Annotated in this window: 54 protein-coding genes and 1 CRISPR repeat array (1 of these 55 running past the window's edge); of the genes, 39 read left to right on the top strand and 15 right to left on the bottom strand. The window is 45.3% G+C overall.

Translation table 11 applies throughout. From position 1 onward, the window contains the following. Positions 1 to 32: 32 nt before the first annotated feature. A CRISPR array of direct repeats spans positions 33 to 389; the repeat unit is 25 nt; unit sequence GATGCAACTCAGAAAGAATTGAAAG. Positions 390 to 473: 84 nt separating this feature from the next. Together QXT17_RS04520 and QXT17_RS04515 are read right to left on the bottom strand one after the other, a co-directional pair. Continuing rightward, entirely contained in the window at positions 474 to 1,604 is a 1,131-nt protein-coding gene (locus QXT17_RS04520) for an iron-containing alcohol dehydrogenase (RefSeq protein WP_187148171.1), read from the bottom strand. A 54-nt stretch (positions 1,605 to 1,658) separates the two neighbouring features. Next, complete coding sequence (locus tag QXT17_RS04515) at positions 1,659 to 2,372, bottom strand: 5-formyltetrahydrofolate cyclo-ligase (RefSeq protein WP_052887316.1); 714 nt, start codon at positions 2,370 to 2,372, stop codon at positions 1,659 to 1,661. A gap of 140 nt (positions 2,373 to 2,512) precedes the next feature. On the opposite strand from QXT17_RS04515, the gene QXT17_RS04510 reads away from it, so the two are divergent. Continuing rightward, a complete protein-coding gene (locus QXT17_RS04510) occupies positions 2,513 to 2,722 on the top strand; it encodes a hypothetical protein (RefSeq protein ID WP_052886519.1) in 210 nt (69 codons plus the stop codon). Further along, positions 2,704 to 3,078 carry a type II toxin-antitoxin system VapC family toxin gene (locus tag QXT17_RS04505; RefSeq protein WP_052886520.1) on the top strand — a complete coding sequence of 125 codons (375 nt, stop codon included), beginning with the start codon at positions 2,704 to 2,706 and terminating at the stop codon, positions 3,076 to 3,078. Before QXT17_RS04510 ends, QXT17_RS04505 begins: the two co-directional genes overlap by 19 nt. Positions 3,079 to 3,162: 84 nt before the next feature. Here QXT17_RS04505 and QXT17_RS04500 read toward each other — a convergent pair whose 3' ends face one another. Beyond that, entirely contained in the window at positions 3,163 to 4,002 is an 840-nt protein-coding gene (locus QXT17_RS04500; RefSeq protein ID WP_052886521.1) for a nucleotidyltransferase domain-containing protein, read from the bottom strand. Between the two features lie 83 nt (positions 4,003 to 4,085). Between QXT17_RS04500 and QXT17_RS04495 the strand changes: the two genes are divergently transcribed. The 3 genes from QXT17_RS04495 to QXT17_RS04485 all read left to right on the top strand — a co-directional run bounded on the left by QXT17_RS04495 (position 4,086) and on the right by QXT17_RS04485 (position 5,938). Next, the gene (locus QXT17_RS04495) at positions 4,086 to 4,514 is read left to right on the top strand and encodes an HIT family protein (RefSeq protein WP_052886522.1); all 429 of its coding nucleotides are present in this window, start codon (positions 4,086 to 4,088) and stop codon (positions 4,512 to 4,514) included. 83 nt (positions 4,515 to 4,597) lie between these two features. Then, on the top strand, positions 4,598 to 5,272 hold the full coding sequence (locus QXT17_RS04490) for a diphthine--ammonia ligase (RefSeq protein ID WP_052886523.1): 675 nt from the start codon (positions 4,598 to 4,600) through the stop codon (positions 5,270 to 5,272). Positions 5,273 to 5,374: 102 nt separating this feature from the next. Then, positions 5,375 to 5,938, top strand: a complete 564-nt coding sequence (locus QXT17_RS04485) for an ATP cone domain-containing protein (RefSeq protein WP_052886524.1) — start codon at positions 5,375 to 5,377, stop codon at positions 5,936 to 5,938. Here QXT17_RS04485 and QXT17_RS04480 read toward each other — a convergent pair. Continuing rightward, positions 5,935 to 6,813 (bottom strand): radical SAM protein, encoded by an 879-nt coding sequence (locus QXT17_RS04480; RefSeq protein ID WP_052886525.1) that lies wholly within the window; start codon positions 6,811 to 6,813, stop codon positions 5,935 to 5,937. The two genes, QXT17_RS04485 and QXT17_RS04480, sit on opposite strands and share 4 nt — an antisense overlap. Positions 6,814 to 6,890: 77 nt before the next feature. On the opposite strand from QXT17_RS04480, the gene QXT17_RS04475 reads away from it, so the two are divergent. Further along, on the top strand, positions 6,891 to 7,070 hold the full coding sequence (locus QXT17_RS04475; RefSeq protein WP_020962927.1) for a hypothetical protein: 180 nt from the start codon (positions 6,891 to 6,893) through the stop codon (positions 7,068 to 7,070). 70 nt (positions 7,071 to 7,140) lie between these two features. Beyond that, the gene (locus tag QXT17_RS04470) at positions 7,141 to 8,154 is read left to right on the top strand and encodes a Gfo/Idh/MocA family oxidoreductase (protein WP_052886526.1); all 1,014 of its coding nucleotides are present in this window, start codon (positions 7,141 to 7,143) and stop codon (positions 8,152 to 8,154) included. 13 nt (positions 8,155 to 8,167) lie between these two features. Here the strand turns inward: QXT17_RS04470 and QXT17_RS04465 are convergent, their stop codons facing one another. After that, on the bottom strand, positions 8,168 to 10,975 hold the full coding sequence (locus QXT17_RS04465) for a DEAD/DEAH box helicase (protein ID WP_342783079.1): 2,808 nt from the start codon (positions 10,973 to 10,975) through the stop codon (positions 8,168 to 8,170). 110 nt (positions 10,976 to 11,085) lie between these two features. Here QXT17_RS04465 and QXT17_RS04460 point away from each other — a divergent pair, with 110 nt between their 5' ends. After that, positions 11,086 to 11,892 (top strand): DUF6995 domain-containing protein, encoded by an 807-nt coding sequence (locus QXT17_RS04460; RefSeq protein WP_342783078.1) that lies wholly within the window; start codon positions 11,086 to 11,088, stop codon positions 11,890 to 11,892. Positions 11,893 to 11,926: 34 nt separating this feature from the next. On the opposite strand, the gene QXT17_RS04455 is transcribed toward QXT17_RS04460, so the two are convergent. Beyond that, positions 11,927 to 12,253: a 30S ribosomal protein S25e gene (locus tag QXT17_RS04455; RefSeq protein WP_342783077.1), complete on the bottom strand. Its 327-nt coding sequence runs from the start codon at positions 12,251 to 12,253 to the stop codon at positions 11,927 to 11,929. 63 nt (positions 12,254 to 12,316) lie between these two features. After that, positions 12,317 to 13,390 carry a DNA repair and recombination protein RadA gene (radA, locus tag QXT17_RS04450; protein ID WP_288007030.1) on the bottom strand — a complete coding sequence of 358 codons (1,074 nt, stop codon included), beginning with the start codon at positions 13,388 to 13,390 and terminating at the stop codon, positions 12,317 to 12,319. Between the two features lie 121 nt (positions 13,391 to 13,511). Here radA (QXT17_RS04450) and QXT17_RS04445 point away from each other — a divergent pair, with 121 nt between their 5' ends. Together QXT17_RS04445 and QXT17_RS04440 are read left to right on the top strand one after the other, a co-directional pair. After that, positions 13,512 to 14,039: a hypothetical protein gene (locus tag QXT17_RS04445; protein WP_020962933.1), complete on the top strand. Its 528-nt coding sequence runs from the start codon at positions 13,512 to 13,514 to the stop codon at positions 14,037 to 14,039. A 57-nt stretch (positions 14,040 to 14,096) separates the two neighbouring features. Continuing rightward, positions 14,097 to 15,128 carry a hypothetical protein gene (locus tag QXT17_RS04440; RefSeq protein WP_342783076.1) on the top strand — a complete coding sequence of 344 codons (1,032 nt, stop codon included), beginning with the start codon at positions 14,097 to 14,099 and terminating at the stop codon, positions 15,126 to 15,128. A gap of 10 nt (positions 15,129 to 15,138) precedes the next feature. On the opposite strand, the gene QXT17_RS04435 is transcribed toward QXT17_RS04440, so the two are convergent. Genes QXT17_RS04435 through QXT17_RS04420 form a run of 4 tightly spaced genes read right to left on the bottom strand, consistent with a single transcriptional unit; the run spans position 15,139 to position 17,539 of the window. Then, positions 15,139 to 15,657: a hypothetical protein gene (locus QXT17_RS04435; protein WP_052886531.1), complete on the bottom strand. Its 519-nt coding sequence runs from the start codon at positions 15,655 to 15,657 to the stop codon at positions 15,139 to 15,141. Continuing rightward, positions 15,650 to 16,597 carry a DNA repair and recombination protein RadA gene (gene radA / locus QXT17_RS04430; RefSeq protein ID WP_342783075.1) on the bottom strand — a complete coding sequence of 316 codons (948 nt, stop codon included), beginning with the start codon at positions 16,595 to 16,597 and terminating at the stop codon, positions 15,650 to 15,652. The genes QXT17_RS04435 and radA (QXT17_RS04430) overlap by 8 nt, the downstream gene beginning before the upstream one ends. Further along, positions 16,581 to 17,150 (bottom strand): hypothetical protein, encoded by a 570-nt coding sequence (locus tag QXT17_RS04425; RefSeq protein WP_342783074.1) that lies wholly within the window; start codon positions 17,148 to 17,150, stop codon positions 16,581 to 16,583. Before QXT17_RS04425 ends, radA (QXT17_RS04430) begins: the two co-directional genes overlap by 17 nt. Next, on the bottom strand, positions 17,147 to 17,539 hold the full coding sequence (locus tag QXT17_RS04420) for a hypothetical protein (protein ID WP_342783073.1): 393 nt from the start codon (positions 17,537 to 17,539) through the stop codon (positions 17,147 to 17,149). The genes QXT17_RS04425 and QXT17_RS04420 overlap by 4 nt, the downstream gene beginning before the upstream one ends. Positions 17,540 to 17,637: 98 nt before the next feature. Between QXT17_RS04420 and tmk the strand changes: the two genes are divergently transcribed. The 10 genes from tmk (at position 17,638) to QXT17_RS04370 (ending at position 26,453) form a co-directional block, all read left to right on the top strand. Beyond that, complete coding sequence (gene tmk, locus QXT17_RS04415) at positions 17,638 to 18,417, top strand: dTMP kinase (protein WP_342783072.1); 780 nt, start codon at positions 17,638 to 17,640, stop codon at positions 18,415 to 18,417. An 8-nt stretch (positions 18,418 to 18,425) separates the two neighbouring features. Next, positions 18,426 to 19,010 (top strand): phospholipase D-like domain-containing protein, encoded by a 585-nt coding sequence (locus QXT17_RS04410; protein WP_342783071.1) that lies wholly within the window; start codon positions 18,426 to 18,428, stop codon positions 19,008 to 19,010. 276 nt (positions 19,011 to 19,286) lie between these two features. Beyond that, positions 19,287 to 19,577, top strand: a complete 291-nt coding sequence (locus QXT17_RS04405) for a hypothetical protein (RefSeq protein WP_288007045.1) — start codon at positions 19,287 to 19,289, stop codon at positions 19,575 to 19,577. Positions 19,578 to 19,634: 57 nt separating this feature from the next. Further along, positions 19,635 to 21,023 (top strand): thiamine-phosphate synthase family protein, encoded by a 1,389-nt coding sequence (locus tag QXT17_RS04400; protein WP_342783070.1) that lies wholly within the window; start codon positions 19,635 to 19,637, stop codon positions 21,021 to 21,023. A 146-nt stretch (positions 21,024 to 21,169) separates the two neighbouring features. Then, the gene (alaXM, locus tag QXT17_RS04395) at positions 21,170 to 21,892 is read left to right on the top strand and encodes an alanyl-tRNA editing protein AlaXM (protein WP_342783069.1); all 723 of its coding nucleotides are present in this window, start codon (positions 21,170 to 21,172) and stop codon (positions 21,890 to 21,892) included. A gap of 195 nt (positions 21,893 to 22,087) precedes the next feature. Next, entirely contained in the window at positions 22,088 to 22,774 is a 687-nt protein-coding gene (locus QXT17_RS04390; protein ID WP_020962944.1) for a class I SAM-dependent methyltransferase, read from the top strand. 23 nt (positions 22,775 to 22,797) lie between these two features. Next, positions 22,798 to 24,003 carry a hypothetical protein gene (locus QXT17_RS04385; protein WP_020962945.1) on the top strand — a complete coding sequence of 402 codons (1,206 nt, stop codon included), beginning with the start codon at positions 22,798 to 22,800 and terminating at the stop codon, positions 24,001 to 24,003. After that, complete coding sequence (locus QXT17_RS04380; protein WP_148682115.1) at positions 24,003 to 24,881, top strand: hypothetical protein; 879 nt, start codon at positions 24,003 to 24,005, stop codon at positions 24,879 to 24,881. The genes QXT17_RS04385 and QXT17_RS04380 overlap by 1 nt, the downstream gene beginning before the upstream one ends. A gap of 61 nt (positions 24,882 to 24,942) precedes the next feature. Beyond that, positions 24,943 to 25,464 carry a hypothetical protein gene (locus QXT17_RS04375; RefSeq protein ID WP_020962947.1) on the top strand — a complete coding sequence of 174 codons (522 nt, stop codon included), beginning with the start codon at positions 24,943 to 24,945 and terminating at the stop codon, positions 25,462 to 25,464. Beyond that, positions 25,464 to 26,453 (top strand): SPFH domain-containing protein, encoded by a 990-nt coding sequence (locus QXT17_RS04370; RefSeq protein WP_020962948.1) that lies wholly within the window; start codon positions 25,464 to 25,466, stop codon positions 26,451 to 26,453. The genes QXT17_RS04375 and QXT17_RS04370 overlap by 1 nt, the downstream gene beginning before the upstream one ends. Before the next feature lie 39 nt (positions 26,454 to 26,492). On the opposite strand, the gene QXT17_RS04365 is transcribed toward QXT17_RS04370, so the two are convergent. Together QXT17_RS04365 and QXT17_RS04360 are read right to left on the bottom strand one after the other, a co-directional pair. Next, a complete protein-coding gene (locus QXT17_RS04365) occupies positions 26,493 to 27,491 on the bottom strand; it encodes an NAD(P)/FAD-dependent oxidoreductase (protein ID WP_020962949.1) in 999 nt (332 codons plus the stop codon). A gap of 17 nt (positions 27,492 to 27,508) precedes the next feature. Next, positions 27,509 to 27,766: a hypothetical protein gene (locus QXT17_RS04360; RefSeq protein WP_020962950.1), complete on the bottom strand. Its 258-nt coding sequence runs from the start codon at positions 27,764 to 27,766 to the stop codon at positions 27,509 to 27,511. 100 nt (positions 27,767 to 27,866) lie between these two features. Between QXT17_RS04360 and QXT17_RS04355 the strand changes: the two genes are divergently transcribed. Beyond that, positions 27,867 to 28,040, top strand: coding sequence for a hypothetical protein (locus tag QXT17_RS04355; RefSeq protein WP_020962951.1), 174 nt, complete (start codon positions 27,867 to 27,869; stop codon positions 28,038 to 28,040). Between the two features lie 22 nt (positions 28,041 to 28,062). Next, positions 28,063 to 28,704: a hypothetical protein gene (locus QXT17_RS04350; RefSeq protein ID WP_020962952.1), complete on the top strand. Its 642-nt coding sequence runs from the start codon at positions 28,063 to 28,065 to the stop codon at positions 28,702 to 28,704. 10 nt (positions 28,705 to 28,714) lie between these two features. Here QXT17_RS04350 and QXT17_RS04345 read toward each other — a convergent pair whose 3' ends face one another. Next, entirely contained in the window at positions 28,715 to 29,050 is a 336-nt protein-coding gene (locus QXT17_RS04345; protein ID WP_020962953.1) for a GNAT family N-acetyltransferase, read from the bottom strand. Between the two features lie 39 nt (positions 29,051 to 29,089). Continuing rightward, complete coding sequence (locus QXT17_RS04340) at positions 29,090 to 30,097, bottom strand: phosphate uptake regulator PhoU (RefSeq protein WP_342783068.1); 1,008 nt, start codon at positions 30,095 to 30,097, stop codon at positions 29,090 to 29,092. Between the two features lie 380 nt (positions 30,098 to 30,477). On the opposite strand from QXT17_RS04340, the gene QXT17_RS04335 reads away from it, so the two are divergent. The 17 genes from QXT17_RS04335 to QXT17_RS04255 form a co-directional block, all read left to right on the top strand. Continuing rightward, the gene (locus QXT17_RS04335) at positions 30,478 to 30,900 is read left to right on the top strand and encodes an NADH-quinone oxidoreductase subunit B family protein (protein ID WP_020962955.1); all 423 of its coding nucleotides are present in this window, start codon (positions 30,478 to 30,480) and stop codon (positions 30,898 to 30,900) included. A gap of 3 nt (positions 30,901 to 30,903) precedes the next feature. Continuing rightward, on the top strand, positions 30,904 to 32,514 hold the full coding sequence (locus tag QXT17_RS04330; protein WP_342784344.1) for an NADH-quinone oxidoreductase subunit C: 1,611 nt from the start codon (positions 30,904 to 30,906) through the stop codon (positions 32,512 to 32,514). A gap of 5 nt (positions 32,515 to 32,519) precedes the next feature. Continuing rightward, on the top strand, positions 32,520 to 33,230 hold the full coding sequence (locus QXT17_RS04325; protein ID WP_020962957.1) for an ATP-binding protein: 711 nt from the start codon (positions 32,520 to 32,522) through the stop codon (positions 33,228 to 33,230). Beyond that, positions 33,227 to 34,201, top strand: coding sequence for a complex I subunit 1 family protein (locus tag QXT17_RS04320; RefSeq protein ID WP_342783067.1), 975 nt, complete (start codon positions 33,227 to 33,229; stop codon positions 34,199 to 34,201). The genes QXT17_RS04325 and QXT17_RS04320 overlap by 4 nt, the downstream gene beginning before the upstream one ends. Position 34,202: 1 nt before the next feature. Beyond that, on the top strand, positions 34,203 to 34,646 hold the full coding sequence (locus tag QXT17_RS04315) for a hypothetical protein (RefSeq protein ID WP_342783066.1): 444 nt from the start codon (positions 34,203 to 34,205) through the stop codon (positions 34,644 to 34,646). Then, complete coding sequence (locus QXT17_RS04310) at positions 34,639 to 34,938, top strand: NADH-quinone oxidoreductase subunit K (protein ID WP_052885541.1); 300 nt, start codon at positions 34,639 to 34,641, stop codon at positions 34,936 to 34,938. The genes QXT17_RS04315 and QXT17_RS04310 overlap by 8 nt, the downstream gene beginning before the upstream one ends. 5 nt (positions 34,939 to 34,943) lie before the next feature. Beyond that, positions 34,944 to 36,611 carry an NADH-quinone oxidoreductase subunit L gene (locus tag QXT17_RS04305; RefSeq protein WP_148682117.1) on the top strand — a complete coding sequence of 556 codons (1,668 nt, stop codon included), beginning with the start codon at positions 34,944 to 34,946 and terminating at the stop codon, positions 36,609 to 36,611. A gap of 1 nt (position 36,612) precedes the next feature. Further along, positions 36,613 to 37,917, top strand: a complete 1,305-nt coding sequence (locus QXT17_RS04300; RefSeq protein WP_020962962.1) for a complex I subunit 5 family protein — start codon at positions 36,613 to 36,615, stop codon at positions 37,915 to 37,917. A gap of 129 nt (positions 37,918 to 38,046) precedes the next feature. After that, positions 38,047 to 38,412, top strand: a complete 366-nt coding sequence (gene ndhC, locus QXT17_RS04295) for an NADH-quinone oxidoreductase subunit A (RefSeq protein WP_020962963.1) — start codon at positions 38,047 to 38,049, stop codon at positions 38,410 to 38,412. Beyond that, positions 38,409 to 38,924, top strand: coding sequence for an NADH-quinone oxidoreductase subunit B (locus tag QXT17_RS04290; protein WP_052885679.1), 516 nt, complete (start codon positions 38,409 to 38,411; stop codon positions 38,922 to 38,924). The genes ndhC and QXT17_RS04290 overlap by 4 nt, the downstream gene beginning before the upstream one ends. After that, positions 38,905 to 39,390 carry an NADH-quinone oxidoreductase subunit C gene (locus QXT17_RS04285; protein ID WP_020962965.1) on the top strand — a complete coding sequence of 162 codons (486 nt, stop codon included), beginning with the start codon at positions 38,905 to 38,907 and terminating at the stop codon, positions 39,388 to 39,390. Before QXT17_RS04290 ends, QXT17_RS04285 begins: the two co-directional genes overlap by 20 nt. Continuing rightward, entirely contained in the window at positions 39,374 to 40,588 is a 1,215-nt protein-coding gene (locus tag QXT17_RS04280) for an NADH-quinone oxidoreductase subunit D (protein ID WP_052885542.1), read from the top strand. Before QXT17_RS04285 ends, QXT17_RS04280 begins: the two co-directional genes overlap by 17 nt. 5 nt (positions 40,589 to 40,593) lie before the next feature. Next, the gene (nuoH, locus tag QXT17_RS04275) at positions 40,594 to 41,607 is read left to right on the top strand and encodes an NADH-quinone oxidoreductase subunit NuoH (RefSeq protein WP_052885680.1); all 1,014 of its coding nucleotides are present in this window, start codon (positions 40,594 to 40,596) and stop codon (positions 41,605 to 41,607) included. Then, positions 41,600 to 42,076, top strand: coding sequence for an NADH-quinone oxidoreductase subunit I (locus tag QXT17_RS04270; RefSeq protein WP_020962968.1), 477 nt, complete (start codon positions 41,600 to 41,602; stop codon positions 42,074 to 42,076). The genes nuoH and QXT17_RS04270 overlap by 8 nt, the downstream gene beginning before the upstream one ends. Further along, positions 42,063 to 42,557: an NADH-quinone oxidoreductase subunit J gene (locus QXT17_RS04265; protein ID WP_020962969.1), complete on the top strand. Its 495-nt coding sequence runs from the start codon at positions 42,063 to 42,065 to the stop codon at positions 42,555 to 42,557. Before QXT17_RS04270 ends, QXT17_RS04265 begins: the two co-directional genes overlap by 14 nt. Next, on the top strand, positions 42,550 to 42,849 hold the full coding sequence (gene nuoK, locus QXT17_RS04260; protein ID WP_020962970.1) for an NADH-quinone oxidoreductase subunit NuoK: 300 nt from the start codon (positions 42,550 to 42,552) through the stop codon (positions 42,847 to 42,849). Before QXT17_RS04265 ends, nuoK begins: the two co-directional genes overlap by 8 nt. Positions 42,850 to 42,851: 2 nt before the next feature. Next, positions 42,852 to 43,558, top strand: partial view of a NuoM family protein gene (locus QXT17_RS04255; RefSeq protein WP_020962971.1) — the 5' end (the start) only. The gene runs 799 nt beyond the window's last position; the window shows 707 of its 1,506 coding nt (coding positions 1-707); it begins with the start codon at positions 42,852 to 42,854; the stop codon falls past the right edge of the window.

Raw genomic sequence — 43,558 nt, 5'->3', positions numbered from 1 at the left:
AAGTCTTCCTCAACTACAAGAAGATATACAACGATGCAACTCAGAAAGAATTGAAAGTCCAGGGCCTAGGCTTAAGGTTCCCAGACCGCTAAAACTTTGTTGATGCAACTCAGAAAGAATTGAAAGTGAGGGTAGATGCCAATCCTCCGAGTAGCACCTCTTATTCAGGATGCAACTCAGAAAGAATTGAAAGTAGTTGGAAGTGTATGCAGATTTAACAATTTCTTCGGCGATGCAACTCAGAAAGAATTGAAAGGTCGGAAACAACGAAATGCTATTCAACGTAAAAGGCAGATTAGATGCAACTCAGAAAGAATTGAAAGAACAGGAAAATTGCGTCATTCATCTCCTTAGCCATTCTGAGGATGTAACTTAGAAAGAGTTGAAAGAGCTGGGTAAAATCATATTGCAAATGTTCTTCTTGGTGCGGTTTAAGTCAAGTAATATATTTGTGCTAAGTAGAAGGTAACGGGTCAAATTAGCTTTGCCAGTATCTCTCGTACGATTTCTTCATTTACCTCGAACGGCGCGTTTTGCAAGTTACGCTTGTACTTTAGGCCCTCCGAAACATATAGGTCAAGCTGTTTCTCGTCTATACCGAGCTCCCTGAGGCTTGTCGGGGCGCCTATCCTCTGATAGAGCTCTCTTAACGCCTCTCGTAGTCCACCTACCATGGCTATCTCTATGTGTCTCCTGAACTGTTCGGCCCTGTGGGGGAGACGGGACTCGTAGAGCTCTACTGCGCCCAAGAGTATGAGCGCGCTGGCGAGCCCGTGGGGGAGTTTGAGCCTGGTTGTTAAGGGGTAGCCTAGGCCGTGCCCAATATTTGTGCCAGTGAAGTTGATTGCTACACCTGCAAGCATGCTGGCATAGAGCATCCACTCTCTGCATTCGGGGAAGCCGTCCACGGCGCAGGGTAGCTTCCTGAAGATGATGCGGGTGGCCTCCAAAGCGTACATGTCAGACATAGGCGTGCTTTTCCCGCTGAAGAATGCTTCGACAGCGTGGCTCAGCGCGTCTAGACCTGTGCTTGCCGACTGGTCTCTAGGGAGATACCTCAACACCTCGGCGTCCAAAAGGGCCAGCGATGGGTAGACACCTCTGCCAGAGATTGCAACCTTCATCTGTCTCTCGTCAACCAGGACAGAGTACTTTGTAACCTCGCTACCGGTTCCATGAGTAGTAGGTATAGCTACGAGGGGCATGAGCTCTTCGTCAACGCTTCTAGGCCACAGATAGTCCTTGGCGCTACCCCCAAGCGTGTAGGCAACGTTTGCAGCCTTGGCGGTGTCAATTACGCTTCCGCCCCCAAACGCGACAAAGAAGTCGACCTTCTCTCGCCTAGCAACCTCAGCGCACCTGTCAGCTGTCTCTACTGAGGGGTTAGGATCTACCTCAGAGAAGAAAACACTCTCTATGCCTACCCTAGCTAATTCTTCGCGGATCCTCGCGTCGAAGCCATACTTCTTAGCGAATCCTCTCCCAGTAACTATCAGGGCCTTTCTGCCCAGCCCCTTTGATAGCTCTCCAATCTTGCCCAGCGACCCCCTCGAGAAAACTATCCTTGTCGGCAACTCGTATGTGAAACTTATAGAGCTATACACGTTTTCTAGATACGTTGCAAAACTATTTTTGTCTTTCCCCAAACGCTTAGCAAACTAGCCTCTCCTCTGCAAGAGCAGCTTCAGAACCGGTATACTTTCTATATCAAGGCTAGAGAGCTTGTCCCAGTAGATACCTTCGGGTCTAGGATACTTTCTCTGAGTCTTTACAACCCGCTGGGGAGTAAACAAGTAGTCCATAGGGACATCATGTGTATCCATCGGTATAAAGTCGACGATTTGCAGTTCATGCACAGTCGTGACTATTGGCGTTTCCTCGCTTAAAGCCCCCAAAGCCTTCAAAATGGCATACTCGAGGTCACTAAAGCCTCCCCCCTTACCAACTCTCCCACCATAAATGTCAACGGCCACGCTACCAGCAACCTTCAGGTCTATCACGGGAACCCTTTCTAGAACCTTTTCGCCAAAAATAAACGCACCCCTTATCGTGGAAGCCAGGCCCACCTTGTCGCTGGGTATCTTTCGGGGGTCTAGAACAATAAAACCGTTTCTCAGGCGTGGAGAAGCCATAACAAGGATTTTCCCATCTCTCAAAGCAAGCTCTCTAACATGTCTCTGCGGAGAATCAGGATTCGAAAAAACAACTTGGGCCTTCTGATATATACTCGAAGCGCTCAGCTTTAATGCCGCCTCCCGTGCACCCCTAAAGTTTGGTATCCTTCCCTCTACAGGGAAAGGTGGAAGGGCAACATTTTCTTCCAGTAATTTTCTCCAAACTTTCTCTCTAATCTCCTGCTTTTCCTTCTTCAAGTCTCCCCCACTATTTTTGATATAAGAAAGATAAAATGTCTTTCCATTATAGGGTGCTTTCTCACCAGTTTTCAGAGACCATGCAAAAAAGCTTGCATAAACAGAAAAATTTAAGTGGAGAAACAATTTTAATTATAATTGTGAGTAAGAACACAACAATTACAATATCGCGAGAAACAAGAGATTTGCTCCTAAAGCTTAAAGGAAAAAAATCATGGGATTCGTTTTTACGCGAAATGGCACTAGAGGAAATAAAAAAGAAGCGGCAGGAAATTAGAGAGAAACTGCAGGAGCTGTTGGAGCTAGAGTACGAAGACGTGAGGGTGAAAAGATGGGCAAGGGAGTTCTAATTGATACAGATGTTTTGATAGAATATATAAAGGGGAGAAGAGAGCTTCCCAGCGAGCCTCGATTTATATCGGAGATAACTTTGTATGAGTTTATAAGGGGCACTAAAGATTCCTACAAAGCCAAAAAACTATTAGAGGAAGATTTCATTGTAATTTTTCATGACAATGATATCCTTAGGAACGCTGCCGAAATGTGGAAGAAGCTCAGATCACAGGGTAAACTAGTAGATGACAGAGATCTTCTCATAGCTGCAACGTCAATTTCACGAGATTTACCTTTACTTACAGGAAATTTTAAACATTTTGAAAGATTAAAAGAGTTCGGTTTGAAGTTTTATGGAAACATCGCAAAGTAGAATATAAAGAAGCTTTGAGTTTAGATGAAAGTAATAGGACTATATACAACATATTGAGACAATCAATAAGTTCTTAAGGAAGTATCAACCCAAGGGGGAACCACCGGTTAGGTAGAATTCTGAGTATACTTCCTTGCCCGAAAGGTCTAAACCTTTTATTGTGACTTGGAGATGGTTTTCGATTGGGATAATTTTTATATATGAAATGTAGGCGTAGTTTTTCTCTATGAAGTCTACTAGCTTTTCGGGATCGACGCCCTTAAAGCCTAGCAGGCTGAAGACAGCCGTGTAGGTCGCTATAAGTGTTTTGAAAAGATCGCCTTTTCCTATGCCTCTAAACCTCCCATTTCTAAGCTTTCTGTATATGTTTGCCTCGTCTCTTAACCCTTTCTCGTCCAGGAAGGTTAAAATTTCTCTATCCTTAAAGAGGATCCTGTTTTCCTTTGTACCAAGAAGTCTTACAGCGCTTCGGAGAGACCTGTAGGCATAGTTTAACGAGTCGTGGAATCGACCGGTAAAGTAGTTTTCGAGGGAAAGGTTTAAGCATGCCAGTGCATTTTTCTCGAGATATTCTAGAGTTCTCGAAGTTATCGGGGGCTTTTTGGTTATTACTTGATAAAGCGTCTCGTCTGCATAGATAAGTTTACTGTCTTCTAAGAGTTCATGTGCAAGGAACTCTCCGTCCTCTAGAAGCTTCTTTAAGTCATCAATAGACAAAATAAGAGTTGACACGTCTTGTCCAAGCTCTTCAGCTATAAGTACTCTTTCCTCAAGCGATATTTTGTCACGCGTGATAATCGCCACGTTTACATCGCTGAGAGGTGAGAAGTCCTCTAGCCGTGAAGCAGAGCCGAAGACAATAATGCCTAAAACGTTGTCCCCCAGCAGAGGAACAATGATTGATTGGATGGTCTCCAGCGACATCGCTCTCCATCTCCTGGGTCTCTGTCCTTATAAGAAAGAAAGCCTCATATATGTTTTTACACCACGACTACGCGGTGGAAAGCATGGCTAGCCACCTTTTAAACCCCTCGTGTATATTCTGCAGGATAATAGAGAGAAAAGAACCGGCACACGTAATCGCTGAGACCCAGGAAACCATAGCCTTTCTTGACAAGTATCCAGTCAACCTTGGACACACGCTTGTAGTTTCCAAGCACCACTACGAAAATATCTTTGATATTCCAGGGCCACTCCTCTCTGAAATGATACTGTTAGCAAAGAGAATAGCAATAGCACAGCAGAATGTCCTCGGGGCCACCGGGGTAAGAATCGTAATGAACAATGGAAAGACATCGGGACAAGAAATATTCCACGCACATATACATGTGATACCCTCTGGGACTCCTAAACAAAACCGAGCCGTCCTCGACGAAGAAACCGGCAGGAAAATTGCACAGTTACTTAGGGAAGCCCTTAAAGAAATCAAGTATTAAAACATCCTTAACTATGTCGCCAACCTTTTAATAATGCCCTGATTATGCCTTCAGTAGAGGCTAGAAGCTAGAGAGGTGCCTACTTGAAAGTCGCCGTACTATACTCCGGAGGCAAAGATAGTACACTAGCACTGCACAAGGTATACAAATCACACGAGATAGAATGCCTGTTGACTTTTCAGCCAGCATCCGAGGAAAGCATGCTATTTCACTACCCCAACGCGAGGCTAGCAGAACTACAGGCAAAGGCACTAGGACTACCTATAATTGTTCGAAGAACTGGCAACTCAGCAGAAGAAGGACTAATGGCACTAGAAGAAGCCCTGAAACAGGCGAAAAACGAGTACGGAATAGAGGGCCTCGTCACAGGGGCAATAAAGTCCAAGTACCAAGCCGACAGATTTAGCGAGGTCTGCAGGAAACTGGGCCTAGAAATATTTAGCCCTCTATGGATGAGAGACGAAATAGAGTTGCTTAGAGAAATCGTCGAAACAGGGATCACGGCAATAATTACACGTGTAGGCGCCTACCCACTAAAAATGGATCTGCTCGGCAAGCCAATAGGCAAGGAAATCATCAGCTACTTCGAGGCTCTCAGAGAAATCTTGAATTCAAGCGGTGAAGGTGGAGAATACGAAACATTTGTCATTGATGCACCTCTCTTCAAAAAGAGAATAAAAATACTGAGGTCAAGGATTGTTGGAAAAGACTACGACGCCACCCTCATAATTGAGGAGGCAGAGCTGGAAGACAAATAACATACTTGGTGATAGAATTCTGTTTTTCCAAAGAGTATACAATTAAGTGTCTAAGTTTGGCAACCTTTAAATACTTAGCAAGAATAAATATTTTTGACAATTATGCCGAAGAAAATTGTAAAAAGCACAGGAAAACTAGAGGAATTCGATAGAAACAAATTGATCAAATCCATCGTAGACGCTGGCGCACCAGAAGAAATAGCCATAGAAATTGCCAAAGAAGTAGAGTCAAAACTACAAGAAGGAATGACCACGAGCGAGATACGGAGATACGTCCTCGCGAGACTAAAAGAACTTGCCCCGCAAGCTTACGAGGCATGGACCTTCTACGACAGGATAGCTAAGGGCAGAATCACCTTCGAGGACGGAAAATATATTGTAGTCGAAAAAGGCCACCTCTACCTCGGAAGAGAAGTCAAAGACATAGGCCCCAAAGGGCTGTCCTCCTCAGAAGAAGTAGAAGGGATCCTCCACGAGCTAGAAGAAGACCTAAAATACGGCGTATCAAAGGCAACAATTAACGCGAGGCTCTATGCTTTGCTAATGGGAGTACTAAAGAGCAAGCACATGCCCAAAGAAGAAAAGGAAAAATCCGTCCAAATGATAAACGACTTCCGCCAGAAACTAGGATGGAAACCCTACGAGCTAAAGAAGCCAGTTGTCTAGGAATTTCTAGTTGCAAGCGAAGTACCATCACAGGTAACTCCTTTATCATTTAGCTGGTATAGTCCTTCTCTGCATGTTGCAAATGTGACGCCTAATCTGTGAGCCACGTCTCTTACCGTTGAGAGTGTCCTGTAGCGGTATTCTTTGTCTGCATATATGTAGCCCTGTATCTTGTTTTTCCTGTCTTGATAAATGTGTTCGAACTTTGCCTCTAGGTCTGGGAATGCTGAAAGCATTCGGGCCAGGTTGTCTGGCTTGATTTTATATGTGGAGGACACGACGTGCCTAGCTCCAGCCGTTACTGCAGCTTCGAGCACGGCTGAGATAGATTCTTTTGAATCGTTTAAGCCCGGGATTATAGGGTCATATCTTAGGACGACTGGCACGCCGGCTTCTGTAAGCTTCTTTATCGCATCGATTCTCCTCGATGGGGAGGGCGCGCCCGGCTCTAGCCTTCTCGCCAGGGTCTCGTCGAGTGTTGTGATGGTTATTGATACGACGCTTCTCGTCTTGGAAAGTATGTCTATGTCTCGGGTTACTAGGTCAGATTTAGCGACTATCTCGATGACATAGTTGTCTGAAACTAGCTCAAGGAGGCGCCTAGTGTATTGGTACTTTGACTCTAGAGGCTGGTAGGGGTCGCTACTACTGCTGATGTTGATTATTGATCCCCTAGGTATCTTTGAAATATCTTTTCTGGCAGTTTCTAAAAAGTTGGCTTTGGGGCGAGGATTGAAAAAGTCCTTTATGTAGCTGGATGCATAGCAGTAGAGGCACCTGTGCTGGCAACCTGTGTAGGGGTTTACTGTATACTTGAAAGGACAGGTGCACAGGCTTTTTCCTCGCCATGGGTCAAAAGGTCGAATGTAGCTCATTGGGCCTCTCCGTCGATATTTACTCAGAGTTTTCTTGGAAACATAAATTTTTATGGTACAAAATGTGTTGAGGCATAATGGATGAAGAGGAAGTCCAGGAAAGGGCATCCCCCTTTGCTAGGCTCGAGTACGAAGAATGGAAGAGACACCAGACTCCACACCTAGAGGCAAAGGAGAAAACAAGCCAGTGGCTCTTCTTTATTGTGCTGGGCTCTCTCATGAGTTTACTAGCGATATATCTCTTGCTTTTTCTTTAAGGTATTTTTATTTAAACATTTCCAGATATGTTTTAATGCAGTTTTAAAAAGAATATGTCCACGATAAAGAATGCCAAAGGTAAATGTGGCAGTAGCTGGTCTGGGACGAATTGGCAAGGTTCACGCAGAAATAACTTTTACTCGGCTAGAAAACGCCCGCCTAGTCGCAGTTATGGATGTAGTTTCCGAGTTGGCTAACTCTGTTGCAGAAAAATACAAAGTAAAGGCTTATACAGACTATGACGCGTTGCTCAAAGACCCAGAGGTAGACGCTGTCTTCATAACGACTCCTACTAATCTCCACAAGGAAATGATAGTTAAAGCCGCGGAAGCCGGCAAACACGTGTTTACCGAGAAGCCTATAACTGTCACCTCCAGTGAGGCCATCGAGGCAATAAAGGCCGCTGAAAAGGCCGGCGTCAAGCTAATGGTCGGCTACATGCGAAGATTCGACGATGCCTACGCTACAGCAAAGAAGAAAATTGTTGAGGGCTCAATCGGAAACCCTCTAGTTTTTATAAATATTGCCCGGGACCCAGGGGCGCCGCCCGGATGGGCACAGGATCCTAGACTAAGCGGCGGCATATTTCTGGACATGCTTTCCCACGACTTCGACATGGCCCGGTACCTAATGGGTAAAGAAGTTAAGGAAGTCTATGTCAAGGGCGACGCGCTCCTCTACAACGAAATTAAGCAGAAAGGCGACTTAGACGTGGTAACAATCAATTTCGAGTTCGAGGGAGGAGGATACGGTCTAATACACGGGAGCAGGAAAAGTGTCTTCGGCTATGACCTTCGTACAGAAATCATGGGAACAGACGGCACTATATATGTTGGGTCACAAACTGACCCCAATCTAGCTGTGGGATCCAAGGACGGGTTGATATACAGAGGGGTTCAATGGTTCTGGTCAAGGTTCTATGACGCATATGTCCTTGAGGACGCTGCCTTCATCAACTCGATACTGCGGGACGAGAAGCCACCGATAACGGGGGTAGACGGATTAAGGGTCGTCGAGATAGCTGAAGCATGCTGGAGGAGTGTCAAGGAACAAAGACCAATTTCCGTTAGAAGAACCCTTTAAAAGAAAGCTTTTTTCATTCTTCCCAGTATTTTCTTGTCCTCGTATAGTTTGCCTCTGCCTGGAGAACATTCCTCGCTAGAGCCTCCATGCTGACGCCTTTTGATAATATGTTTTTAGCAGTTGTGGGCCCAACACCGTGACCTGCGAGGACAAATACTGCTGGATATCCATACGACAAGACAAGAGAAGCGGATTGCCTAGCTTTCTCAACAAATTTTTTCTCGTCTGCTGACAGGTTTTCCTTTCTCCTCCATTTTTCAAGGATCTTTATCTTTTCTTCCTCGTATGGTCTTAGAACTGCGAGGGCTCTTGAGCCACAACGCGGACACTTGGAAAACAAATGGTAATCAGCAACCTTTATTGTCTGCCACCATTGTCCACAGTTTATACAGTAGAGTAGGACGTGCGAGTTCTCGATCCTCTTTATAATTGCCTGTATGATGCCAGAGGCGGGTATATCTGATGCAACTACACCCGCCTTCACGGTCGGCTTCTCAAATATTAACTGCGCCAGAGGTGTCAAGTCGTTTAGTTCTTTTATTATTATTGGTCTTTTGCCTCTTTCTATGTCTTGAAGGAATTCTTCTACTGAACGAAGGTCGAAGTGCTCAAATATAGTTGCCCTTATAGCTTCCGCATCGACAGGCGTCCCTACAAGTTTCCTCCTAATATTTGACAAGACTCCTGGCTCTGGTCTCGACTTCTTTATGTCTATTATGCCCATCTTTGAAGCAACGTGTGTGAACTCAATTAGATATGAATTGCTCTCCCGTATAACATCGCTGAGAAAACGAAGTTTCCATTTCAGCCCCTCCACCAATATTTCTCTAAGCTTTCCCGGCGGCACATAAGACTCGCTAACAAGCAGAACCCTGTAGGGGTCGGAGAAATATTTAGCAGAGGATCCAGTATATCCCCGATAAGCATCTGCTAGGAGAAAGGCAAGCAGGTTATTCCCCTTCGTACCGAGATAGGAGTGAACCAGAACGAGGGTCTTATCCCTGCTCCTCACGAGTTCTACAAGGGTATTTTTCTCGCTTGGAACAGTTCCTAACGCTTCAAGAGTCTTGCCTACAAGCTCCACAGTTTTCTTGAAGGCTTCTTCCGGTAAACCATACATTCTTCGAAGTTTTTCCAGCTCTCCATTTGATGACGTGTTTTCAGCTATGCGTCTATAGAGGGAAGCGACCTCGCGTGCAACTTTTCTATCTACAGGTAGGGTCATCCCTGTCCATATAGGTGGTTCGCCGAATTCATGTATGTTTTCCGTGACGTATACCTTGTTTGCCTCTATGTCTACTTCTTCTACGTTCCACGCTTTTCCGCCTAGAATGATTATCTTGCCTTTGCCTATAAGTGAAGCGAAGGAGTAGTCTAGGGAACCAATTATTCTCCTTGACGCCATCTCAACAACGTCAAACGAGAAGGATTCAGGAATCATGGAAGCTGAAGAGTAGTAATATGAAATTGTTCTTCTTCCCATAGTGATATTTCCATTTGAAAATCTGATTATTCCTATGGAACGCATAAACTCCAGGAGATCTATTAGTTCTTTTAGAGATAAATTTTCAAAGGGAAGTGACCGAGTCACTACGTCGTAGAGTTTTTCAAGACTTATTTCACGATACTCGAGTACGAGCCCTGCTATTTGGTGTGCCAACACGTCTAGAGGTTTCTCGTGTGGTGCTTGCTCCTCTAGGTCCCCATTGACGCTCCTCCTAGCTAGGACGGCCGACTCCACCGCATCCTCGAGAAATAATGGTACAATGACACCTCTCGATTTTTCCAATAAACTGTGACCGGCTCTTCCAACTCTTTGTACAAGCTTTATTGCTTGCTTTGGGGACCCAAACTGAACTACAAGTCTTGCATAACCGATGTCCACACCTAGCTCGAGGCTGGACGTTGCAATAATGGCATCTATTCTTCCCTCCTTAAAGAGTTTCTCAGCCTCCTCCCTTTCGGCTCTTGAAAGGCTACCATGATGTACCCTAACATTTAGCCCATATTCATGAGTCAATATTCTTCCAATGAGCTCTGCAGTATCCCTAGTATTGGTAAAGACTATTACGCCCCCCTCTCGGCAATAAGAGGCAACTTTTTCAACTCTTTCTTCCAGATTTGCCTCGTTCCCAACCTCCTCAATGCTTATCTCGTAGATTTTTCTTTCCTGCCATTCTATCACGGTTCCGCCTCTTCTACCAGAAAGAAGTCGAAGAGCGGTGTAGGGGTCTTTGAGCGTAGCCGACAGGCCTATTATTTTTAGGTTTGGCGCAATTAGTCTCAAGCGTTCCAAGGCGAGCGAGAGCTGTGCACCCCTCTTGTCGTCCAGCAACTCGTGGACCTCGTCCACTATGACCCATCTTATGTTACGCAATTTTTCCCGATACCTTTTATCAACCAGCAGAAACTGAGCTGTCTCAGGAGTCGTAATCAGGAAGTGGGGTGGTTTCTCGGCTATCTTCTTGCGTGTTTTTTGAGGCGTATCTCCATGTCGTATCTCTGCTTCGAATCCAAACATTTGGAAAAGCTCAATCATTCGGTCATAAATGTCCCTATTGAGAGCACGTAGCGGAGAAATATAAAGTGCAAAGATAGGTTCGCCCCCCTCATTGATGAGGTCGCGGAGAACTGGTAGGATAGCCGCCTCTGTTTTTCCGGCTCCAGTAGGTGCAACAATAAGGATATTTTGGTAGTGTCTAGATGCCTCTAGAGACTTCACCTGTATATAATTAAGTGTCTTGTAGCCAAGCCTCTCCAGTCCCTTTATAAGCTCCTCTTGGAGTAAATTGCTGAGCCTACGCAGTTCAACGCCCTCCATATATATCCATGTTCAACGCATAAAGTAGGGCTCAAAATAAATTCTTTCCCAAAGACGATTCACACACGCTAATCTTAATAAAGCCACATGTCTAATTATTGAAGTAGGAAATGGAGGAGATAACAGAGCTGACCAGAGAGCTTTCAGAATATATAAAACAGAAAAAAAGAGTATCTGCAGAAGAGCTGGTAAGTTGGAGCAAGAACAAAGGTTTAAGCTCGGTTATCCTATACATTGTCGTACAAGAACTACTCAAGGATAGAAGCTTCCAAGCAACAACAGACAAGATAATCATTGACGAAATCTTCCACATAGAGGTTCCCACTAGCCTATACTACCTAGAAGCGACCACAGAAAAAACCCCTATCCAACCCAAACAAATAGCTTTAAGAGAAGAGAAAAAGAAACAACGGAAAACTTCCGTTAAAAAGCCAGCTAAGGGGCCGTCCCTCCTAGCTTTTCTAGAACAACAAGAGGAACCCAAGGAATCTGAAAATGATCAAGATATGGAAAAGCCCGAAGAAGAACCTCTCCACGAGCCTGAACAACTAACAGAGCTCCCTCCCAGCCGGCAAAATGAACCCCAAATATTTACATTCGATAACCGGCGGGAGCCAGAGCCCCCGCAACAAACTAGAGCAGCAGAACCAGTAATGTTCCAAGATCTCGAGATAACATCAGACCTTGAAACCGCTATACGCTACCTCGGGAAATATTGGAGTGTTGGGAGACTACGCCTCATAGACGATTTAATGGGAATGGGAGTCAAAGACCCAATCAAAGTCATAAATGAGCTGGCCAGGAAGGGCCTCATAGAGATCACCGAGCTAGATGTCGTAAATGCAAAGAAGGAATTAATTGAAGTCGCGAAAAGCTATCTTAAAGAAAAGAACATTGCAGACATCTTCTCGACTTAAATTCCCTAGTAAAAAACTGCAAATTTGTTTCCAGCTACTTCTTCCTTGATGCAGGAACATATATTGGGACTTTAGAGTTCCTGTCCACAGCAACAACTAGGCCTCTCAGCTCAAGCTCTTTCAGTGTCTTCTTTGCCCTGCTAAGTTTTATGGAAAATCTCGAAGCTAAAACGTAAGGCGTAATGTACCTTAAGCCCTTGAGTTCCTTTATTATTTGCTCGAGGGAAACCTCTGTCAAGTTCCCTGTTGAAGCTTCTAACTTCATCTGGGGTTTTTTGCTTTCTTCTTTCTTCTTTGTTGTTTCTTCTTTCGTGGCTCTCTTTTCTAGGGCCGATACTGTGGGTCTCTTCTTACCTCCCATGATTCACACCTGGTTGATACTATGGGAGAGTTTGCCTAAAAAGTTTTCGCATCTAAACAGTTTTTAAATGTCGGTGACGCCGTCCTCTGTTATAGCGAAGGCGACTTCTTTCTCAGCATGCTTGGGGCTGTCTATGATTCTTGCTATACGTTTGCCCTCTTTTGCCTTCCTGAGCCAAATCCTGTATGTACATCCATGAGCCATTATGTTTCCGCCTGCTGGCTTCATGGGGTTTCCGAAGAAGATGTCCGGTGACGACATAACTTGGTTAGTAACAACAACGGCCAGGTTGTATAGGCTAGCAAGCCGGTGAAGCTGGCTAATATGCCTGTTGAGTTTTTGTTGTCTTGATGCCAGGTTTTCGCGGCCTGGATATTCAGCTCTGAAGTGATTAATGAGGCTGTCGACAATTATCAGTCTAATATTCTGACTTTCAATGTATTTCTTAGCCTCATCTACCAAGAGCATTTGGTGATCGCTATTGTATGCTCTTGCGTAGATTATGTTTTCTAGTGTTTTTTCTGGGTCTAGCTGTTTTGCCCTTGCTATCTGTATTATTCTCTCCGGCCTGAATGTGCCCTCTGTGTCTATGTATAGTGCCCTAGCGTTGAGGCCTCCCCTCTCCTTCGGTAGCTGGACCATCACCGCTAGCTGGTGGCAAATCTGAGTCTTACCAGCACCAAACTCACCAATCAGCTCAGTAATACTACCAACCTCAACACCACCCTCCAACAAATCATCCAAACTACGAACACCAGTACTGATGTATTCAAGGTTCTTCCTCTTTTCAAAAAGCGCCCTAGCAGTGATGAATTCCTCTCCTCTATTAACCAGTTTCTGTGCAGCCCGGATTATGGCTATGGCCCTCTCTTCAGAACCAAGGACAACAGCTAGCTCATGTGCAGAAGCAAATGCAAGGTCACGCACAGAGTAGAAACCAGCCGCCCTAAGCTTCTGAGCAGTGATTCTCCCCACGCCATCTAGGTCCTCTAGTCTTATTTCTCCCTCGGGAACTTCCTCTTCAGACGGTTCAAGTGGTTCTTCTTCCAAAATCTCCTCTGCTAGCTTATCTGCATCAATCTCTTCTTCAAATGTTTTTTCCTCTTCTTCAACCTTTACCTTTTCTTTCTTAGGCATTACTAGACACTCCGAGTAAAAACTTACACCATAAATATAAAAACGTTGTCGTTGAAGTAGACCGAAAGTAAACACAGATAAGAAATAAAGCTTAATTAGATGGATATACCACAGTCATATCATGCGTCAAGAACAGGTATATGGCGAACTCCACGAAGCCCTAAAGACTATAGTGAGCTATCTTTCCGAAGAGTGGAACAAACGGAACAACAGGGCGACACCTAGCGGCGTTCTCTCTGGTATTGGGTTTGACCAGATAGATCCATACTTAATTACCTACGGCTTTATTGTCAGGGGTCTCATCGAGAGAAGGAATCGAAAAACCTATTTAACAAGGGTTGGCGAGGAAGCCCTTAATAGAATCATAGAGATAGCCGAGATTATCAGAGAAGACTCTTTGTTTCCAGACCTTGACAGAGGAAAAATCCTGGGAGCAACACTGTATGCTCTCTATGATTGGCAAAACAGCTATAGGACGGGGGAAGAATACTTGCAGTATCTAGAAAAGATCAAGGCTAAGATCTTGGAAATTAAAAAGACTTCAGAGGAAAAGTTTAAGCTTCTAGCAGTCCTCCTGCCTCGAATAAAGCTGGATGAAGGCTACACGCTCGAGAAACTCCTAGAAGGCGTCCTGCATTTGGAAACTTAGCAACTTTTGACAAGTAAAAATTAATTTTTTTCGCGCCTTCTAGTTTGTGGTGCGGCTTTGCAGAAACTAAGAGAACTTGAATACAACGCTTTAAAGTATGCAGTTGTAGCGAGGAAATACATCGACATTGCAAGAAGCCTAAAGACAACTCCGTCCTACGTGTCTAAACTTATCACGGGTCTTGAAAGGAAAGGAATAAAGATCTACGGCAAATTTGACTACGCCTCCATAGGTCTAATAGAATACCTCATGCTTTTACCCTTCTCCCAAGACATAATGGAAAAAAACATACCATACATAATACAGAAAACTACCCTAATAAAATCCAAGCAAAAAATACTCATGCTGAGAGCACTAATCCCAGATGGAGCACAAAAAGACTTTGCAGACATACTACAAGCAGACCCCAATCAAATGTGGAGGATAACAAGCTTCTCTTGGAACCCCTACTCCTCTCCGCTTACAGTCTACATGCACGGCAAAATAACATCCAATACTCTACAGCTTACAGAGCTCCTAGAAACCAGAAAATTGGTACATATGCCGCCACCGAAGCAACAACAGAAAATAGACAATCTAGACCTCGAGCTAGTAGCAGAGTTTACGAGGAACCCCTTCCTAAAGCTATCACAACTAGCCCAAAGAAAAAACATGAAAAATCAGACGCTAAACTATCACTATACCAGCCACGTTAAGCCCATAAGACTAGAAAACGAGGTAATAATTAACCCACCCCCCGGATATGCAACAAGGCTACTACAAATAAAGACAACGCAGGGACACGAAGAACACATAGCATGGGCACTCTCAAGCCTACACTACGTCCAAAACACATACGCCCTGACCGGCACAGGAACAGTCTATACGTTTCTCTTCCCAGACCCCTACGAAGAAAAGCAACTAGCAGAAACCCTCTATACGTGTACAGCTATACTAGATTTTACGCTGTTTGGCTATGTCACAGCCAACAAACGCTACACAGTTCCCTTTGGAGACATTATTGCAAATGGTAGATACAACATAGGAATAGTATATGAAGCATTACATGTACACCGCAGAAAAGCGAACTACGACATATATGAGCTCTAGCGTAGCATTCCTACGTATTCTTTTCTCTACGAATAATCTTGGGAGCATAGAGCAATGCATCTAGAGCCTTCTCCTCCCAATCACTCACTAAGACAAGGCGATGTGGCGTCTCAACGTAGACGACGGGCTTTACTCCGAAGTTTAGGAAAACTAGGAGCCCATATACGCTGGCCTGTGTGGCCTCAGAGAGCTTTACCTCATCATAGCTTTTTACCTCTACAATCTTATAAGGCACCAAAGACCTGAAACATATAGTATCGGCCACACCATGAACCCAGCCAAACCTAAAAAGCCATGCCAGAGGAAAAGGAATACACACGTCTCTATACTCTAGTATCCAGTCGACATCGCCAAATATACTTGAATGTACCCTGAGACCTTCCTCATAGCCCTTGCCCTTGCCTCTAGCCAGCCTCGAAGAAATCTCTGTAACACTAATTTTTGGGTCTCTTGACACCTTGGCCTTCTCGAACCTATTAATAGCAGTCCTAAGTAACCTATATCCGTATACAAGAGCCTCTTCAGGCATCCCAGACTCCATCATCCTTGATGGTGAACTGTGCAGACGCACCTTTTGCCAACCTAGGCGAGTCAAGGACTTCCATAAGCCAGGAGTCGCCTGCTTTCTTCAAGAAAAACCTATGCGTAGAAGCATGTGCTATAATGTTTCCACCTGCTGGCAACTTAACGGCCACGCCCCAGCTACTCGGCACAGAGACAACCTGGTTAGTTATAACAATCAACAAGTCGTAAAGCCTGCTAAGCCTCTTGAGCCAGTCCAAAACATAGTTTATCCTCTGCTGACGCATCGCAAGCCATTCTCGCCCCCTAAATTGTGCCCTATAAAGCGCTATAACAGAGTCTATAACGACTAGTCTTACGCCCTGTCTTAAATACGGCTTCAAGCCTCTTACAACAAGCTCTTCCAGCTCATCTACATTTATAGGTCTAGCCACGAATACATTCTCGAGCGGATCTTTAATGCCAAATCTTTCTGCAATCTTCGTTACCCTCTCGGGACTAAACGTCCCCTCAGTGTCAATGTAGATAGTTTTTCCTCCCAGCCCACCATTCCCAGGCGGCAACTGTGCAGTTACGGAGAGCTGGTGACAGAGTTGTGTCTTTCCGGAACCATATTCACCCGCAAACTCGTAGATTTCCTGAACAACAAGACCACCCCCAAGCAACTCGTCGATACCACTTACACCAGTGGAGAGAGTGTCTCGCCCAGAAATCTGGGAAGCATATTCGTCTCCCTTCTGGACACTTACTTCCCACCGGGCAAGCCTTCTAGCAGTTCTAACTAGCCTAAGCGCTCTCTCGAATTCTATGCCAGCTATTTCTTCAAGCTCCTCAGGGTTGAAAAGCAACAGCTCCTCAACGGTATCTATCCCAGCATTCTTGAGCCTAGAAATTGTTACCTTGCCTATGCCCTCTTCTTTTCCTAGCTCTTCAATAGGAAGTGGCATCGCCCTCACCACACGGCTTCCCATCGACGAAACACTTACCCCTACCCTCGATCTTCTCACATGCAAATGTCTTTACGAAACTCCACATGTTTTCGGTCTCCCTGTCCCCATACACTATTATCGGGACCCTGTACACCTTTGCTATACGCGACAATATGTCATAGGAGTACATTAACCCCTCATGAACCCACCTAGTAAACCTTTTGTGGCTATCCTCGACAACGATGGGCACACGCTTCTTGTCAAGTTCACGGGGCAGGTCGAAAAGCAGGTACTCTAGGTACTCCTCGTCAAGAAAAGCTGGCAAGTATGCTCCACCAGCTATCTCCAACTGTGTCCCCCTAACATGCGTCAAGCCTGGAGACAAGACGTGTTTTTCCTCGCAAAAGGTAACCTCTAGCCGGATTGGAGAAAAAACAACCACAGTGTTCTCGGACAGAAATGTCAACTCCTCAGCAACGTCTCCCATAAACTTCTCAATTTCTTCTCTTCGAAAAACCTTGAGATGGCTAAGGGAAAAAACCTCTTTCCCAACAACAACCTGTCTACTCATCCAAACACCCTCCCACGGCTCCTACTAGCTAAAACCTCAAGCCACGGATTATCACGAAGATAACTTGGAAGCTCGCTACTTGTCTCAATGCCCCTTTCGGGCCCGCTCGATCTCTCAGGTAGCTTGGAAGCAAGAGGCTCTCTAGGAGTAATCTCCTCTCCATAGATAACCCTCCTAGCGGCAAGGATGTGACGATATGCCTCTAGACCTTTATGGCTAAGGTAAACAAGTTGAAACCTTCCCTTCTTCTGGTAGTTTATCAAGCCATACTTTCCCAAGAGATTAACGACCTCTCTTGCCTTCCTATTGTTCCTAGAGATCTCGCTTAGCAGGACTTCTGATTCGCCAATCCTCGTAAGCCAGCCTACAATACGTGTAAACTCATCCACAATATAACTTTGTTATCTTCAAATATAAATTTGTTATCATCCTGCATAACATAGTTATACAAGAAAACTATAAGATAGAAGTCGTCATAACGAGCTACATGAACCAGTTAGTAGGAGAGAAAATATTCTGTCCCCACTGCGGAGACTATATTACCCCAAAAATCGAAAGAACAGCCACACCTACAGGTGAATTAATCATAGAATACTATTGCCCCAGGCATGGACTAATAAAAACTGAGAAAAAGAAAAACTACGGCGGAAACCTAGCCAAGATACCTGGCGGCCTCTACATAGCTCTCGAAGGAATAGATGGCTCTGGAAAAACAACACAAGCATCCCTGCTATACGAGTACCTGACAAACAAGGGGTACAGTGTGATTGTTGTAAGGGAACCATGGGTACAAGCAATAAAGGAAGTTCTTTACAAATATAACCTGGACGTCGAGGCAGAAGTCTACCTTTTTGCGGCAGACAGGATTATACTTCAACGAGAAATAGTCTTACCTGCGCTAAGCGAGGGAAAAATAGTTATCTCTGACAGAACCCTTTATGCTAGCCTCGCATACCAGTCATCCAGAGGGGCAGACCAAGACTTTATACGTAGAGTAAACAAATTCGTAAAGCCGCCCGACATAGTCTTCCTTTTAGACATACCAGTAGAGAAGGCCATTGAGAGACTCAGGAATAGGTCTTCCCTCACTCGCTTCGAAGATCCAACATACATGTACAGAGTAAGAGAAAAATACCTAAAACTGGCGGAGGAAGAAAAAGACAAGTTCATTGTGTTAGACGCATCAGGCACAATAGAAGAAGTCCGCACACAACTCGTAAACAAAGTTGAAGAAATCCTACAAAATTTAAAAGCAAACAAAACATAGTATATCCTATGAGACGTGGAAGTGCAACAAGCATAATTCTCGTCATAGTCATCATTGCAAGCCTAGCATTTTACGCCGGGTTCCGCCTGGGCCAAACCCAGACCCAACAAATAACTGTACAAGCTCCACAGCAACCTATACCGCAAGGGGAATGCATAAAGCTTGAAATAATCAATAATAGAGACTACTACCCCAAACTTTTAGACCTACTCTCCAAGGCAAACAAATCCATTTACATTTCAATGTTTGAATTCAAAAGCGACACAGACGAGGTGGCAAAAGTCCTCGAATTACTAATCTCAAAAGCAAAGAAAGGAGTAGACGTGAAAGTCGTCCTAGAAAACACTATAGACGAGAACGAGCTAACGTATAGACGTCTCCTAGACAACGGGGTTCCAGTAAGATACGATACAAGGTCTAGGACCACACATACCAAACTCATCATAATTGACGGCTACATAGTTATCGTAGGTTCCCACAACTGGAGCTACTCGGCGTTCATGAGGAACCACGAGGCAAGCGTAGTAATATACGATGAAAACATAGCCAGACAAGAGACAAACTACTTCATGCAGATATACAGTGGCAACTAAATATAGTCAAAAAATGATGAAAGCCCTCAATAAGAATCATGGAAAAATTTAGTTTCCCATTCTTTCATAAAAAGATAGACGTGTAGTCATTTGGAGATTATAAATCATAAGCTGCGCGCTAGGAAAGGAAAAAGAACACAGCAGGCCTGAGTAAATGTTACAATGGTCAACCAGCCCCAGGCACCGCTTCCGCACCATAAGTTGCAATTTGCCTCTTTCTCTTGTCGATAGGAAAAGGGAGCTAGAAATTTATAGCCCCAAGAAACAGAGTCTCCTATGAAAAAATCCCTCGACAAGGACAGGCTTGCAGGCCTAATAATTCTCATATTCGCATTTACCCTAGGCTCCATCTATGCATACCTTCTGCTCTTCGCAAGCATCGAGACACAGCTACTAGTAATGAAAATTACTTCCCTCTTTGTTGTTGAAACATTCTTCCTCGTTGTAGCCTGGATAGGCATAACACTGCTCTTCTCTCCTCCAGAGGCAAAAATCAGAGAAATAGAGAAGCGTCTAGAAGAAGAGTACAACAAGCTACGCGAGCAAGGATATCCCTTTCCTTGGTAAAAAATATTTTCATCGGGTCTAAACAGAAATTTATAGGGCCATCCTCTTTAGATACACATGGATAGTATTCTTGGGAAAGTTCCACTCGATAAAATATTAAAGACTATAGGCACTAAGAAGCTCGAGCTAGACTCCAACGAGATTTTCGGAGACTACTTGGCCACCGTTAATCCTGCGATAGGCGTGCCAGACGAGTTTCTAGGCTTCTTTGCCTACCACTACGCTGCCACAAACATAGCTGTCAGCTTCGCACGTCCAGACTACGCTTTGCTAGATCTAAACTTCCCAGAAGGCTACCCAGACGACACAATCGAGAAAATAATGAAAGACTTCCTAAGAGAGTGCGAAAAATATGGAACAAGACTCATAGGTGGACACACAGCCAGATACCGTGGCATCGAGTGGCCCATAGCTTCGACAACAATAATCGGGAAAAGGGTCAGAGAAAGAGAGCGGCCTAGCCCAGGAGACACAGTTCTCCTGATTGGAGAAGTAGGCCTAGAGACGGCCTGGCTCATGGGAGAAAAAATCGACCCCAGGACGCTCACCCCGCTCCCAACAGCAATCCAGCTTGCCAGTGCCCCGGGCCTCAAGCTTCTGCACGACGTCTCCGAGGGGGGAGTCTACAGGGCTATAGAAGACATTGCACAGGCATACTCAGTAGCGATAGATATAAGCAGTAATGAGATACCATTATACCCTGGCTTCCCATCAGGCCTCGATCCTCTAACTTCTCCAAGCTATGGAACACTAATCGCCATCGCAAATAGTCCACCCGGGCTCCTCTCCTACTGTAGCGAAAAAGGCATCAAATGCAAAGAGATCGGCAAGGTATTTGCTAGAGATACCACACAGGTGCTAATAGACGGGAAGCCCCAGAAACCAAGACAAACGTTACCAGTTGAAACCCTGTACTCGCCAAGTCTACTCGAGAAAGACGAATCCATGCTAAAACTAGCCGCAGAGTCCCTAGCAAGAATACTATACCAAAGCAACCTGCTACCAGAGACGGGAACAAACATCGCCTACCTGCCCCGAGACACGGACAATCCCAGGGAAGTGCTAGCCCTCGACGGGAGAATAATCAAGACAAAAAGTGGTCCAAAGATATGCGGGAAGCCTGCGCCAGGCGGCTCAACATACCTGGCAAAACTACTCATAGAAGCTAAAAGATCAGGATTGCCCTATAGAGCGGCCATCAACCTGCGCTACAAAAAAGAACTCGTCGAGAAACTTGAACAAGCAGGAATACAAGTCTACGACGCATCGAGCTATGAGGATCCTTGCCCAGTAGTGGGAGCAATTAGAGCCGGCAACAGGGCACAGGCCTACTTCTACAAAGACAAGCCAAACCTGGAGCCGACACTGGTCATACTTGGGGAAGACCCCCTAAAGCTTGCAAATATGATTAGGCAACTCCTAGTAGAAAACCCCCTACAGCCCTAAAAATAAATACTCCCCTAAACCAAAATTGAAGCGATGATGACGCATTTGCCCCCCGGTGACCTGTGAGCCGGATTACCGCGTGCTGAATTTTTTCCCAACCCAACCAGCAAACATTAAAATATACCAAAGAATAGTACAAGGTCAATATGGCTAGACTCTTGTTCCAGGAGGACAGCTACCTAAGAGAGGCAGAAGCAGCCGTCACAAAAATCGATGGAAACAAGGTCTTCCTCGACTCAACAATTTTCCACCCGGGGCCCTCAGGCGGACTAGACACAGACAAGGGCTGGCTCGTCTTGCCCAACGGCGACAAAGTAGAAGTCGTCCAGGCAGTAGAAGAAGCCGGCGACGTTGCACACGTACTCTCGAGGACTGTAGAGCTGAAGCCAGGAGACAAAGTGAAATGCATCCTAGACTGGGAGAGAAGACACAAGATGATGAGGCTCCACACAGCCTCCCACGTCCTAGCATCAATACTATATAACAGATACGGCGCCCTAGTCACTGGCGGGCACATCCAGCCAGACGAAGCAAAGGACGACTTTGACCTCTCAAACGTCGAAGACTGGAAAACCGCGTTCCAGCAGGCAGTCGACGAAACAAACACCGTGCTGAAAAAATGCATAGAGGTAAAGGTATACTGGCTCAGCAGGGAAGAAGCACTAAAAATACCAGGCATAGTCAAGCTTGCAGGCCGTCTCCCACCCAGCGTAGAGAAACTCAGAATAGTAGAAATCCCAGGCATCGACATACAGGCAGACGGCGGACCCCACGTGAAAAACACGTGTGAAGTTGGAGAAATTGTACTAAAGAAACTTGAAAGCAAAGGAGCCAAACGCAAAAGAATCTACTATTCACTAAAAGAATAGAAAGCTACATACGCCCAAAAGCCAAGAAGTAACCTTCGCACAGAGGATCTCAGAATCGAAAAAGCGACCTACCTATGGGATTCATGGTCACGAAGGTGAAGTTAAGCCACGGGAAAGCACACTAGAAATAACTGCGTGTTGCCATTAGAGTGCAACTAAAATAAAACTAGGCGTAATATTTTTACTGACCTGGAAATGGACGCTACAAGAAACATAATTGGTCTATTTGATTCAAACGTCGAGAACTATGACTCGTGGTATGATGCCGAGTCAGGCAGGGCTGTCTTAGAGACAGAGGCAGAGATGCTTAGACGTGTATTGCCCAGGGGGCTCGGCGTCGAGATAGGTTCTGGGACCTGCAGGTTTTCTGGGCTTCTCCGAGAAGAGAGAGACATAGTGTGCCTTGATCCATCCCTTAGAATGCTTCGCCACGGCTATACACGGGGCAGATGCATTTTTGCAGTTGCAGGTGTAGCTGAGGACACGCCCTTAAGGAGTAGCTACTTCTCATTTGCATACATGGTAACCGTTATAGAGTTTCTCCATGATCCAGCCATGGCCCTAAAGGAAACATGGAGAATACTTAAGCCCGGAGGCGTCCTTGCCGTCCTCTTCATCGAGAGGGAAAGCTCTTGGGGAAAATTTTACATGGAGATAGCCCGGAAAGGCATCGACCCGATCCTTGCGAGGGCGAGACTCTACACAGCTAGGGAGGTAGACGAACTGCTAGCAACATCGGGCTTCAAGGTTCAGAAACATTTAATGTCCCTAGCTTATCCTCCACTAACTGTTCCCCCTGCTCCTCCAGAGATCTATGAGGAAGCTTGTAGCGACTGCGGCGTGACGCTTACAGTAGCCGCTAAGCCCAAAGAATTTATTTAGTACTTCTCAATATATGTTTACACATGGGAGAATACTCAAAGGCGATAGTTTCTACAACTACGCGTGACGGAAGACAAGTATACCTGTCTGGAGTAGCAAAGCCGCCCCAGCCAGGCCTAGACGAGGCCTTATCCAGTGTTCTAGCGTCGCTGTCCAATCATTCCTACAGCGAGCTAAACGGGGACAGGGTCGTCCTGGAAGCGAGAAAAATGCTCGAGTCACAGGGCTTCAAGGTCGAAAGCCTAGAAATATACGTTTCCCACCGTTGCCCAATGTGCGGGGCATCGATAAACATTACCCCCGAGACCGTCATCTATGTATGTCCCTACTGTGGCTGGACGGGCGACGTCTATGGGCACAGCCTAGCCTTTAAGGTCTGGCCTGCTCCACCAAGAGAAGCGGTAGAAGAAGCCGCAAGAAGGCTTGGAGGAGTACTAGACAATGCCACGTTGTACTATGTCCCTTTCTGGGTCTTCCGCGTAAATGTTACGGGAGAGTATACGGGGACAGCAGTCTACACGGTGCAACGCACTGAACGCGTGCCGGTAAGGAGGAACAGGGAGACAGAGTGGGTAACAGTTGTAAGGACAGAGACCAGGACAAAGAAGGTTGCCGGCAAAATACGTTTCGAAACACTCAAGGGCGCATTCGGCCGTCTCTACGCTGAAATCTTTGGGGCAGGAGAATTAAAGAGCTGGGTAGAGCATTCCTGGCAGACAAATCCACCAAAGGAAATGGATCCACCTGAGCTGAAAAAATATGCCGAGAACTTTCTCTCTGCCGAGGTAAGTGATGAAGAGGCCCTTGGCCTTCTCAGAAAAGAGATAGACACAGAGATCTACCGCGAGATAGAAACGTCTGCCGCTAGGCAGGTAGAGGGGGCACTTACAGAGGTTCAAATCGAGTACCTATCTACCCAGGTAAACACGCCGGAAAAACACCTAGTATATGTGCCTTATTGGTTCTTCACATATAAAGTTAAGGGAAACCTGTATGCAGGGTCCCTTGTTGGCCCAACAGCCACAATTATCAGGGCTGAGAGGTACATCTCCAACGCGGAGCGAGTAGCAAAGATGATGAGTGCATGGGTAGCTGTCCTGGTTACTGGCGCATTTACAGAATTCGCCCTCCGATATGATGTCGGCTGGGGTTTTCTCGTAATTCCACTGGGCCTCCTAGGAGCCTATAAACTGGCGTCTTCAGCTTTTGAAGCGGCAGAGGTGGTTTAATGCCTATTTGTCCATACTGTGGGGCAACTGTGGAGAGGCAGGCCGGGGAAGTAGTGCTTACGTGTCCCTTCTGTGGCACGGCGTTCACGCTTCAGGGAGTCGAGGTCGGAGAACACCTTATGGGCAGGGTCAATTACGATATACAGCACCTCTTTCAGACCTTCAAGGCTTGGGCTCTGAGGATGCCTGAGACCCCCAACGATTTCACAGAAAAAGCCACCTTTAACGACTATAACCTAATATTTTATCCCTTCTGGATCTACGTTGTAAGGGTGAAAGTTTCTTATCCAGGCGGCTCAGAAGAAATCACACATAACGTTGCCCTGCCAGCATCCACGTCAATAACTAATTCGCCCATCGAGAAGGCGAGACTTTCACTGGCGGGCAAAGTATACTACAGCCACAAATATGTACTAAGCAACAATGGTAAAATCCTAAACCCAGACATCGACCCGTCCACGGCAGACCAAAAAGCTCTGACGCTGGCAGTCTCCCTTGCACAGCAGTCCCTAGCATACCGCTTCGGGGGCAGGGCCCGACTAAAGATAGACGGAACAGAAATAGTCGAAAGAAAACTCGTGCACCAGCCAATATTCCATGTAAATTATACCTACAACGGTAAAAATTACAAGTTCATAGCTGACGCCTCCGACTCGAGGATTCTCTACGCCGAGGTACCCGTCGAACTAAGATTCCGCGTGGCGGCGATGCTTGGAGGAATCACATCCCTAATACTTGGATTAGCAATGCTTCTCTTCTCCAATAATCACCCTGTATTTGCACTGACATCCCTGCTTGGCTTCCTAGTCGTGGGCGGCGTGTCCTTCAGCAAAGCTCTAACCTCCACCGTGGTTACTAGAAAATTCTTCGCCGAGTAATCCTAGAGCATATCCTCCTTGGTTTACAAAGATTTTTAAGAATGAAAGACAACAAACTATTATGGCTGAAATATATAAAAAGGCTACAAGTAACTTACGTCTTCTCGAAAAACTCGAACTTATACTTCCAGGGTACCGGGGCTACAAGGAGAAGGAACTCAGGCGGGAAACTGACCGCCTCATACGGGACTACCTCATATCTAAGATACAGCCAGCTTACAGGGACTTCAAAAACGCTATGAAGGCTATTGCCCTCTCAGGCGATCAGACACTCGCAACAGAATACAATGAGGTCCAGGCAATTTTTGACCGTGTCATCTCTAAGCTCAAAACAATGAGCTATGGCTATACAGGGTTCTTCGACCTAGTTAAAGTGGAGGAGCAACAGCTCGACAAGATGATCGAGTTTGACTGGAACCTAGTTTCAACGGCCGAGAGGATCCAAGAAAAAGCCCGCAACGTGGCTAAGTCTGATCCAGGCAAGCTAAGGGAAGCCCTAGACGACTTGAAAAACGAGCTACTTTCCCTCGAAGACACGTTAATTAACAGAGAAAACATTATAAAAGGTGTGGGTGAGAAGTAATGCCCCAAGTAATCGAATGGGTAAACCCAGGGCCAGAGGACATCGTCTGGCGGTATCCAGATGAAAACATTACATGGGGTGCACAGCTGATTGTCCACGAGTACGAGGTCGCGGTCTTCTTCAGGGACGGAAAAGCATACGACGTCCTCGGCCCGGGGAGACACACACTCACCACCCAAAATCTTCCTCTCATTACAAAGGTTTTAACAACACTCGCCGGCTACCCAACAACGCCGTTCAAGGCTACAGTCATATTCGTATCTACAAAGACATTCAAGGGGCTCTTCGGAGGAAGAACCCAGACCACAGAGCTCGCACCATTAATGTTTAGGGGAGGCTACTGGTTCAAGGTCGGCGACCCAAGAATATTTGTAACAGAGGTCGTTGGCGGACAAGGAAAATACACCTCCAGCGAGGTCAACGAGTTCATTAGGGGCTTTATAAACGAGAAAATAATCAAGCACCTTTCAACATACACACTGGCAGACGCATTCGCAAACATCGAACAAGTATCCTTCAAGACAAAGGCTTTCCTACTCGAAGAACTAAGACGCATAGGGCTAGAACTCATAGACCTCAAATTCGAGGCAATAGACACCACACCAGAATACCGTGACAGGCTCTTCTGGATAAAACAAACAGGAGCCGCAGGCTACGTCCTCCAAATGGACACAACAAAACAAGTAGCCCGCGAACTAGGAAAATCGCCCGGCGCAGCCGTAGGCGCAGGAGTAGCAATAATACCCCCACTAATGCAGCCCCCACCCGTACAGCCGCCGCCAGCTCCGCAGCCACAACAGCAGCCGCAACCAGTACAGCCCCAAACAAAAACATGTCCAAACTGCGGCCGCCAGGTACCCATCGATGCCATGTTCTGCCCCTACTGTGGCTACCGTTTCCCGCCCCCAACAAAGAAGTGTCCAAACTGCGGCAGGGACGTGCCGGGAGACGCCCTCTTCTGCCCCTACTGCGGAACAAAACTAGCATAAATAAGGGGCAAAGCTCAACACTATGCTTTTCTCCTTTACCTACCCCTTTAACACTAGCTTCCTAAAGAACCCCGGATACCTAGCGAGAAGGCCAGCGACTTCGAGCTTAGTAAGGTTTGCCGCTGTAACACGCTTCAATACTTCTATTGGGGCACTCAAGTAGAGTTCTCTCCTCTCAGCAGGTGAAGAGTTCTCCAGATACCTAATAATCCGCAACTGAATGTCAATATTAAATATTAAGCCATATTCTTCTAGAGACTTTCTGTACGGCTTACCATTTCTAAGTGAATCATACAGAGCCCTCGCCGACAAAAATCCGGGCCTTATCCCCTCGCCAGTAAGAGGCATCACTGCCCCTATGGCTTCACCTACAGCAAAATCTCCATTGCCTGGCAAACGTAAGCCTCCAGCAGCAATAGGAGACCCCTTCAAAGAAACAATCTCTGCACCAATCTGCCTCGCCAAGAAGAGTACCCTGTCTCTGAGAAAATCATAATCTGCAAAGCCGCCTGCCCCAATATGGATGAGTCCGTCTCTTCCAGGGAAAACCCAGCCATAGCCCACTAGGTCTAAAAAGAAAAAGATCTTGATTCGGTCTCTCTCTATGTTTGCCCTTGCCTCTGCCTGTAATGCAAGCGCCTTTCTCCCCTTGTATACAGGGTGCCCCCTCGCGTCAACCACTAGTCTGCAATCAATTAGCTTCCTGGGATCCACACCTCGATGTACAATATTTGCCCCCTCAAGTAGCTGCTTGAGGAGCAGTTCTTTATCCACAATGTAGCCTAGGACATCCCCCTTATACTCGTGTATAAGGCTGTTCTCCAGGAATATCTCGTATCCTCTAATTTTCTCGAGAATAGTTTCCTCTGGTAGCTTCATAAAATCATCAATAGAGTAAGGTATCCCCCATCCGCACGGCTTACTAGCCAGCCTCCCATTAACCTCGAAGACGGTTACATCTGTTTCTTCTTCGCTTAAAAGCCGAGCCAGGTATGCACCAGAGGGGCCAGCGCCAACGATGCAGGCTTTTTCGGACATATTTTTCTGCAAGGACACTAGAGACTATTCAAGGTTTTCTCTAGTTCCTCGATCGTAAGCTTGCTAAATTGAAGGATGGCTTGGACTTTGTCGGGCTTCAAGAGAGTTATTATAGCGTCTTGATATAGGCCCTTTACAAGCGGTCCATAGCTCGCAGTGATTTTTCCATTTTTTCTGAGCCACTCCTCAATTTTACCCATGCAGCCTTCTTCTACAGCTAGAAGATAGGTTTTGCTTGATGCACAGACAAGGCTAGTGTTTTTTACACATGTCATCTTTATCCTATCACTTCTTTGAAGAGGTAAGATATAAATCAGTTTGTTCTGAGAAAAGAAGAGTAACAGTTTTTATTAAAATAAGCTTAGCGTGCGGCCCTTGAAAACGCTATTGCACCAGGCAAAAAATTCTGTCGTAGCCTCAAAAATGGGCAGAGAACAGATAGAGGCAACAGTATTCAGGCAAACAATCACTAGAATTATCCTACTTGCCAGTATCTTTGTTAGCGCTACTGCTTTAGCGGGCTTGTCGTTAACAATTTCTACTAGCTAAAATCTCAAGAATATAGAGTCAAATGAAGCAGACCTATCTCATCTACGGCATCTTAGCAGTCATAATAAGCATAGTAATTTATTTCTTCCTAACAGGTTACACTCGCAGCATAGACCCAACAGAGAAACTTGTAACAGCGCAGAAAGCCATATTCTCTTCAAAGGGCTGGGCCTTCCGGGAAGAAATAAACTTCACCTCAACAAGGCTCATAATTACTGGTAACGTTGATCTCGAGCACAACATCCTGAACACGACCATGGTGAAGCTTGAAAACGGCTTTCCATCGTTAACCTTGACTTTTGCAAATAGGACTGGAACATATGCAAATATTGAGGGGGGATGGATAAAAATAGGTGAGGGATGGGCACCAGAACAGACGATACTTTACAAATTGTTTACCCTTGCAACAGAGTCTAGCAGTAAAACGTATAGAACTTATGACACGTCCAACCATATATTCTTCGAGGACAACTGTTCCAGTAGTTGCAAGGACTTGTTCAATACTCTTGAAAGCCTAGCATCCTCCAAGGGTATACAGCCCGAGAAGTACATAGGAATAGTAAGAATCGAAAAAGAAAGAGTCAAGACAATATATTTAGAATTCCTAGGCGGTAAAACGACTATTTGCTCTCTCATCTATAGCATCGAGAGTATAAAAAGCTGAAAACGCGGAATTATTCAAAATTTATGCGGAATTCAAAACCGTACTTTTGGAAGCCAAGCTTTTCATACCACTCGTGTAACGCTTCACGGCCAAACCTACTCGTCGCTATCATTTTGTAGCATCCCTGTTTCTTTGCAAGCTCTATAGCTTCCAGGACTAGTTGTTTTCCAATCCCCCTGCCTCTGAAATCCTCCTTCACGTAGACGTCTTCAAGAAGCGCATAGGGCCTCTCGTGGAGATCGTTTTTAATGAGGTAGACATAGCAGTGCCCAACTTCCTCGCCATCAATCTTTAGAGAGAGTCTGAAACCCTTGCTATTTATTGGCTGTGCGTCTATGGAGGCCATCCTTTCTTCCCGGCTTGTTTTCTTTCTATATATTTCTTCTTACTCGTTTTGCATGTCTATTGTTGTCTCCAAGATGTCTGTTCCATATTCGAGGATTCTCCTGTAGCTTCCAATGATGCTTCTAATCGTTGACACTTCTTCTGGGTGTTCCTGGGACAGCTTCCTGAATATTTCATTTTCAAAACTCTTTATCTCGACAGCATCCACGTCTAGTAGCTTGTTTGCGGTATCTTTATCACGGCCCATGAATGCCGAGAGAGCCGCCTTCACAAACTGTGCAGTTTTGTCGGACAATGCTACTAGGTCTTTAGCTATCCCCTTCTTGTCCTTTAGTTCTTCTATTGTTAAGGCTATAGAGACTGCGTGGTCCCCTATTCTTTCGAGGTTCTTTAAAACCATTGCATAGTGCAACACCTCATGAGGTCTCTGGAGCCCGATTTCTTCCAGGCTTATTATGCCTCTAAGCCCCGTGTGAAGTTGTCGAAGCCCGTATAGATAAAGTTTGTCAATAATGTCGTCTCGGGAAGAAATATCGCTAGGCAAGATTTTTTCATTGTTCTCGAGGGCGAGTCTCACGTCTGACAACATGCTGAGGGAAACATCGAGCATTTTCATAAGTATTGAAGAAATAGGTAGATCCTCTACGTTGACAAGGATCTGTAGAACCATTTCCCTGGAATCCTCATGAAGAATCTCTACGCCTATAAGCTTCCTAGTAATGATGTCTCGAATCGCTTTCTTAAACTCCAGGTCCTCACTGGGAAACACAACCTTGATAGTCTTATAGCCAGTAAGGTACTTCGACATAATCTCCCTCAGGACAGAGCCCTGGCTCATTCCCTTTTTGACCCGTATCTCTGTAGATGCCAGTGGCTCAGGCCTCTTAGTACTGGGGAAAAGCCTTATTGAACCATCGCTTTCAAGGGATAAAACCACGAGGCTTCCCTTATCTATGTTCATTTTTTCTGCCCACTCCTTGGGTATAGACACTATGAACGTCGAGCCCCCTGTCAGCTGTACCCTTCTAACGATTTTATTTGTTGCCATTTCACTCAATAAAGACTCTATAAATTTATATTTATATTTTTTCATACATAAATGCGAGAACCAATACCTTGCCCTACAATAGACTGATAAAACTGTTCAAATTATTCTTATACAAAACTAGAATATGTATTTTTACGAGGTGAAGATTCATTTAATAGCGATGTTACTAGAACTAAAAGGGAGTGGAACCCAAGGCTACCTATCAATTTTATTGGGACAATTTTTCCCTTTACATACTATAAACTTACCACATTTAGAAGTTTCGCAAATCCTCAATACTTACTGATAAAAGAACTACAATGAATGTATGATTTCCCGTATTAAGAAAAGGTATTAAGGATTGTATATATGATTTTTTGTATATCTATATTCAGAGATACATGACGAGCATAAACTCAAAGCTAGGTTTTAGAAAGAAAAGTCTCTGGGTATACCATTTCAACTCGGGTGGATGTAATGGATGCGACATTGAATTTGTCGCTTCACTAACACCAAGATTTGACCTAGAAAGATATGGAGTCCAATTGGTTCCAAGCCCCAGACACGCAGACGTACTAGTTGTCACTGGCCCAGTTACTAAAAACTCCGAGGGTGCCTTAAAGACTATTTATGACCAAATTCCCGAGCCAAAAATTGTAATAGCCTTTGGAACATGTGCATGTAGCGGAGGAGTATTTAACAATTGTTACAATATTCTCGGAGGCGCCGACAAAGTTGTCCCCGTAGATATCAAGGTTCCGGGTTGTCCACCAAAACCTGAGGCCCTCGTAGAACTTCTAAAGAAATTGACCTTGGGTGACTAGCACATGAGTGGGAAAATCCAAAGCAAAATGTTTGTAGAGCCAGGCACAATTTTAGATATTCTAAAAAAGGAAGTAGACAATGGATTCAACCACCTTGTTACAGTAACAGCTGTTGATCTAAAGGAAAGTATCGAGCTAATATACCACCTAAGCGACCTAAAGGGCAACATAAAGCACGTGTCAACAAGGATTCCTAGGGATAAACCCGAAATAGCAACCGTCACGACCCTTATTCCTGGGGCAGACTTTTATGAACGAGAAATAACTGACTTATTTGGCATATCATTTTATGGGAAGCAGACTACTACTGGTCGGTTTATTTTACCAGAATGTTACCCACCCGGTTCTCCCCCACCATTGTTAAAGAATGTCGATTCAAATCAAGTGAAAGATACTTTAGCCAAACAGGAGACCTGCGAATTCAAAGCTACAACTTTGCATGCACCATTATCGCCTGAAAGCGTCGTCCCGGTTGGACCATATCATCCCGCCTTTAAGGAGCCAGAATACTTTAGCCTCGTCACAGACGGAGAAAGAATAGTCAAGGCATTTTTAAGGATAGGCTTTGTCCACAGGGGAATCGAGAAGGCAGCCGAGACTCGTAGCTATCTTAGGGACATTTTCCTGCTAGAAAGGGTATGCGGGATATGCAGTGCCTCGCATTCTTGGTGCTTTGTCGAAGCCGTTGAAAAACTACTCGGCGTAGAGCCACCTAGCAGGGCAACCTATCTCAGGACAATAGTTGCAGAACTAGAAAGAATACACTCTCACTCCTTGTGGCTAGGTCTAGTAGGCTACTGGATAGGCTTCGAATCCATGTTTATGTGGGTTTGGGGCATACGTGAAGAAATAATGAATCTAATGGAAGAGATTTCTGGGAATCGTGTCCATAAGTCATTTGTGACTATTGGAGGTGTCAGGCGTGACGTCAGCGATTCTCTATTGAGAAAGATACAGGAGAGAACAAAGGAATTTGGCAAACAGTTCGAAAATCTTTTGGACACACTGGTAAGTTCGGAGGAAGTTATAGAGAGGACAAAGGGTATAGGAAAATATGACATAGAGGTTGCGAGAAAGTTCTGCACAGTGGGGCCCGTGAGGAGAGCCGCTGGCGAATTATTTGACGTAAGGAAGCTTGAACCGTACGGTGCTTATACCGAAGTCGACTTCGAGGTGCCTACCGAGGAAGAGGGAGATGTATACAGCTTGATCAAGATACGTGTTAAGGAGGTTCTTGAGTCTATCAACATAATCCACCAATTGATCGAGAAAATGCCCTCTGGGAATCCTGTGCCATCGCGATACTTTATGGGTACAGTTCCAGAGGGCGAAGCATATGGTAGGATTGAGGCACCAAGGGGCGAGCTATTCTACTATGTAAAGGCAAATAATACACATAATCCTTACCGGGTCAAGATTAGAACACCTACACTTGCAAATATACAGCTCGTGGCTAATATTCTCGAGGGATACTCAATATCAGACTTCCCCGTAATCGTGACCAGTATAGACCCATGCTTCAGTTGTATGGACAGGGTAACGGTTATCAACAGTTCAACAGGGGAAAAGACCGTTCTACCAGTAAAACTATTGAAAGAAAAAAGGAGAAGGTGATTTAAATGAACAAGTTGAGGGCAAGACTTGAGATAATTACATCTGCCATTAGGAACCTTCTGTCGACACCTATCACCCAGCCCCTTGCTACAAGCCTCCAGGATCAGCAAGTGAGGGGTATACCCATGCTTGATAGCGAGAAATGCCTAGGATGCGGTTTGTGTGCAAGGTCTTGTCCACCCGGAGCCATAACGATGGTTCCTGGAGGTAAGAAGGTAATCGCTGGGAAAGAAGTCCAAAGAAATATTCCAAGCTTCAATTATTATCAATGCATATACTGTGGGTTATGTGCTGATGTTTGCCCGGGAAAAGCCATAACAATGGTCAAGAAGCAACCAGTAGAAATCATCTCTTTATCCCTTGTGGCTATACCTATTACGGATATTGAAGCCCTTAAGGTTCTTTTTGCGTTTATCTCTCTCTTGTTCTTGAATTTCCTTATCTACTGGATTTCAGGAAAAATTGCACCGAAAGGAAAACATTCCAGCAAGGCAGAAGAACCGTTTACAGGAGGTGTTGCTACAAAACTTCCAGTATATAGATACCACATAGACGAGCTCTACATATTCATTGTGCTATTTACGATGTTAGAGGTTGCCTCCTTCATATTGATACTGGAGAGTTCTTTAAGTAGCACGTTTTTCTTGTCCTTATTATTCCTGGCCTATTTACTCATTTTGACTCTTAATCTACTTCACAGGGGTGTTGAAAAATGACGAGCCTTCTTGATGAAGTGTTTACTGTCCTGGTTTTCCCGGGTTTCATCTTTTCAGTAGTTATGGCCTTCTGGTTTGAATATCTAGAGCGCAAGATAACTGCACGCGTCCAAAAAAGAGTTGGACCACTGATTACTGGGCCCAGGGGACTTCTTCAGCCCTTCATAGACGTAGTAAAGTTGCTCTTTAAGGAAGAAATTGTTCCCAAAGGAACAGATATCTTCGCTTTCCGCATTGCTCCGGTTCTCGCAGTTACAATACCAGTGTTTGGAATGTGTTTCATACCGATAATTTCATGGAAAACACCACTTTCGTTTCAAGCCGACTTCCTGCTTGTCTTCCTGCTTTTAGCTCTAAGTCTCCTAAACGTTGCTTTAACTGGATACTCCGTTCTCAGCCCATACACCTCTATGGGTGTCGGTCGGCTCCTGGTTCAGTACTCAATGTACGAGGGCATTTTTCTCTTATCACTTATCTCTGCCATGATCCAGACCCAGACAATAAGCTTTGAAGGTCTACTTAGGTACCAATCTATAAAAGGGCCGTTGATACTTTATCAGCCAATAAGCTTTGTCTGTGCATTGCTTGCATTGCTTGCAAAACTCGAGAAAAGGCCTTTCGACCTGCCACATGCAAAACAAGAAATAGTTGCAGGATGGGAAACAGAGCTCAGCGGAAGAGGTCTCGCATTTATTCGGCTCTATACAGATTTGAGCATGGTTTGGGGCATATCCCTACTAGTAATAGTCTTTCTTGGCGGTCCACTTGGCCCCGGCTTTAATTCATTGATGCCCATTGCTGGATTTACTTGGTTTGCAATAAAAGCGCTTGGTCTCACTATCTTGCTCACAGTTATTAGCGCGTCTACCGGAAGAATAAGAGTCTATGGATTGGCGGACATTTTCTGGGAAAGGCTATATCCCTTGCTTCTTGTTCAGCTCTTGATTTCCTATTTTTTGAGGTGGTTGTAAAATGATGGAACTAGTATTCGCGTTTTTCGGGACAATTTTCATAATAGGTGGCTTGCTCAGTAAAAGGATAACACCAGCATTACTGCTCTTGGCTCTTGGGACAACATTTGTAGCTCTCGCTATCGGTCTCCTAGTCAATACAACGGCTGGCTTACTTGTGTCAACTGTTTTTGCAGGTGCATTGGTAGCGTTAATGGCGCTATGGCTAATAATAGCAGAAGAGGAAACGACTAGAGCAGACCCAATCAATGTTTTATCTTTGGCCTTTATGGTCTTGCTCTGGTTTGCTCTAATGGTATTCATAGCCTTCAAATATCACCCAACGAGAAACCCATACCTCTACATAAGAAACATGACCGAAACAGATCTTGAGCTTGTTTTTCTAGCTATGTTGGTTTCTGTTACGGGCGCTCTTTACCTTTTGAGAGGTGATAAACATGAATGAACAATTAATCCTCATAGGGCTAGGTGGAGTACTAGCCGTCTCGGGACTCTGTATTGTTGCCGCTACAAGAAACCTTATTAAAATAGCGATGGGCATGCAGGCCATCATCCTAGGCTCACTCTTGATTACTGCCGTAGCTTTAAACAGTTTGCCAGAACCAAACGTCGATCCAGTTCTTCTAGTGACCTCTGTATGTGCTGCATCGGAGACAGTTTCGCTCTCAATACTCTATTTGGCTAGAGAAAAACACAGAACGATTGATCCTCAAAAAATCTCTAAGTTAAAGGGGTGAGATGAATGAATCCATTGTACGTTCCAGTGTTGCTTTTCGCTGGGAGCCTCTTTAATCTGATAGTGGGTCGTTTATCAAGAAAACTATGTGAGGCAGTATCGGTTCTCATCACGGGTTTAGCTGCTGTTCTGTCTATTTACTTTTTCCTGTGTCCCATCGAAAACGGCTCGTTCCTGCCGATATATACTGATGGTATTTCTCGCTTAATGCTCCTAGTAGTCAACTCTCTGGGCGCACTTATAACACTTTACAGTGTTGGCTACATGGCTAATGATACGGGCTACACGAGGTACTATACCCTGATTCTTCTCTTCATAGGCTCCATGTCTTGGCTTGTCTTAACCAGGGACCTAGTCCAGCTATACATATTCTGGGAAATGGTTGGTGTATGTAGCGCTTTACTCATTGCTTTTTGGTGGGAAAAGCCTGAAGCCAGGAGAGCCGGCCTCAAAGCCTTTACTGTTACGAGAATAGGGGATATCGGTTTGTTGCTGGCTATAGCCTTAGCTGTTTGGCAGCTAAATACTACGGACATTTCTCAGCTCATAACTGCCCTCTCCAGTAATCAAGATCTTTCCGTACTCTTCTGCACCTTACTCTTTGTCGCCGCTATTGGTAAGTCTGCACAGTTTCCACTGTTTGTCTGGTTGCCTGACGCAATGGAGGGTCCAACATCTGTAAGTGCACTTATCCACGCAGCCACGATGGTAAAGGCGGGCGTCTACCTCATAGCCAGATTCTACCCAGTAATCCAGCTAATCCCAGAAGTCCAGCACACAATTTCAACGATAGCTCTCATAACAATATTTATCTCTGCTATAGCCGCTCTCGGAGCATTCGATATCAAAAAGGTTCTAGCATATAGCACGATCAATCATCTGGCACTCATGTTTCTCGCGCTCGGAGCAGGCTCGCTAACCGCCGCAATATTCCATCTGTTTTCTCACTCACTCTTTAAGGCTCTTCTATTCCTCACTGCCGGCATAATTATACATGAGACTGGGACCAGAAGCCTGGACGAAGTTTCTGGGCTGTGGGCAAGCGGCCTCAAGATTTTGGGAATAGCGTTCTTTGTTGGGGCATTAAGCCTGGCAGGGATACCTCCACTTTCAGGATTCGTCACAAAAGAAATGGTGCTAGAATCAATGGAACACTTGTTCCCAGAGGAGACAGTAAACTTGTTATCATTCATTATATGTCTCCTTTCATCGCTCTACATATTCAGGCTTTTCTTCAGGCTTTTCGTAGGGCATTCGACTCGGCATCTACATGAGAACATAGACACTATGGTTGTAGCTGTAAGCGTCCTCATCCTATTGACACTGATGGCAACAGTCCTTATTTACCCAATTTCTAGCATTATTGGTCTAAACATAGGAGAACTCAAAGTCAACCTCTATGCGCTAACTGGAACCTTCTTAGGGCTCTTGATAGCCTACCTCGTGTGGTGCACGAATAAATTCACTATGCTAAGAGTTTCCCTAAAGCCCTCTGGCAGAATAGCTGACCAAGCATTCTATATAGATAGGCTATACACGTTTATAGCAAAGAAAGCCCTGAACATATTGTCGGAGCTATCTACAAGCCTACAAACAGGGAACCCATCAGTCAATACTCTTTGGCTTATAAGTCTGCTTCTTATCCTACTCATATTTATCTTAGGGGTGATTTAAAATGGAGGAACAATTAATCCAGTACTCATTTTACGGAGTATTTGCAGTACTACTCACAGGTTTTGCACCTCGGAAAGTATCCCGCTATCTTTCAACACTACTATCCATAGGTACTTTACTTGTAGTGTCTATCATCAGTATCGAAGCAAAGGGGATAGCTGGCATCGTAGGACTCGTCTCATCAACTATCGGGATAGCAAGCATACTTTCCGCCCATGAGCTTGTAGAGGAAAACATCTCTCTACACGATGCATTAATTGTTTCAATCGCATCCCTGCTTCCAATCCTGCTTCTGAGCGATGACTTGGTAAGGATGTTTATTGCTTGGGAAACAATAAGCATTTCTATCGTTCTTCTCACGGCCTTCCACAGGGACGAGGAAAGCTCTGAAGCTGCACTCAAATATCTAACGCTCTGCGGAGTGGCGTCTCTAATTGCCCTTCTCGGTATAAGCCTAGTCTACTTTGAAACAGGCAGTCTTGTCGCCGGGAAAGTTGCAGAAGCCAGTTTACTAGCAAAAATCCTCATCCTGATCGGCTTTGGAGCAGAAGCAGCACTCTTTCCACTTCACTTTTGGCTACCCGATGCGCACATGGCGGCACCTGCTCCAGGAAGCGCTGTTCTATCTGGAATCGCCATAGAAACAGCATGCTTGCTTGTATACAGGTTGCTAGGAAGAGATCCAACCATTGCTGGCATAGTCATACCCCTAGCAGTTGTAGGCGCATTTGTTGGAAACTTCAGTGCTTATAGACAAGTAGACATGAAGAGGTTACTGGCCTACAGCTCTATAGCAAATGTAAGCTACATAATGCTGGGGCTTTTCTCGATGAACAAACTGGCACAATCCTTTGCCGTTCTACACGTAGCTGCCCATGGATTCCTTAAGGCTGGCCTGTTTATTCTCTCAGGGCTCCTACTAGCCGAGAGCGGAACAAGAAGGCTTGACTTACTACTAGGATCACTTAGTTCTAGACCCCTCCTAAAAACGATATTTATACTCGCGGCTCTAGGTTTAACAGGCGCACCGCCCACGCTGACGTTCTGGAGCGAACTATACCTTATTGTTGGTCTATCACAGGCCTCATGGATCCTAGCCATTCTCCTAGCATTGGCAATAATAACATCCTTTGGCTACTACTTTGCACTTATATACAATCTAAGCATCAAATCGACCCCTCAAACACAAACAAGTATAACCTCTAAGAGAAAATTCCCCTTATCGAAACTATCAATAATTCTCTTAGTACTGTCTAGCGTGGCTTTGTTCTTTTTCTATCAGAACTTGTTAAGCTTTCTTGGATAACTATTGCATAAAAAGTCTAACAAGATTTCGTCATAAGACAAATAGGCTTTTTATATATATAGAATCTCAGATATAATTTTATCATGCAAAATCTTTTAAGCATTCTTTAACAGATTTTAAGAGGGTCTTATGCTCTCGGATTCAGGAACAATTGCTCTAACCCTCCTCCTGGGAATTATAGCCGGGACGCTAGTTATAGTCTTGGCGTTTCTCTTAGAAAAAGGCCCAGAGGGAACATTTAAAAGAAAAAGATACGAGGCGGGAAACCCCCCTAAGGGAGAAGCAAAAACAAGGCTCCCCTTCCAGTACTATGGTTATCTCCTGCTTTATCTGTCGCTCGAGCCCCTCGTGGCATTCCTATTTCTGTACTCATATATGCCATTGGAGACACTAACTAGATCCGCTATTGTGCTAATAATTATTCTCGCAATGTTTCTCCCTGTTTTAGCTTGGGGGCTCAAATCTGCTGAAGAAATCCATAGGTGGGAAATATGAGCTGTCCCTTTGGCTTTGTAATGGTTGGCAGGCTTGAAGAATCAGCAAGAAAAGCTACCAAGTGGCTTGTCGAAAAAACACCTATAAGGTCTCTAAGGGACTGGGCAATAACGTTCAGTTTATGGCCAGTCCACTTCACTACGTCTTGTTGCGGTGCAGAATTTGCTGCCGCCTCGGCTCCAAGATACGACGCTGAGAGATTCGGCTTTTTGCCATTCAACTCGCCTAGACAAACCAATCTTATGGTAGTCGAGGGAACATTAACAAAGAAAATGGGTGAAGCGGCCAAGATCGTATATGACCAGATGCCCTGGCCCAAGTTTGTGATCGCTATGGGAGCATGTGCAATTGACGGGGGCCTCTTTTATAACAGCTACAATATAGTGAGACCTAAAGATATCCTCCCAGTAGAATATTATATCCCTGGTTGCCCACCGAGACCCGAAGCAGTAGCACAGGCAATAATAATGTTACAGGAAAAGGTGAGGAAGGGTGAATGGAGAAAAGCCTAGCTGGCTTATAGAAATGTTTTCAAAGCTTTCAGAGCTAGGAATAAAGCTCGAGGAAGCCAAGAATGTATTGAAAATGGAAGTTTCCCCTGAATCTCTACGGGAAGCCGCCAAGATACTCATTCAATATGGCTATGATCATTTGGCATCAATAAGCGGCGTTGATTGGCCCACAAAGGGAACCATTGAAGTTATCTATTTTGCCGAGAGCTACGAGCCAGAAAAAAGAGGCATCCTCATCGAGTTAAAAACTGCCACAAGCCGGGAGAATCCTAAGCTCCCCTCACTTATAGACCTGTGGCCAAACGCTCTGCTCTTGGAGCGTGAAACATGGGAAATGTTTGGAGTTGTATTTGAGGGGAACCCAGACCTCCGCAGGCTTCTCTTGCCTCCCGACTGGTCTGGTCCCCCACCTCTAAGAAAAGACTACAAGGTAGTAGAGGAGGGTATATATGTTGAGTATGAGTAGCGAGTTTGTCTCTTCAAGGCTACTCTTCAAGGAGGGCGACGAGAGCACATACGAGCTCTTCATTGGTCCACAGCACCCATCCTCTGGACACATGAGGTTCATTGTGAGACTTAAAGGGGACATAATCGTCTCGGTAGACCCCGACATAGGCTATGTCCACAGGACAATGGAAAAGCTAGCAGAGGGACGGGAAGCAATCAAAGCTATACCCCTACTGGAAAGGCTCACTATAATCGACTCACATAATGCCACCGTTGCCCTGGTAACTGCCCTCGAGAGACTGCTCGACGCAGAGCCACCTCCCAGAGCTCTCTACTTGAGAACTCTCCTCTCAGAGATAAATCGTATTGCAAGCCACCTCTATGGAATGGGAATAGCAGGGATAATGCTAAACCACTCGACAATGTTCATGTGGGCGTTCGGGGATCGTGAGGTCTGGATACAGCTGGCAGAAGAGCTGACTGGCGCCAGGCTTACGCATACGTATAGCATACCGGGGGGAGTAAGAAGAGATCTTCCACAGGGTTTCAAAGAGAAATTCGAAAAGGCGGCGCGCTACATGGAGAAGAGGTTGCAGGAATACATGAAAATATTTCTCCTCAACCCCCAGATCGCGTCCAGGTACGAAGGAGTCGGAATCCTAAAGAAGAGCGAGGCGCAAAGACTTGGCATAGTCGGCCCCAACCTCAGGGCAAGCGGTGTCAAGTACGACGCGAGGCTCGCAGATGACTATGGGGCATACAAGGAACTAGAATTCGAGGTGCCAGTAAGGGAGGAAGGCGACTGTATGGCTAGGATGCTCGTGAGAGTAGAAGAGATCAAGCAGAGCCTATCCATTATCAGGCAGGTTCTAGAAAAGATGCCAAGTGGACCCATATTTGCAGAGAAATACTTGAAGCTCCTGCCGCCAAAGACGCGTGAACAAGTTCTCAAAACCGGCCACGTTAAATTCCCAGGGCTTTTTGCATCCCTAAAATTGCCGGCTGGAGAAGCAGTGGCCAGGGCAGAGATGGGCCACGGAGAAATATTCTACCACATAGTAAGCGACGGTTCTACAAAGCCCTATCGCTTGAGGGTTGTTACGCCATCGTTTAGAAACGTGATACTTTTCCGCTACCTGCCGCCCGGGCACAGGTTTATGGATTTCCCAGCTATATATGGGAGTCTGGATTACTTCCCACCAGAAGCAGATAGGTGAGAACTATGGATATAATTGGTTTTATAGTCAAGTTGTTTTTGTCCCCCCAGGTATTTGCGCCCATAGTGTTTCCAGGACTCCTTACAGCCCTCGTTGTCCTACTGATAATAATCTGGGCCGAGAGGAAAATCGCTGCCAGGATACAGATGCGTGTAGGGCCCTTATATGTGACACGCCACCTGGGAGGAGTGCTCCAGATGCTTGCCGATGGAACAAGGTACATGTTCCAAGAATTCATTGTACCCGAAACAGCGGACAGGATACCATTTATTGTTGCGCCAATCCTAGCATTGACCTTGGCGATACTTCCATTTGCATTTATACCCTCAGCTCCTGGGTTCTCCCCTATATCTTCGCCCCTAACATTGCCCGCGGTTCTAGCTGTCATCTCTGCGATACCAATCTCTGTTTTGCTAATGGGATGGGCTTCTAATAACAAGTTCTCTATACAGGGAGCCGTAAGAGAGGCTTTTATGTCTCTAGGATACGAGGTCCCGCTCTTTATTTCCGCTATCTCTATGTCTATTCTGTATGGGACAATGAGCCTAGAAGAAATGGTGACTAAGCAATTTATTCCGGGGCTTATTCTTAACCCGATAGCGGCCTTTACTTTTCTAGTAAGCATGATTATGAGTGCAGGCAAACTGCCTTTCGACATAGTTGAGGGAGAACAAGAGATCGTAGCAGGTCCCTACGTTGAGTATACGGGCATAATTTTTGGGATAGGGATGGGTCTTGCATACCTAAAGCTCTACGCCCTGTCATTGATCTACACAATAATCTTTTTGTCAGGCTGGGAGCCTCTTCCCAAGCTACTCTATGATATCTATCCAGGCATAGCAGGCATATTCCTCTTTGTGAAGGCATTCCTCCTAATGCTCTTCATAGTGTTTCTAAGATCTGTATACGGGAGATATAGGCTTGACCAAGCTTTGAAGATAGGTTGGCGTGTATACTTTGTTATGTCTATTGTTTCCCTCATACTTTCGTTGGGGGTAAGGGTGATCCTAAATGTCTAATCCAGTTAAGAATTTCCCCAGGCATATCGAAGCTATATGGACAGGGCTAAAGTACCTCGTAAAGCCCAACAGAATGACTGTATACTATCCTGAATACTTTGTTGAGCCTCCAGAAGGCTACAGGGGGTTAATAAGGTACTATCCAGACAAATGTATACAATGCGGTCTATGCGCAATGGTTTGCCCAGCAGGCGCAATGAAGATGTACGTTAAGAAGGGAGAAAAGAAGGGAAGACCAGGAGTGAACTATCAGAGATGCATATTCTGCGGCTTCTGCGTTGACATTTGTCCACAGGACGCACTCGAAATGACAAAGATCCATGACGTTGCATTTGAAAGGTTTGAGGATCTTGTCTTCCCGCCAGAGAAAATGGCTCTTGAGCCTGTTTCTCCAGCACTAAAGATGGGGGCTAAAAAGGTTAAACCTGTATTTGATGAAGAGAGGGGGTTGAGGCATGAGTCTGCCTGAATTCAGCCTTGTGTATGTTCTAGCCGCCGGCACGGTAGCGGTAATAGCGGCAATTCTATCTGTAAAAGCACGGGAAGACTTCTACTCAGCAATCCTGCTTGGAATCGTGGGCCTAGCCATAGCATCTTTAATTGCGCTTTTAGGCTTCCCATATGTCGGGATATTCCAGGCACTGGTATATGTAGGGGCAACTGTCATGTTTGTGATTATGGGTGTCGTTTTTATTGGTAGAGGGATGGTTTCGGAGAAGAAAATGATTCTTCCAGCTGTCCTAGTAGCTGTCCTGGGATTTTTCTCGGTGCTACAGATACTAGTCTCGCCACTTGCTCAGCAGGTAACTACTGTGAATACTGCCCTCAGTCTAGAAGGGCTATTGAAAGTTTTCTCAGAGAATTTGCTTGCATTCTTCTACTTGTCTCTCTCGCTTCTTGCTCTCTTGTTAGCTGGCATATCAATAGCTAGGGGTGAGACAAATGAATGACTTGATTTTTCTAGTAGTCTCCTCAATGCTCTTCAGCATAGGTCTGGTAGGTGCTGTCATCCATAGAAGTGCGGTCAGAGTGATGATTTCTTTAGAGATAATGTTCAACGGAGTCCTACTGGCGCTATTAACTCTTTCTAAGTACTTTAATCCTCTGGGCGGAAGCATCCTGGCCCTCTATGCGATCGCTTTGAGCTCTGTAGAGGTGGGGCTCCTTATTTCTGTATTTATCCTCCTGTATAGGAGGAGTAAAAGTCTGGATGTTTATGAAATAGTTGGTTTGGGTGAGTAAAAATGAGTGAAATACCATTATTATGGGCAACACTGTTGGCTCCACTTTTAGCATCCATTTTGTCTCTATTCATCAAGGAAAAGAAGAGCCTTGCCATTCTAAATTCAGCGGCACTAGGTTTTTCCGCAATTGTTCTTCTTTATCTCTATACCAGCAAAGGCACAACCTGGATGGATCCAGTCAGTTTCAGCATAGGCGGTCTCGGAACATTTGCACTCGTAATTGACCCCACGGTCTTCCTGGTAGCATTCAGCATAGCGGTTACAACTTCTGTGATAGCTCTATACAGCCTGCCATACATGGATCACAGGTTTGAAGAACTGCACCACGAGGGGGTATCTGCGCCCGGCTGGGGCTCCTACTACTTCCTCTACACATTGTTCGCCCTAGCAATGATGGGCACCGTGATGTCAACAAACATAGTCGAGTTCTATATATTCCTAGAGCTCACACTTATACCAAGCTTCCTACTGATAGCCTTCTATGGCTACGGAGAGAGACTAAAAATAGCCATAATGTATCTTTTATGGACACATGTAGGTGCCCTACTATTCCTCATCGGTGCACTAAGCGTTGGACAAAAGATAGGCTTCGACTTCATTACACAGGGAGGCTTTAGAATAGGTGCCGCAAACAACCTTGTGGGACTAGAATACGCCTTCTGGCTAATGATTCTAGGTCTCTCAGTTAAGCTTGCGGCCGTCGGCGT

Source organism: Thermofilum sp. (assembly GCF_038871435.1).
GTDB classification, from domain to species: domain Archaea; phylum Thermoproteota; class Thermoprotei; order Thermofilales; family Thermofilaceae; genus Thermofilum; species Thermofilum adornatum.
Note: the sequence above shows the minus strand (reverse complement) of the source record. Positions and strands in the feature narration are given on the sequence as shown.

What these genes read in the sequence shown, in the direction of transcription:
- QXT17_RS04380 (WP_148682115.1), top strand. Translation starts at nt 24,003, where the DNA reads ATGCCTATTTGTCCATACTGTGGGGCAACTGTGGAGAGGCAGGCCGGG.
- QXT17_RS04495 (WP_052886522.1), top strand. Translation starts at nt 4,086, where the DNA reads ATGGCTAGCCACCTTTTAAACCCCTCGTGTATATTCTGCAGGATAATA.
- QXT17_RS04335 (WP_020962955.1), top strand. Translation starts at nt 30,478, where the DNA reads ATGACGAGCATAAACTCAAAGCTAGGTTTTAGAAAGAAAAGTCTCTGG.
- ndhC (WP_020962963.1), top strand. Translation starts at nt 38,047, where the DNA reads ATGCTCTCGGATTCAGGAACAATTGCTCTAACCCTCCTCCTGGGAATT.
- QXT17_RS04270 (WP_020962968.1), top strand. Translation starts at nt 41,600, where the DNA reads ATGTCTAATCCAGTTAAGAATTTCCCCAGGCATATCGAAGCTATATGG.
- nuoK (WP_020962970.1), top strand. Translation starts at nt 42,550, where the DNA reads ATGAATGACTTGATTTTTCTAGTAGTCTCCTCAATGCTCTTCAGCATA.
- QXT17_RS04320 (WP_342783067.1), top strand. Translation starts at nt 33,227, where the DNA reads ATGACGAGCCTTCTTGATGAAGTGTTTACTGTCCTGGTTTTCCCGGGT.
- alaXM (WP_342783069.1), top strand. Translation starts at nt 21,170, where the DNA reads ATGGCTAGACTCTTGTTCCAGGAGGACAGCTACCTAAGAGAGGCAGAA.
- QXT17_RS04405 (WP_288007045.1), top strand. Translation starts at nt 19,287, where the DNA reads ATGAAAAAATCCCTCGACAAGGACAGGCTTGCAGGCCTAATAATTCTC.
- QXT17_RS04425 (WP_342783074.1), bottom strand. Translation starts at nt 17,150, where the DNA reads ATGAGTAGACAGGTTGTTGTTGGGAAAGAGGTTTTTTCCCTTAGCCAT.
- QXT17_RS04460 (WP_342783078.1), top strand. Translation starts at nt 11,086, where the DNA reads ATGGAGGAGATAACAGAGCTGACCAGAGAGCTTTCAGAATATATAAAA.
- QXT17_RS04365 (WP_020962949.1), bottom strand. Translation starts at nt 27,491, where the DNA reads ATGTCCGAAAAAGCCTGCATCGTTGGCGCTGGCCCCTCTGGTGCATAC.
- QXT17_RS04410 (WP_342783071.1), top strand. Translation starts at nt 18,426, where the DNA reads ATGAGACGTGGAAGTGCAACAAGCATAATTCTCGTCATAGTCATCATT.
- QXT17_RS04360 (WP_020962950.1), bottom strand. Translation starts at nt 27,766, where the DNA reads ATGACATGTGTAAAAAACACTAGCCTTGTCTGTGCATCAAGCAAAACC.
- QXT17_RS04465 (WP_342783079.1), bottom strand. Translation starts at nt 10,975, where the DNA reads ATGGAGGGCGTTGAACTGCGTAGGCTCAGCAATTTACTCCAAGAGGAG.
- QXT17_RS04500 (WP_052886521.1), bottom strand. Translation starts at nt 4,002, where the DNA reads ATGTCGCTGGAGACCATCCAATCAATCATTGTTCCTCTGCTGGGGGAC.
- QXT17_RS04280 (WP_052885542.1), top strand. Translation starts at nt 39,374, where the DNA reads ATGTTGAGTATGAGTAGCGAGTTTGTCTCTTCAAGGCTACTCTTCAAG.
- QXT17_RS04445 (WP_020962933.1), top strand. Translation starts at nt 13,512, where the DNA reads ATGCGTCAAGAACAGGTATATGGCGAACTCCACGAAGCCCTAAAGACT.
- QXT17_RS04455 (WP_342783077.1), bottom strand. Translation starts at nt 12,253, where the DNA reads ATGGGAGGTAAGAAGAGACCCACAGTATCGGCCCTAGAAAAGAGAGCC.
- QXT17_RS04350 (WP_020962952.1), top strand. Translation starts at nt 28,063, where the DNA reads ATGAAGCAGACCTATCTCATCTACGGCATCTTAGCAGTCATAATAAGC.
- QXT17_RS04470 (WP_052886526.1), top strand. Translation starts at nt 7,141, where the DNA reads ATGCCAAAGGTAAATGTGGCAGTAGCTGGTCTGGGACGAATTGGCAAG.
- QXT17_RS04330 (WP_342784344.1), top strand. Translation starts at nt 30,904, where the DNA reads ATGAGTGGGAAAATCCAAAGCAAAATGTTTGTAGAGCCAGGCACAATT.
- nuoH (WP_052885680.1), top strand. Translation starts at nt 40,594, where the DNA reads ATGGATATAATTGGTTTTATAGTCAAGTTGTTTTTGTCCCCCCAGGTA.
- QXT17_RS04265 (WP_020962969.1), top strand. Translation starts at nt 42,063, where the DNA reads ATGAGTCTGCCTGAATTCAGCCTTGTGTATGTTCTAGCCGCCGGCACG.
- QXT17_RS04325 (WP_020962957.1), top strand. Translation starts at nt 32,520, where the DNA reads ATGAACAAGTTGAGGGCAAGACTTGAGATAATTACATCTGCCATTAGG.
- QXT17_RS04310 (WP_052885541.1), top strand. Translation starts at nt 34,639, where the DNA reads ATGAATGAACAATTAATCCTCATAGGGCTAGGTGGAGTACTAGCCGTC.
- QXT17_RS04505 (WP_052886520.1), top strand. Translation starts at nt 2,704, where the DNA reads ATGGGCAAGGGAGTTCTAATTGATACAGATGTTTTGATAGAATATATA.
- QXT17_RS04385 (WP_020962945.1), top strand. Translation starts at nt 22,798, where the DNA reads ATGGGAGAATACTCAAAGGCGATAGTTTCTACAACTACGCGTGACGGA.
- QXT17_RS04375 (WP_020962947.1), top strand. Translation starts at nt 24,943, where the DNA reads ATGGCTGAAATATATAAAAAGGCTACAAGTAACTTACGTCTTCTCGAA.
- QXT17_RS04435 (WP_052886531.1), bottom strand. Translation starts at nt 15,657, where the DNA reads ATGCCTGAAGAGGCTCTTGTATACGGATATAGGTTACTTAGGACTGCT.
- QXT17_RS04315 (WP_342783066.1), top strand. Translation starts at nt 34,203, where the DNA reads ATGATGGAACTAGTATTCGCGTTTTTCGGGACAATTTTCATAATAGGT.
- QXT17_RS04480 (WP_052886525.1), bottom strand. Translation starts at nt 6,813, where the DNA reads ATGAGCTACATTCGACCTTTTGACCCATGGCGAGGAAAAAGCCTGTGC.
- QXT17_RS04370 (WP_020962948.1), top strand. Translation starts at nt 25,464, where the DNA reads ATGCCCCAAGTAATCGAATGGGTAAACCCAGGGCCAGAGGACATCGTC.
- QXT17_RS04290 (WP_052885679.1), top strand. Translation starts at nt 38,409, where the DNA reads ATGAGCTGTCCCTTTGGCTTTGTAATGGTTGGCAGGCTTGAAGAATCA.
- QXT17_RS04305 (WP_148682117.1), top strand. Translation starts at nt 34,944, where the DNA reads ATGAATCCATTGTACGTTCCAGTGTTGCTTTTCGCTGGGAGCCTCTTT.
- tmk (WP_342783072.1), top strand. Translation starts at nt 17,638, where the DNA reads ATGAACCAGTTAGTAGGAGAGAAAATATTCTGTCCCCACTGCGGAGAC.
- QXT17_RS04485 (WP_052886524.1), top strand. Translation starts at nt 5,375, where the DNA reads ATGCCGAAGAAAATTGTAAAAAGCACAGGAAAACTAGAGGAATTCGAT.
- QXT17_RS04475 (WP_020962927.1), top strand. Translation starts at nt 6,891, where the DNA reads ATGGATGAAGAGGAAGTCCAGGAAAGGGCATCCCCCTTTGCTAGGCTC.
- QXT17_RS04345 (WP_020962953.1), bottom strand. Translation starts at nt 29,050, where the DNA reads ATGGCCTCCATAGACGCACAGCCAATAAATAGCAAGGGTTTCAGACTC.
- QXT17_RS04300 (WP_020962962.1), top strand. Translation starts at nt 36,613, where the DNA reads ATGGAGGAACAATTAATCCAGTACTCATTTTACGGAGTATTTGCAGTA.
- QXT17_RS04400 (WP_342783070.1), top strand. Translation starts at nt 19,635, where the DNA reads ATGGATAGTATTCTTGGGAAAGTTCCACTCGATAAAATATTAAAGACT.
- QXT17_RS04390 (WP_020962944.1), top strand. Translation starts at nt 22,088, where the DNA reads ATGGACGCTACAAGAAACATAATTGGTCTATTTGATTCAAACGTCGAG.
- radA (WP_342783075.1), bottom strand. Translation starts at nt 16,597, where the DNA reads ATGCCACTTCCTATTGAAGAGCTAGGAAAAGAAGAGGGCATAGGCAAG.
- radA (WP_288007030.1), bottom strand. Translation starts at nt 13,390, where the DNA reads ATGCCTAAGAAAGAAAAGGTAAAGGTTGAAGAAGAGGAAAAAACATTT.
- QXT17_RS04340 (WP_342783068.1), bottom strand. Translation starts at nt 30,097, where the DNA reads ATGGCAACAAATAAAATCGTTAGAAGGGTACAGCTGACAGGGGGCTCG.